The sequence below is a fragment of the Oryzomicrobium sp. genome (assembly GCF_021287045.1).
GTDB lineage: Bacteria > Pseudomonadota > Gammaproteobacteria > Burkholderiales > Rhodocyclaceae > Oryzomicrobium.
This window is the reverse complement of record NZ_JAJTBG010000007.1, coordinates 171,232-227,087: the sequence shown is the minus strand read 5'-3', so window position 1 is coordinate 227,087 and position 55,856 is coordinate 171,232. Positions and strand designations below refer to the sequence as shown.

52 protein-coding genes and 3 tRNA genes (1 of these 55 running past the window's edge) are annotated in these 55,856 nt (G+C 68.0%); 43 read left to right on the top strand and 12 right to left on the bottom strand.

Translation table 11 applies throughout. The features are described from left to right. Positions 1-330: the 5' end (the start) of a hypothetical protein gene (locus LWW89_RS10050; protein WP_293263844.1), read on the bottom strand. The gene continues 948 nt to the left of window position 1, outside the view; 330 of the gene's 1,278 nt are visible here — the first part of the coding sequence; it begins with the start codon at positions 328-330; its stop codon lies beyond the left edge, outside the window. 53 nt (positions 331-383) lie between these two features. Continuing rightward, entirely contained in the window at positions 384-2,501 is a 2,118-nt protein-coding gene (locus tag LWW89_RS10045; protein WP_293263843.1) for an ATP-dependent DNA helicase, read from the bottom strand. Positions 2,502-2,825: 324 nt separating this feature from the next. Here LWW89_RS10045 and LWW89_RS10040 point away from each other — a divergent pair, with 324 nt between their 5' ends. Beyond that, positions 2,826-5,717, top strand: a complete 2,892-nt coding sequence (locus LWW89_RS10040; RefSeq protein WP_293263842.1) for an EAL domain-containing protein — start codon at positions 2,826-2,828, stop codon at positions 5,715-5,717. A 190-nt stretch (positions 5,718-5,907) separates the two neighbouring features. On the opposite strand, the gene LWW89_RS10035 is transcribed toward LWW89_RS10040, so the two are convergent. After that, a complete protein-coding gene (locus LWW89_RS10035) occupies positions 5,908-6,162 on the bottom strand; it encodes a hypothetical protein (RefSeq protein ID WP_293263841.1) in 255 nt (84 codons plus the stop codon). Between the two features lie 471 nt (positions 6,163-6,633). Here LWW89_RS10035 and rlmD point away from each other — a divergent pair, with 471 nt between their 5' ends. Next, positions 6,634-8,034: a 23S rRNA (uracil(1939)-C(5))-methyltransferase RlmD gene (gene rlmD, locus LWW89_RS10030; RefSeq protein ID WP_293263840.1), complete on the top strand. Its 1,401-nt coding sequence runs from the start codon at positions 6,634-6,636 to the stop codon at positions 8,032-8,034. Positions 8,035-8,128: 94 nt separating this feature from the next. Here the strand turns inward: rlmD and LWW89_RS10025 are convergent, their stop codons facing one another. After that, positions 8,129-8,758, bottom strand: coding sequence for a Bax inhibitor-1 family protein (locus LWW89_RS10025; protein WP_293263839.1), 630 nt, complete (start codon positions 8,756-8,758; stop codon positions 8,129-8,131). Between the two features lie 233 nt (positions 8,759-8,991). Between LWW89_RS10025 and LWW89_RS10020 the strand changes: the two genes are divergently transcribed. Further along, positions 8,992-9,079 (top strand) — tRNA-Ser (locus LWW89_RS10020). A 131-nt stretch (positions 9,080-9,210) separates the two neighbouring features. On the opposite strand, the gene queD is transcribed toward LWW89_RS10020, so the two are convergent. Then, the gene (gene queD, locus LWW89_RS10015) at positions 9,211-9,657 is read right to left on the bottom strand and encodes a 6-carboxytetrahydropterin synthase QueD (protein ID WP_293263838.1); all 447 of its coding nucleotides are present in this window, start codon (positions 9,655-9,657) and stop codon (positions 9,211-9,213) included. 111 nt (positions 9,658-9,768) lie between these two features. Between queD and LWW89_RS10010 the strand changes: the two genes are divergently transcribed. Beyond that, a complete protein-coding gene (locus tag LWW89_RS10010; protein WP_293263837.1) occupies positions 9,769-10,614 on the top strand; it encodes a radical SAM protein in 846 nt (281 codons plus the stop codon). 48 nt (positions 10,615-10,662) lie between these two features. On the opposite strand, the gene LWW89_RS10005 is transcribed toward LWW89_RS10010, so the two are convergent. Next, positions 10,663-10,968, bottom strand: coding sequence for a helix-turn-helix domain-containing protein (locus LWW89_RS10005; RefSeq protein WP_293263836.1), 306 nt, complete (start codon positions 10,966-10,968; stop codon positions 10,663-10,665). 288 nt (positions 10,969-11,256) lie between these two features. On the opposite strand from LWW89_RS10005, the gene LWW89_RS10000 reads away from it, so the two are divergent. The 24 genes from LWW89_RS10000 (at position 11,257) to LWW89_RS09885 (ending at position 32,957) form a co-directional block, all read left to right on the top strand. Next, a complete protein-coding gene (locus LWW89_RS10000; RefSeq protein ID WP_293263835.1) occupies positions 11,257-12,489 on the top strand; it encodes an aspartate kinase in 1,233 nt (410 codons plus the stop codon). A 94-nt stretch (positions 12,490-12,583) separates the two neighbouring features. Next, positions 12,584-12,677, top strand: a tRNA-Ser gene (locus LWW89_RS09995). A 77-nt stretch (positions 12,678-12,754) separates the two neighbouring features. Next, positions 12,755-12,831, top strand: a tRNA-Arg gene (locus tag LWW89_RS09990). A 217-nt stretch (positions 12,832-13,048) separates the two neighbouring features. Then, positions 13,049-13,297, top strand: coding sequence for an acyl carrier protein (locus LWW89_RS09985; protein ID WP_293263834.1), 249 nt, complete (start codon positions 13,049-13,051; stop codon positions 13,295-13,297). Between the two features lie 3 nt (positions 13,298-13,300). Then, positions 13,301-14,551, top strand: a complete 1,251-nt coding sequence (locus LWW89_RS09980; RefSeq protein ID WP_293263833.1) for a beta-ketoacyl-[acyl-carrier-protein] synthase family protein — start codon at positions 13,301-13,303, stop codon at positions 14,549-14,551. A 121-nt stretch (positions 14,552-14,672) separates the two neighbouring features. Next, positions 14,673-14,954 carry a phosphopantetheine-binding protein gene (locus tag LWW89_RS09975; RefSeq protein ID WP_293263832.1) on the top strand — a complete coding sequence of 94 codons (282 nt, stop codon included), beginning with the start codon at positions 14,673-14,675 and terminating at the stop codon, positions 14,952-14,954. Continuing rightward, entirely contained in the window at positions 14,954-15,673 is a 720-nt protein-coding gene (locus LWW89_RS09970; protein WP_293263831.1) for a hypothetical protein, read from the top strand. Before LWW89_RS09975 ends, LWW89_RS09970 begins: the two co-directional genes overlap by 1 nt. A gap of 22 nt (positions 15,674-15,695) precedes the next feature. Then, positions 15,696-17,105, top strand: a complete 1,410-nt coding sequence (locus LWW89_RS09965) for an AMP-binding protein (RefSeq protein ID WP_293263830.1) — start codon at positions 15,696-15,698, stop codon at positions 17,103-17,105. Next, the gene (locus tag LWW89_RS09960; RefSeq protein ID WP_293263829.1) at positions 17,102-17,437 is read left to right on the top strand and encodes a hypothetical protein; all 336 of its coding nucleotides are present in this window, start codon (positions 17,102-17,104) and stop codon (positions 17,435-17,437) included. Before LWW89_RS09965 ends, LWW89_RS09960 begins: the two co-directional genes overlap by 4 nt. An 8-nt stretch (positions 17,438-17,445) precedes the next feature. After that, the gene (locus LWW89_RS09955; protein WP_293263828.1) at positions 17,446-18,381 is read left to right on the top strand and encodes an acyl-CoA synthetase; all 936 of its coding nucleotides are present in this window, start codon (positions 17,446-17,448) and stop codon (positions 18,379-18,381) included. A 51-nt stretch (positions 18,382-18,432) separates the two neighbouring features. Next, a complete protein-coding gene (locus tag LWW89_RS09950; protein WP_293263827.1) occupies positions 18,433-19,041 on the top strand; it encodes a LolA-related protein in 609 nt (202 codons plus the stop codon). Next, positions 19,038-21,446: an MMPL family transporter gene (locus tag LWW89_RS09945; protein ID WP_293263826.1), complete on the top strand. Its 2,409-nt coding sequence runs from the start codon at positions 19,038-19,040 to the stop codon at positions 21,444-21,446. The genes LWW89_RS09950 and LWW89_RS09945 overlap by 4 nt, the downstream gene beginning before the upstream one ends. Positions 21,447-21,449: 3 nt before the next feature. Continuing rightward, the gene (locus LWW89_RS09940) at positions 21,450-22,178 is read left to right on the top strand and encodes a hypothetical protein (protein ID WP_293263825.1); all 729 of its coding nucleotides are present in this window, start codon (positions 21,450-21,452) and stop codon (positions 22,176-22,178) included. A gap of 12 nt (positions 22,179-22,190) precedes the next feature. After that, positions 22,191-23,078 carry a polysaccharide deacetylase family protein gene (locus LWW89_RS09935; RefSeq protein ID WP_293263824.1) on the top strand — a complete coding sequence of 296 codons (888 nt, stop codon included), beginning with the start codon at positions 22,191-22,193 and terminating at the stop codon, positions 23,076-23,078. Between the two features lie 8 nt (positions 23,079-23,086). Then, positions 23,087-23,815 carry a class I SAM-dependent methyltransferase gene (locus LWW89_RS09930; RefSeq protein ID WP_293263823.1) on the top strand — a complete coding sequence of 243 codons (729 nt, stop codon included), beginning with the start codon at positions 23,087-23,089 and terminating at the stop codon, positions 23,813-23,815. A gap of 117 nt (positions 23,816-23,932) precedes the next feature. Continuing rightward, complete coding sequence (locus LWW89_RS09925; protein WP_293263822.1) at positions 23,933-25,132, top strand: beta-ketoacyl-[acyl-carrier-protein] synthase family protein; 1,200 nt, start codon at positions 23,933-23,935, stop codon at positions 25,130-25,132. Then, positions 25,129-25,968 (top strand): beta-ketoacyl synthase chain length factor, encoded by an 840-nt coding sequence (locus LWW89_RS09920; protein ID WP_293263821.1) that lies wholly within the window; start codon positions 25,129-25,131, stop codon positions 25,966-25,968. Before LWW89_RS09925 ends, LWW89_RS09920 begins: the two co-directional genes overlap by 4 nt. After that, positions 25,962-26,411: a 3-hydroxylacyl-ACP dehydratase gene (locus tag LWW89_RS09915; RefSeq protein WP_293263820.1), complete on the top strand. Its 450-nt coding sequence runs from the start codon at positions 25,962-25,964 to the stop codon at positions 26,409-26,411. The genes LWW89_RS09920 and LWW89_RS09915 overlap by 7 nt, the downstream gene beginning before the upstream one ends. Before the next feature lie 13 nt (positions 26,412-26,424). Beyond that, positions 26,425-27,144: a 3-oxoacyl-ACP reductase FabG gene (gene fabG / locus LWW89_RS09910; RefSeq protein ID WP_293263819.1), complete on the top strand. Its 720-nt coding sequence runs from the start codon at positions 26,425-26,427 to the stop codon at positions 27,142-27,144. A 13-nt stretch (positions 27,145-27,157) separates the two neighbouring features. Beyond that, a complete protein-coding gene (locus LWW89_RS09905) occupies positions 27,158-28,474 on the top strand; it encodes a cation:proton antiporter (protein WP_293263818.1) in 1,317 nt (438 codons plus the stop codon). Positions 28,475-28,678: 204 nt separating this feature from the next. Continuing rightward, the gene (gene trxA, locus LWW89_RS09900) at positions 28,679-29,005 is read left to right on the top strand and encodes a thioredoxin TrxA (protein WP_293263817.1); all 327 of its coding nucleotides are present in this window, start codon (positions 28,679-28,681) and stop codon (positions 29,003-29,005) included. A gap of 442 nt (positions 29,006-29,447) precedes the next feature. Then, positions 29,448-30,704 (top strand): transcription termination factor Rho, encoded by a 1,257-nt coding sequence (rho, locus tag LWW89_RS09895; protein WP_293263816.1) that lies wholly within the window; start codon positions 29,448-29,450, stop codon positions 30,702-30,704. A gap of 110 nt (positions 30,705-30,814) precedes the next feature. Continuing rightward, positions 30,815-31,030 carry a 50S ribosomal protein L31 gene (gene rpmE, locus LWW89_RS09890; RefSeq protein ID WP_293263815.1) on the top strand — a complete coding sequence of 72 codons (216 nt, stop codon included), beginning with the start codon at positions 30,815-30,817 and terminating at the stop codon, positions 31,028-31,030. 256 nt (positions 31,031-31,286) lie between these two features. Next, positions 31,287-32,957 carry a hypothetical protein gene (locus LWW89_RS09885; RefSeq protein ID WP_293263814.1) on the top strand — a complete coding sequence of 557 codons (1,671 nt, stop codon included), beginning with the start codon at positions 31,287-31,289 and terminating at the stop codon, positions 32,955-32,957. A 166-nt stretch (positions 32,958-33,123) separates the two neighbouring features. On the opposite strand, the gene orn is transcribed toward LWW89_RS09885, so the two are convergent. Continuing rightward, on the bottom strand, positions 33,124-33,666 hold the full coding sequence (orn, locus tag LWW89_RS09880; protein ID WP_293263813.1) for an oligoribonuclease: 543 nt from the start codon (positions 33,664-33,666) through the stop codon (positions 33,124-33,126). 90 nt (positions 33,667-33,756) lie between these two features. Here orn and LWW89_RS09875 point away from each other — a divergent pair, with 90 nt between their 5' ends. The 6 genes from LWW89_RS09875 (at position 33,757) to LWW89_RS09850 (ending at position 41,161) form a co-directional block, all read left to right on the top strand. Beyond that, positions 33,757-35,010: a M48 family metallopeptidase gene (locus LWW89_RS09875; protein WP_293263812.1), complete on the top strand. Its 1,254-nt coding sequence runs from the start codon at positions 33,757-33,759 to the stop codon at positions 35,008-35,010. Between the two features lie 44 nt (positions 35,011-35,054). Next, positions 35,055-35,399: a cytochrome c gene (locus tag LWW89_RS09870; RefSeq protein WP_293263811.1), complete on the top strand. Its 345-nt coding sequence runs from the start codon at positions 35,055-35,057 to the stop codon at positions 35,397-35,399. Between the two features lie 34 nt (positions 35,400-35,433). Continuing rightward, positions 35,434-35,817 (top strand): 4a-hydroxytetrahydrobiopterin dehydratase, encoded by a 384-nt coding sequence (locus LWW89_RS09865; RefSeq protein ID WP_293263810.1) that lies wholly within the window; start codon positions 35,434-35,436, stop codon positions 35,815-35,817. A 100-nt stretch (positions 35,818-35,917) separates the two neighbouring features. Then, on the top strand, positions 35,918-36,874 hold the full coding sequence (gene rsgA / locus LWW89_RS09860) for a ribosome small subunit-dependent GTPase A (RefSeq protein WP_293263809.1): 957 nt from the start codon (positions 35,918-35,920) through the stop codon (positions 36,872-36,874). Positions 36,875-36,962: 88 nt separating this feature from the next. Further along, positions 36,963-39,446 (top strand): mechanosensitive ion channel domain-containing protein, encoded by a 2,484-nt coding sequence (locus LWW89_RS09855; protein WP_293263808.1) that lies wholly within the window; start codon positions 36,963-36,965, stop codon positions 39,444-39,446. A gap of 389 nt (positions 39,447-39,835) precedes the next feature. Then, complete coding sequence (locus tag LWW89_RS09850; protein ID WP_293263807.1) at positions 39,836-41,161, top strand: PAS domain-containing methyl-accepting chemotaxis protein; 1,326 nt, start codon at positions 39,836-39,838, stop codon at positions 41,159-41,161. A gap of 166 nt (positions 41,162-41,327) precedes the next feature. Here LWW89_RS09850 and LWW89_RS09845 read toward each other — a convergent pair whose 3' ends face one another. Continuing rightward, entirely contained in the window at positions 41,328-42,530 is a 1,203-nt protein-coding gene (locus LWW89_RS09845; protein WP_293263806.1) for a hypothetical protein, read from the bottom strand. Further along, positions 42,505-43,080 (bottom strand): DUF4337 domain-containing protein, encoded by a 576-nt coding sequence (locus LWW89_RS09840; protein ID WP_293263805.1) that lies wholly within the window; start codon positions 43,078-43,080, stop codon positions 42,505-42,507. Before LWW89_RS09840 ends, LWW89_RS09845 begins: the two co-directional genes overlap by 26 nt. A 175-nt stretch (positions 43,081-43,255) precedes the next feature. Here LWW89_RS09840 and LWW89_RS09835 point away from each other — a divergent pair, with 175 nt between their 5' ends. Together LWW89_RS09835 and LWW89_RS09830 are read left to right on the top strand one after the other, a co-directional pair. Next, positions 43,256-43,786 (top strand): hypothetical protein, encoded by a 531-nt coding sequence (locus LWW89_RS09835; RefSeq protein ID WP_293263804.1) that lies wholly within the window; start codon positions 43,256-43,258, stop codon positions 43,784-43,786. A gap of 15 nt (positions 43,787-43,801) precedes the next feature. After that, complete coding sequence (locus tag LWW89_RS09830; protein ID WP_293263803.1) at positions 43,802-45,031, top strand: hypothetical protein; 1,230 nt, start codon at positions 43,802-43,804, stop codon at positions 45,029-45,031. A 170-nt stretch (positions 45,032-45,201) separates the two neighbouring features. Here the strand turns inward: LWW89_RS09830 and LWW89_RS09825 are convergent, their stop codons facing one another. Then, a complete protein-coding gene (locus tag LWW89_RS09825; RefSeq protein WP_293263802.1) occupies positions 45,202-46,371 on the bottom strand; it encodes a mandelate racemase/muconate lactonizing enzyme family protein in 1,170 nt (389 codons plus the stop codon). Positions 46,372-46,629: 258 nt separating this feature from the next. Here LWW89_RS09825 and LWW89_RS09820 point away from each other — a divergent pair, with 258 nt between their 5' ends. From LWW89_RS09820 to LWW89_RS09790, 7 genes are all read left to right on the top strand, one after another. Continuing rightward, positions 46,630-47,556, top strand: coding sequence for a LysR family transcriptional regulator (locus tag LWW89_RS09820; protein ID WP_293263801.1), 927 nt, complete (start codon positions 46,630-46,632; stop codon positions 47,554-47,556). 149 nt (positions 47,557-47,705) lie between these two features. Continuing rightward, entirely contained in the window at positions 47,706-48,731 is a 1,026-nt protein-coding gene (locus LWW89_RS09815; RefSeq protein WP_293263800.1) for a helix-turn-helix transcriptional regulator, read from the top strand. A 131-nt stretch (positions 48,732-48,862) separates the two neighbouring features. After that, positions 48,863-49,204 (top strand): hypothetical protein, encoded by a 342-nt coding sequence (locus LWW89_RS09810; RefSeq protein ID WP_293263799.1) that lies wholly within the window; start codon positions 48,863-48,865, stop codon positions 49,202-49,204. Continuing rightward, a complete protein-coding gene (locus tag LWW89_RS09805; RefSeq protein ID WP_293263798.1) occupies positions 49,201-50,067 on the top strand; it encodes a complex I NDUFA9 subunit family protein in 867 nt (288 codons plus the stop codon). Before LWW89_RS09810 ends, LWW89_RS09805 begins: the two co-directional genes overlap by 4 nt. Continuing rightward, complete coding sequence (locus LWW89_RS09800) at positions 50,064-50,543, top strand: DUF2269 domain-containing protein (RefSeq protein WP_293263797.1); 480 nt, start codon at positions 50,064-50,066, stop codon at positions 50,541-50,543. The genes LWW89_RS09805 and LWW89_RS09800 overlap by 4 nt, the downstream gene beginning before the upstream one ends. Before the next feature lie 8 nt (positions 50,544-50,551). Beyond that, positions 50,552-51,118, top strand: coding sequence for a DUF4166 domain-containing protein (locus tag LWW89_RS09795; protein ID WP_293263796.1), 567 nt, complete (start codon positions 50,552-50,554; stop codon positions 51,116-51,118). A 484-nt stretch (positions 51,119-51,602) separates the two neighbouring features. Then, a complete protein-coding gene (locus LWW89_RS09790; protein WP_293263795.1) occupies positions 51,603-52,364 on the top strand; it encodes a hypothetical protein in 762 nt (253 codons plus the stop codon). Positions 52,365-52,526: 162 nt separating this feature from the next. Here the strand turns inward: LWW89_RS09790 and rlmF are convergent, their stop codons facing one another. Further along, complete coding sequence (gene rlmF, locus LWW89_RS09785) at positions 52,527-53,813, bottom strand: 23S rRNA (adenine(1618)-N(6))-methyltransferase RlmF (protein ID WP_293263794.1); 1,287 nt, start codon at positions 53,811-53,813, stop codon at positions 52,527-52,529. A 672-nt stretch (positions 53,814-54,485) separates the two neighbouring features. After that, positions 54,486-55,553 carry an FUSC family protein gene (locus LWW89_RS09780; RefSeq protein ID WP_293263793.1) on the bottom strand — a complete coding sequence of 356 codons (1,068 nt, stop codon included), beginning with the start codon at positions 55,551-55,553 and terminating at the stop codon, positions 54,486-54,488. Positions 55,554-55,856 lie beyond the last annotated feature (303 nt).

Genomic DNA, 55,856 nt, shown 5'->3' with positions numbered 1-55,856 from the left:
CATGAAGGCCGAGGCGGCCAGGGGCCTCTCGGCGGCGACGTCGCGGCCGGCCCGTTCGGCGGCGCTGGCCGGGGCCTGGGCCAGGGCCACTTCGCGCCAGGCCGGCAGGGCGGCAACGGCCTCCATGGCGGCGGCGAAGGCGGCCATGGCATCCAGGTCTGCCTGGGCCACGTGGACCCGGGCGGCGGAAAACAGGGTGGGCCGGCCGGCCAGGGCTTCGCTGCCGAGGCGGGCGTCGAGCACGGCGGAATCGGGCCGTCCGGCGTCGGGCACGGCGTTGCGCTGCTCGGCGGCGGCGCGTTGGGCGTCAGGCACGGTCTGGGCGGTCATGGCGTGGGGTCGTCAATCGGATGTCGGTTGGGGAGGTGCGTCGGCAGCGCGCTTCAGTAGCGGCCCTCGGCGAAGAAATCGAGGACCACCTGCTCGTCCCGGGTGCGGCGCATCGGCGGCAGACTGCGCCAGACGCGCCGGCCGTAGGGTTTGTCCACCATGCGCGGGTCGCAGATCATCAGCACGCCTCGGTCGGTCTCGCTGCGGATGAGGCGGCCGGCGCCCTGCTTGACGTTGATCACCGCCCGGGGCAACTGGTAATCCACGAAGGCGTTGCGCCCGGCCTTGTTCATGTGCTCGATGCGCGCCGACAGCACCGGATCGTCCGGCGGGGCGAAGGGCAGCTTGTCGATGACCACCAGGGAGAGGGCCTCGCCGCGCACGTCCACCCCTTCCCAGAAGCTCTGGCTGCCCACCAGCACGGCGTTGCCAAGCTGGCGGAAGCGGTCGAGCAGCTCGTTCTTGCTGCCCTCGCCCTGGATCAGCAGGGGGATGTCCAGGCCCTCGTCCTCGATGCGCGCCTTGAGCAGCTCGTGGATGCGGCGCATTGCGCGCAACGAGGTGCACAGGAAGAAGGCACCGCCCCGGGCGGCCTTGAGCACCGGCCAGGCCTTGTTCATCACCGCGTCCGGGTAGGCGGAATTGTTGGGGTCGGGCATGCCGGACGGCGAGTAGAGGATGGCCTGCTCGTCGTAGCGGAAGGGGCTTTCCCAGCAGGCGGTCTCCACCTCCCACAGGCCCATCTCGGCGCAGTAGTGGGTGAAGTTCTGCTGCACCGCCAGGGTGGCGGAGGTGAAGATCCAGGCCCGGGGATGGCCGCCCATCTGGCGGCGGAAGATGCGGGCGATAGACAGGGGCGTGGCGTTGAGTTGCAGGGCGTGGGTGTAGGCCTCGGCCCAGCGGATGTGCTCCACCGGGGCGGCTTTGTCGGAAGCCGCACCCTGCTTGGCTCCCGGGGCAGGCTCCTCGGGGAAGGCTGTCTCGTCCGTCTCACCGGGCACCCCGCGGCGCCACTTGTTCACCAGGACGGCCAGTTCCAGGCTGCGCTCCCAGCAGTTCTTCAGCCCCTCGCTGCGCCCGGCCTGGGTTTCGAGGATGGCGGCCAGGTGGTCGATGGCCGCCTCGAAGCCGTCCAGGGCCGATTCGAAGTCGGCAAAGCGCTGCAACTGGGCCAGGGAATAGCGGGCCGGGTCGATGGGCACCGCCAGACGCAGGTCCTTGGCGGCCTTTTCCAGGACGGCGCAGGCCGGCGGCAGGTCGAGGCAGTCCCTGGCGTCGGTGAGGGCCTCGGCCCGGGTGTCCCGGGCCAGGTCGATGGCCTGGCTGGTGGATACCGATTCGCCGAAGAACAGGCTGGCGGTTTCCGGCAACTGGTGGGCCTCGTCGAAGATCACCGTGTTGCAGGCCGGCAGCAGTTCGGCAGCCCCCTCGTCCTTCAACATCACATCGGCGAAGAACAAGTGGTGGTTCACCACCACCACGTCGGCTTCCTGGGCCTGGCGGCGTGCCGCCAGGACGAAGCAGTCCTTGTGGTTGGGGCATTCCTGGCCCAGGCAGTTCTCCCGGGTCGAGGTGGCCATGCCCCACACCGGCGCGGCCTCGGGCACGTCCGGGCATTCGGCCTTGTCGCCGGTGCCGGTGATGGCGGCGAAGCGGGCGATACGCTGGATGTAGGTGGAATCGTCCCGGGTGAGGAAGCGGCCTTCCAGCAGGGAGCGCTGCAGGTGGTAATGGCAGACGTAATTGGCCCGCCCCTTGAGCAGAGCCACCTTGACCGGGGCGTTGAGCACGCCGCGCACCAGGGGGATGTCCTTGGTGAACAGCTGGTCCTGGAGAGTCTTGGTGCCGGTGGAGACGATCACCTTGCCGCCGGAAAGCAGGGCCGGCACCAGGTAGGCGAAGGTCTTGCCGGTACCGGTGCCGGCCTCGGCGACGAACACCCGGTTGTCGGCCACGGCGTCGGCGATGCGCAGCGCCATCTCGCGCTGCTGGGGGCGCAACCGGTAGTGACCCACCGAGGCGGCCAGGGGGCCATCGGGGCGAAAAATCTGCTCCACCCGGGCGCCCAGGGCCGAGGCGGGAACGTACGGAGCGGGAGGGATCGATGCGCCAGATTCCACGGATGCCAGGGCGCTGGCGGGAACGGCGGCGGGGGTGTGGGGAGAAGCCATCGGTCGAATCGAGCAGGGTGCCGCATCCTATCAGATTGGCGCCCCGGCCCGGCGGTTGCATGGCTCTCCGGAAAATTGAGAGGAAATTCAGTCAACGCTAAAATGCCCGCCGGCTTGCAGTTGCTGCGCCCGCTTCGGCCGCTTCCCTGCCTGACTGCGGCACCGGACGGTCTTCTCCTTCCCCCCGCTTTTCCCGCGCCCGCCTCCCGGCCCCGGCTCCGTCCGCTGCCGGAAGCAGCGCCGTTTTCCCCTGGGCAGCCCCGGCCCCGCCGGTGCGCCCGTTCCACCCGACGTCGGGAATCTCCCGGCGCCGGCTCACGACTCATGTCCGGCTCCTTCGTTTCACGCAATCTGAAGCACCTGCAACTGGCGGGCATGCTGGTCGTCGTCCTGACCCTGTGCATCGGCCTGGGCGGCTATTTCACCTGGCAGTACGCCCGCACCTTCCGCGACAACACCGCCCAGCTGCACGAGACCATCCAGGCCCGCTACCAGGACCAGCTCAAGACCCAGGCAGAAACGCTGGGCAACGACCTGGAGCAGACCCGCAGCCAGGCCGACGCCCGGCTGCGCGGGCAACTGCGCCGCCAGGTGGACGACGGCACGGCCATCGTCGCCGGGCTGTACGAAAAATCCGGCCGCATCCAGGGCCCCATCACCCGCCGGCTGGTGGCCGAGGCCCTGCGGCCGCTACGCTTCTTCGACGGTCGGGGCTATTTCTTCATCAGCGGCGAGGACGGCCGCAGCATCCTCGCCCCCGACCAGCCGGAGCGCGAAGGCACGTCCCTGGCCGATCTGCGCGACGATGCCGGCCAATCCCTGCTGGCCGCCCTGCGCCAGGCCGTGGACAACCCGGAGGGCGCGGGCTACATCACCTACCGTTGGCACGCTCCGGGCGGAGCCGCGCTGCGCGACAAACTCTCCTACGTGCGGCGCTTCGCGCCCTACGGCTGGCTGATCGGAGCCGGCGACTTTGTCGACGCGGCGGAACAGGACATGCAGCGCGAAGCCCTGGCCCGCCTGAATGGCAGCGCCGCCGCGCGCAGCGGCGAACTGCTGGTGCTGAACCGCAGCGGCCGGCTGCTGCTGGCCTCCGCCCAGCCGGCACTGGAGGGCCTGGCCCCCCGGGACCTGCCTGCTCCCGAACTGCGCGCGGCCCTGGAACGGCTGCATGAGATGGCCACCCGGGGCGGCGGTTTCGTCCGCCACGACTGGGTCAAGCCCGGCGCGACGGCCACGGAGGACGGCCCGCCGCCGCCCCTCGCCCCGCGCTTTGCCTACGTGACGCCGCCCGACGCCTGGGGCTGGTCCCTGGTGACCGGCACGGACCAGGGCGCCATCGACGTCGAGGAAATCCGGCAACGCCAAGCACTGGAAGGGGAACTGGCCAAGCAAGGCAGCGCCATCATCCTGGCGCTGCTGGTCACCGTCTCGGTGGCCATGCTCTTCGCCGTGTTCTACGCCCGCTGGCTGGAAACCCTGTTGCGGCGCTCGCGCCAGGACGGCCAGGACCAGGCCGAGACCCTGGAGGCCCAGACCCGGGACCTGCGTCTGGCGGCCCGGGTGTTCGAGAGCGGCAACCAGGCGGTGGTGGTCACCGACGCCGGCAACACCATCGTGGCGGTGAACGCCGCCTTCACCCAGATCACCGGCTACACCCCCAGCGAGGTGCTGGGCCACAATCCGCGCCTGCTCTCATCCGGCTACCACGACGGCGAGTTCTACCGGCAGATGTGGCAAGCGTTGCGGGAAAGCGGCACCTGGAGCGGCGAGATCTGGAACCGGCGCAAGGACGGCAGCCTGTATCCGGAGTGGCTGCACATCTCCACCCTGTTCGACGACGCCGGCCAGGTCACCCACCGGGTGGCCGCCTTCTCCGACGTGTCGGAACGCAAGGCGGCCGAGGCCCGGGTGCGCTACCTGTCCGAATACGACGCGGTCACCGGCCTGCCCAACCGCCTGCTGCTGGAAGAGCGCTGCAACGAGGCAATCCTGGACGCCCGGCGCAGCGAGCACGGCCTGGCCCTGTGCATCCTGGACGTGGACCGCTTCAAGACGATCAACGATTCCCTCGGCCACGGGGTCGGCAACCGGGTGCTGCACATCGTCGGCGAACGCCTGGTGGAAACGGCCGGCGAAGGCGCCACCGTCAGCCGCCTGGGCGGCGACGAATTCGCGGTGATCCTCCCCGGGGCCAGCGACGCTTCCGCCGCGGCGTCGGCCGCCCGGTCACTGATGGATGCCTTCACTCCGCCCCTGGTGGTGGATGGCCACGTCCTGGCCATCAACTGCAGCGTCGGCGTCACCCTGTTCCCCGGGGACGGCAACGATTTCGACACCCTGCTGCGCAACGCTGACGCAGCGGTCAACCATGCCAAGGAAACGGGGCGCAACCGGATGCAGTTCTACCGGGAGGAAATGAATGCCCAGGCCCGGGAACGCCTGGCCCTGGAGCAGGCCCTGCGCCGCGCCCTGGAACGGCAGGAGCTGACGCTGTACTACCAGGGCCAGTTCGACCTGGGCACCGGGCAGTTGCGCGGCGCCGAGGCCCTGCTGCGCTGGCGGCATCCGGAACTGGGCATGGTCGCGCCAGACCGTTTCATCCCCATTGCCGAGGATACGGGCCAGATCCTGACCATCGGCCGCTGGGTGCTGCTCGACGCCTGCCGCCGTGCCGCCGGCTGGCAGCGGCCGGGGTGCCCGCCGGTCACGGTGGCGGTGAACATCTCGGCCCGCCAGTTCCACCACGGCGACTTGGCGGCCGAGGTGCGGCACGCCCTGGAGCTGTCGGGCCTGCCCCCCGCCCTGCTCGAACTGGAAGTGACCGAGAGCGTGCTGATGGGCGGCATCCAACCGGTGATCGACACCCTGGACGAACTCAAGGCCATGGGCGTACGCCTGGCCCTGGACGATTTCGGCACCGGCTATTCGAGCCTGGCCTACCTGAAGCGCTTTCCCCTCGACGTGCTCAAGGTGGACCGCTCCTTCGTCCTGGCCCTGCCCGACGACCAGGACGACGCGGCCATCGTGGCGGCCATTCTCGGCATGGCCGGCCACCTGGGCCTGGCCACCGTGGCCGAGGGCGTGGAGAACGAGGCCCAGCGCGACCACCTGCGGGCCCAGGGCTGCCAGGTGGTCCAGGGCTACCTGTTCGCCCGCCCCCTGCCGGCCAAGGACTTCGAAGCCGCGTTCATCGCCGCCCCGGTCAAGGCCTGAACCGGAATCCGGCTCCCTCTCCTACCCGCCTCAGCGAGGCAAGGGTGGAGTCGTGATTCCCTGCAAGCGCCCCTGCCCCCCTACCTCCTTGTCACCACTCCAACCCCGCCCCATCCCCACGCCTGGCCCGATGTAGGGACGAAAAAAAACCGGCCCGATGGGCCGGTTTTTTTCACTGCTTAAGCCGAGATTACTTCTTGTCGGCGGGGGCAGCTTCAGCGGGCTTGGCAGCGTCAGCAGCCGGAGCAGCGCCTTCGGCGGGCTTGGCGGCGTCGGCGGCAGCGCCTTCGGCGGGCTTGGCGGCGTCAGCGGCGGGGGCAGCCGGAGCAGCGGCGGGAGCTTCAGCGGCGGGAGCGGGGGCCGGGGCCGGAGCGGGTTCTTCCTTCTTGCCGCAAGCGGAGACGGCCAGAGCAACGAGAGCAGCAACCAGGAGAGACTGTTTCATTTGTTAATTCCCTTTATGGAGGAGAAAAGGTACAGATCCGAAATATTCAGAGGCCGACCGGGGGGGATCGACCAGCCTCTAATTGTAGCACCATTTTTGAAAAAGGTAGGGGTGCTAACCATTCAAGTTCATTCCCCTCGCATTGCCGGCAAAAAGCCCGCCAACCCCGGCCAGCAGCCCGCCCCGGAGAAATTGTCAGCCTGGTATCAGCATTCAATAACTCCATAAAGGATTCCCCATATGAAAACCCGCGAAAAAGGGATGACTGAACCGACCGTCAGGCGTCGAAACGCCACTCCCCAGGAGGCCCGCAACCTGATTGCCACGACCGATTCACGGATCGTCCCGCAAGAGGCAAATGCCCCAGGGCGATGGCCCAGCAGGCCGCCGCCACTCCCCGACATTTCGCCGGGCATTGAAAATTGCCCGGCGGGCGCTAAAATCTCGCGTTTTTTCAGGGGGCTACCCTCGATGTCCCAACCTTCCCCCGACCTCGCCACCCCGGCCCTGGAGGCCGCGCCCGAAGCGCCTGCAACACCGCCCCCGGCGGCCCAGGCCAAGCCCGCCCGCGCCCCGCGCATCGCCCAGGTGGAATCCCTCGACCATGAAGGCAAGGGCGTCGCCCACGTGGACGGCAAGACCATCTTCATCGACGGCGCCCTGCCCGGCGAAGTGGTCGAATATTCCAGCTACCGCAAGAAGCCGACCTTCGAGATCGCCCAGGCGACCCGCATCATCAAGGCGGCCTCGTCCCGGGTCGTGCCGCGCTGCCCCCATTTCGGCGTATGCGGCGGCTGCGCCCTGCAGCACGCGGACCCGAGCGCCCAGGTGGCGGCCAAGCAGCGCGTGCTCGAAGACAACATGGCCCACATCGGCAACGTCAAGCCGGAAGAAATTTATTCGCCGCTCCAGGGCAGCCCCTGGGGCTACCGCCACCGGGCCCGCCTGAGCGCCCGCCTGGTGCCCAAGAAGGGCGGCATGCTGGTGGGCTTCCACGAGAAGAAGAGCAGCTACATCGCCGACATGCGCGAGTGCCACGTGCTGCCCAAGCGCGTTTCCGACCTGCTGCTGCCGCTGCGCGAACTGATCGGCGCCCTGTCGATCAGCGACCGCATGCCCCAGGTGGAAGTGGCCGTGGGCGAGCGCTGCCTGGCCCTGGTGCTGCGCGTGCTGGAACCGCTCAACGGCGCCGACGAAGAGCTGCTGCGCCGTTTCGCCGACAGCCACGGTGTCGTCTTTTACCTGCAGCCCAAGGGGCCGGACACGGTGGCCCGTTTCTATCCCCTGGATGCGCCGCCGCTCACCTATACCCTGCCTGAATTCGCCATCGAGATGAATTTCTCGCCCACCGAATTCACCCAGGTGAACTACCCGATCAACCGGGTGCTGGTGCGCAAGGCCCTGCGCCTGCTCAACCCTCAGCCGGGCGAGCGGATTGCCGACATGTTCTGCGGCCTGGGCAACTTCACCCTGCCGATCGCCCGCTCCGGCGCCCAGGTGTTTGGCGTAGAAGGCAGCGAAGCCCTGGTCAAGCGCGCCTTCGAGAACGCCCAGGCCAACGGCCTGGCCAGCCAGGTGGATTACGGCGTGGCCAACCTGTTCCTGTGCACGCCGGAGATCGTGGCCGGCTGGGGGCATTTCGACAAGATGCTGATCGACCCGCCCCGGGAAGGTGCCCTGGAACTGGTGAAATCCCTGGGCCCGGACGGCCCCAAGCGCATCGTCTACGTCTCGTGCAACCCGGCCACCCTGGCCCGGGACGCCGCGATTCTGGTCCATCAGAAGGGCTACACCCTGCGTGGCGCGGGCATCGCCAACATGTTCCCCCACACCGCCCACGTGGAGTCCATCGCATTGTTCGAGCGGGAGTAACCCTCCCCTCGCTCGACCGGCGAAGGCCGATAACGAAGAAGGCGCCCCGAGGGGCGCCTTCTTTCATTGGTGCATCCGGGGGCGGACAGGCGCGTCAGTCGCGCTCGCCGGCAAAGGCCATCAGCAGGTTCAGCAGATTGACGAAGATGTTGTAGATGTCCAGGTACACCGCCAGAGTGGCGGTGATGTAGTTGTCCTCGCCGCCGTCGATGATGCGCTTGATGTCGTAAAGCAGATAGGCGGAGAAGAGCATCACAGCCGCGGCGGAGATCGTCAGGGCCAGCGCCGGGATCTGGAAGAAGATGTTGGCCAGGGAGGCCACCAGCAGCACGATCACGCCGATGAACAGGAACTTGCCCAGGTAGGACAGATCCGTCTTGATCACCGTGGCCAGGAACGACATGGCAAAGAAGGCGCCCGCGGTGCCGGCCGCCGCCATGAAGATCAGGGAACCGCCGTTGGAAAAGCCCAGGGCGAAGGACAGGATGCGCGACAGCATCAGCCCCATGAAGAAGGTAAAGCCGAGCAGCAGGGCCACGCCCATGCTGCTGTGTTTGGTCTTCTCGATGCCCCACATGAAGCCGAAGGCGATGCCGAGGAAGAGCAGGAAGCTCACCATCGGGCTGCCGGCGAAGAAGGAAAAGCCCATCTTGATGCCGACCAGAGCGCCGATGGCGGTGGGGATCATGGACAGGGCGAGCAGCAGGTAGGTGTTCCGCAGCACACGGTTTTGCTGGACAGAACGTTCCTGAGAAGCACTGCCGGTGGTCATTTGAAACTGCGGTTGCATGGCGCTACCTCCAGAGAGAAATTGCGTTTATTTTGATCGATGCGGCGGCAACCGAGTTGCCATTGTTATGTAGCGGTTTGTCACGCTTCGTGACCCGCCGGGCTGGGGCCGGAATGCGCGCTTATGCTATCATCCGCCCCCTCGCGACGGCCTGGCCCGCGAGACGCGGATGGGTGGCAGAGTGGTTGAATGCACCGGTCTTGAAAACCGGCGGCCCGCAAGGGCTCGTGGGTTCGAATCCCACCCCATCCGCCACATCCCTACGGCCTGCCGGCCGCGTCAGAGCAGGGTCAGGGCGGAGTTTAGCGAAACCCGCCGCGCCCTTCGTAACACCAGGTAACACGCTGCGCCAGGCGGCCGGTTCCACCTACCCGCCACGCGCCGGATCATTCGGGACGGACCGCGTCAGCCCAGCAGTTTGGGGTTTCGTAGAGGCGCACCCGCTGTAGGCGCAGGTGGTTGCCGTAGGTGTCCCGGTAGACCTCGTCGAGAATCTTGAACGCTTGGCGGGCCAGATTTTCCGCCGTCGGCACGCACGGCAGCAACACCGTCTTGTGGCCGGGCATGCCCTGTAGGAAGCTCACCAGGGGCTCGTCCTGCTCGTAGGCCAGGAAGGCGTGGTCCCAGCGGTCCACGATGTGCTCCTTGGCCAGGGACTTCACCTCGGCGAAATCCATCACCATGCCGTTGGCGGCGTCGCCGTCCAACTCGATCACCTCTCCGGACAGGGTGATTTCCAGGGCGTAGCGGTGCCCGTGCAGGTGGCGGCACTGGCTCTTGTGATCGGGAATGCGATGACCGGCATCGAACTCCAGGCGGCGGGTGATCTGCATCGACGGCAACGGGAAACCCGGTGATGGCGTTACGGGGCAGCGAGTATATCATTGGCTTCCCAGGCCCCGCGGGCCCGCTGCCGCACTACCCTCTTTCCCTCGCCCGACGCCATGCTCACCCCCACCGACCACGACCGCGACACCGCCGGACTCACCTACGTCTACCCGGTGATCTCGCGGCGCGCCCGGGGCGTCTCCCTGGGGATCAACCTCAACGTCAACAACGCCTGCAACTGGGCCTGCGTCTATTGCCAGGTCCCCAACCTCACCCGCGGCGGGCCGCCGCCCGTGGACCTGGCCTTGCTGGAACGGGAACTGCGCAGCTTTCTCGAACGCCTACTGCACGGCGACTTCATGGCCCGGGAGGTGCCCGAAGACGCCCGCCGCCTCAGCGACGTGGCCTTTTCCGGCAACGGCGAGCCCACCAGCAGCCCGGAATTTCCCGAGGTGGTGGAACGGGTCATCGCCGTGCTCGACGACCTGGGCATTCGCGGTGAAGGGGGCGCCAATCTGCCTATCCGGCTGATCACCAACGGCAGCCTGATGCACCGCGAGAGCGCCCGACGCGGCGTCGCCCGCATCGGCTCCTACGGCGGCGAGGTCTGGTTCAAGGTGGATCGGGCCACTGCCGCCGGCATCGCCGCCGTGAACGGCGTCAATCTCAGCCCGGAACACCAGCGCATCAACCTGTTACGCTGCTGCGACCTGGCCCCCACCTGGCTCCAGACCTGCGTGTTCGGCCGGGACGGCCGACCGCCTGAAGAAAGCGAGCTGCAGGCCTACGTGGATTTCGCCGCCGGCGTCGCCGACCGCATCCAAGGCATCCACCTCTACGGCATTGCCCGCCAAGTGATGCAACCTGGCGGCGACCACCTGCAACGCCTGCCCGCCGCCAGCCTCGACGCCCTGGCGGGGCGCCTAAAAGAAAAAGGGCTCAAGGTGACTGTCAGTCCTTGAGCCCTCGTCCCGCGACGCGGGAACGGTGTCTTATTTTGGGGAACTAGCTTAGGCGGCCTTTTTGAGTTTTGCCTTGGCCGCTTTTTTCAGATTTTTATACAGGTCCGGTTCGAAACAGCGCAGGTACTCGATCACTTCGACGTCCTCGCGCTTGACGCGCTGGATGTCGACCTGCTCGACATGGACCAGGCGCAGCAACTCCTTGACGGGTTTGGGCATGTTGCGCCCGCTCTCGTACCGGGAACCGCCACTCTGGGTGACGCCGATCTTGGACCAAAACTGCTGTTGATTCAGACCCAGCTTGCGCCGGATCTCACGAGGATCGAGGTTCTCGATCGCCTTGACGTTGCTCATGATGAAAGCCTCTCTAAACACGGTGCTCAAGTCCGCAGCTTGTGGCTGCACTTCTACCCCCTGCTCCGCTTGTCCTATCCTGAACAGGCATATGACTTAAGTTATAGACGAAGTATAACCCGATTTCATAAATTTGCAAGTAGCATTAATACGTAGTATCCGCAACCTGCGTGGGTTTCATCGAAACCAAGTCCTTACACCTAACAGGGGTATGTGGGCCACCATCTGCCAACCCGGGGGCGCAATGAGTTACAATCCCTGGTTTTTCACATACCTATTGGATAGTCGATGGCGCTGATAGTTCAGAAATATGGCGGCACGTCTGTAGGCACGACGGAACGCATCAGGAACGTGGCCAAACGGGTGGCCAAGTTTAGGGCCATGGGGCACGACCTGGTGATCGTGGTTTCCGCCATGAGCGGCGAGACCAACCGCCTGATCGGCCTGACCAAGGAAATTACCGGCTCCCCCGCCCCGCGGGAAATGGACGTGGTGATCTCCACCGGCGAGCAAGTGACCATCGGCCTGCTATCCATGGCCCTCGAAGCCGAAGGTATCCCCGCCCGCAGCTACACCGGCGGCCAGGTGCGCATCCTCACCGACAGCACCCACACCAAGGCGCGCATCCTCGCCATCGACGAAGAGAACATGCGCCGCGACCTGAACCAGGGCCGCGTCGTGGTCGTCGCCGGCTTCCAGGGCATGGACGAGCACGGCAACATCACCACCCTGGGCCGCGGCGGCTCCGACACCACCGCCGTGGCACTGGCCGCCGCCCTGCGTGCCGACGAATGCCAGATCTACACCGACGTCGACGGCGTGTACACCACCGACCCGCGCATCGTCCCGGAAGCCCGCAAGCTCGACCGCATCACCTTCGAGGAGATGCTCGAGATGGCCTCCTTGGGCTCCAAGGTCCTGCAGATCCGCTCCGTCGAGTTCGCCGGCAAGTACAAAGTCAAACTGCGCGTGCTGTCCAGCTTTGAGGAAGTGGGGCAAAGCGAGGGCACGCTGATCACCGTTGAGGAAGACCGCAATATGGAACAACCGATCATCTCCGGCATCGCCTTCAACCGCGACGAGGCCAAGCTCACTGTTCTCGGCGTCCCCGACCGTCCGGGCATCGCCTACCAGATCCTGGGCCCCATCGCCGACGCCAACATCGATGTGGACATGATCATCCAGAACGTGGGCCGCGACGGCACCACCGACTTCTCGTTCACGGTCAACCGCAGCGAATTCGAGAAGGCCAAGGCCGTCCTCGAAGGCGTCAAGTCTCACATCAACGCCCGTGAAATCGTCGGCGACAACAAGATCTGCAAGGTCTCCGCCGTGGGCGTGGGCATGCGCTCCCACCCGGGCGTGGCCTCCCAGATGTTCCGCACCCTGGCCGAGGAAGGCATCAACATCCAGATGATTTCCACCTCCGAGATCAAGATTTCCGTCGTGGTCGACGAAAAGTACCTGGAACTGGCCGTGCGCATCCTTCACCGCACCTTCGGCCTGGACCAGAACGCGTAAGGCCGCAGCAGCAATCGCAGTTGATTTGACCGGGAGCTGGTAAGACGCTATTATCCGCCCCTCGCAAAAGGCAAGAGCTTCCCGCTCCTGTCTTGGAGACGTGGCCGAGAGGTCGAAGGCACTCCCCTGCTAAGGGAGCATACGGGCTAAAACTCGTATCGAGGGTTCGAATCCCTCCGTCTCCGCCAAACGATTTTTTGATGAAAACTTCAGAAAACGCTTGGCAAAGTCGAAAACGACACATATAATTCGTTTTCTCAAGTGCGCGCCCGTAGCTCAGTTGGATAGAGTACTTGGCTACGAACCAAGGGGTCGGGCGTTCGAATCGCTCCGGGCGCGCCAGCAATACCAAAAATCCAGATGTTTCGACATCTGGCTTTTTTCTTTTGTGGCAATTCTTCGCCATTCGCACGAAAACACCATGTTTTCACCAGTCGGCACCCCGACACCCCAGGCCCTTTCGGCCGAGCGCGGAAAAATATTCCATAAGAATCCCCCGTTTCGGCGACAGACGTCGGGCGATTCGCTAAAATCCCCTCAAAACTCACAGGGGATTCTCATGGACACGCTCAATCTCATCCGCGACTTCATCCACGACAAGGCCGGCACGCCGCTGGAGCAGATCACCGCCGACGCCGTGCTGCAGGAAATCGGGGTAGATTCCCTGATGCTGCTCGACCTCATGTTCGACTTCGAAGACCACCACGGCATCAAGCTCCCCACCGACACGCCGAACCCCAAGACCGTGGGCGAGTTGGTCGAGATCTTCGACAAGTACGCCACCGCCGAGCCCGCAGCGGGCGCCTGACCGATGGGCCAGCGCCGCGTCGCCGTCACCGGACTGGGCATCGTCTCCCCTTTCGGCACCGACCTGGATGACTACTTCGCCCGGCTTGCCCGGGGCGAATCCGCCATCCGCCTCTACAGCACCGACATCCCCCGCCCCTTCGCCCTGCCGGCCGTGCACTGCGCCGGCTTCGACGGCGGCGCCGAACTGGGCCGCGGCCTGGCCCACACCATGGACCGCTGCTCCCAGCTGGGGGCCACTGCCGCCTTCGCCGCCTGGCAGAACGCCGGCTTTCCCGAAAAGAGCGCTGCCGCCCTGCCCCACCGCAACGCCGGGGTGGCTTGGGGCACGGCCCTGGGCGGCACCCTGACCTTCGAGCAGGGCTACCGGGACCTCTACATGCTCGGCCGGGAGCGGGTATCGCCCCTGTCGGTGGTGCTCGGCATGAACAACGCCGCCGCCTCCCACATCTCGATCCAGCTCAAGTTGCCCGGCCCCTGCCACACCTACACCATCGCCTGCGCCTCGGCGGCGGTGGCCATCGGCGAAGCCTTCCACCGCATCCGCCGCGGCGAAGCCGACCTGATGGTCACCGGCGGCTCCGACTGCCCCCTGGGCTACGGCGTGGTGCGCGCCTGGGAAGCCCTGCGCGTGGTCGCCCCCGGCGACGAAACCACCGCCTACCGGGCCTGCCGCCCCTTCAGCGGCGACCGGGCCGGCCTGGTGCTGGGGGAAGGCGCCGCCGCCCTGGTCCTCGAAGACTGGGACCTGGCCCAGGCGCGGGGCGCCCGCATCTACGCCGAAATGGTCGGCTACGGCACCACCAGCGACCACAGCCACCTGGTCAAGCCGGAAGCCGAGGGGCAAGTCCGGGCCATCCGCGCCGCCCTGGCGGATGGAGGCCTGACACCGGAGCAGGTGGGCTACGTCAATGCCCACGGCACCGCCACCCGGGAAGGGGACCCCACCGAGATCGCCGCCCTGCGCGAGGTCTTCGGCCCCCTGGCGCCGGATCTGCCGGTGAGCGCCACCAAGTCGATGCACGGCCACCTGATGGGCGCCACCGGCGCGGTGGAAGCCCTGGTCACCACGCTGGCCCTGGCCCGCAACGTCGTCCCGCCCACCGCCTTCCTGGACGAGATCGACCCCGACTGCGCCGGGGTGCGCCACGTCACGGCCGCCCAAGGCGCGGCACCCACGGCCGAAGCGGCGCTGTCGAACTCGTTCGCCTTCGGCGGCACCAACGCGGTGCTGGCCTTCCGCCGCACTGCTTGAGCCGGGCCGCCCGGGGCCGGCGCGCCACGGTAAAATCTGCCTACCGCTCACCCGCCCGGCCCCAGGCCGGGCGGAAACCCCATAAAAACAGCACGTCCACACACCTCAGGTAATCACGGTCATGTCTGAAAACGCCACTCCCATCGATCCGGCCCTCCAGCAGGAAGTCGCCGAACTGATCGTCTCCGCCCTCAACCTCGACGTCGCCCCCACCGACATCGCCCCCGCCGACTCCCTCTACGGCGAAGGCCTGGGCCTGGACTCCATCGACATCCTCGAAGTCGCCCTGGTGGTGTCCAAGCGTTACGGCTTCCAGCTGCGCGCCGACAACGAAGACAACGTGCGCATCTTCCGCTCCCTGGAAAGCCTGACCCGGCACATCGCCGCCAACCGCACCAAGTGATGCCCCTGCTGGCGCGCCTGCTCCGGACCGGCCGCTGGGTGCTCCTGGCGGGCCTGGCCGCGAGCTACCCGCTCCTGGCGCACTACACCACGGCCCACCAGGCCGCGGCCGTTTCCGCCCAAGGCCAGCCAGTGCCCCTCACCCTGGTCGGCGCCCTGGTGGCCGTGGCCCCGGCCACCCTGATCGCCCTGGCCGTGGCCTGGCGATCCCCCAGGCGCACTCTCTGGCTGGCGGCCCTGGCCGCCGTCCTGGGATTGCTGGCCTGGCAGCGCGCGCTGCTCGAAGCCCACTTCAGCTGGGTCTACCTGGCCGACCACGTGGTCAGCAACGTACTGCTCGGCGTCTTCTTCGGCCGCACCCTGCTGCCGGGCCGCACGCCCCTGTGCACCACCTTCGCCATCATGGTTCACGGCCCCCTGTCGGCGCAGATGCTGCGCTACAGCCGCCAGGTGACCGTGGCGTGGACCACCTTCTTCGCCACCGTCGCCGCCATTTCCCTGCTCCTCTTCGGCTTCGCCCCCCGGGAAACCTGGTCCGTGTTCGCCAACCTGCTGGCCTTTCCCCTGGTAGCCGCCATGTTCGTGGCCGAATACGCCGTGCGCCTGATCAAGATGCCCTGGATGCGCCACGAAGGCAGCATCCTCGACGGCGTGCGCGCCTACCTGCGCTCCTCCCGCGAGGGGGCAGCACCGGCTGCGCCGCCCCAACCCCGCTCCTAGGGCCACCGCCCGCCTGGTCGTCATGGATTCCTCGCCTCTCGTCGCCCACGTCTCCCCCGCTGCCACCATCGCTTACCGGGAAACCGCCCCGGGCATCCTGCGCGCCGTTCCGGTCCGGGAATTCCTTGCCGACGTGGCCCGGGTGGCCGCCGCCATGCCCGCGGGCGGCTACGTCCTCAACACCTGCGCCGACCGCTACCGCTTCACCGTAACCCTGGCGGCGGCCATCGTCAGCGACCGGATCAGCCTGCTGCCATCCACCCACACGCCGGAAACGGTGCGGCGCATGCGCGATTTCGCCCCGGACGTGTTCTGCCTCACCGACCAGGCCGACAGCGCCATCGACCTACCGACCTGCCACTATCCGGAAGCCTCGGCCGAGGCAGGCGAAACAGGCAATCTTCCCGACGTGCCGGTGCCCCGCATCCCCGACGGGCGCTGCGTTGCCTACGTGTTCACCTCCGGCTCCACCGGCGCCCCGGTGCCCCACGCCAAGCACTGGGGCAACCTGGTGCGCAATGCCCGGGCCGAGGCCCGCCACTTGGCCAGCGCCTTTGGCGGCCAGCCCCCCGCCATCGTCGGCACCGTCCCGCCGCAGCACATGTACGGCTTCGAATCCACCGTGCTGCTGGTGCTGCAATCCGGCGGCGCCCTCCACGGCGGCCGGCCCTTCTATCCGGCCGACATCGCCGCCGCCCTCGCTGCCGTGCCCCGGCCCCGGATGCTGGTCACCACCCCCTTCCACCTGCGCTCCCTGCTGGCCGAAGCCGACAGCGTGCCCCCCGCCGACCTACTGCTGTCGGCCACCGCGCCCCTCTCCCAGCAACTGGCCCGGGAAGCCGAGGAACGCTTCGGCGCCCCCCTCATGGAAATCTACGGCAGCACCGAGACCGGCCAGATCGCCACCCGGCGCACCACCGCCGGCGCGGCCTGGAAGACCTTCCCCGGCGTGTCCATCCGCGCCGAGGCCGGCGACGACCCGGAGGAACCCTCCCGCTTCTTCGCCACCGGCCTGCACCTGGACCAGCCGGTGCCCCTGGGCGACATCCTGGATCTGCAGGACGGCGAGAACTTCATCCTGCTCGGACGCAGCGCCGACCTGATCAACATCGCCGGCAAGCGCACCTCCCTGGCCTACCTCAACCACCAGCTCACCGCCGTGCCCGGCGTGACAGACGGCGCCTTCCTGATGCCCGACGAGGAGGCCGCGGACGGGGTCACCCGCCTCACCGCCTTCGTCGTCGCCCCGGGGCTCACCGCTGCCGCCGTCCTCCAGGCCCTGCGCGAACGGGTGGACCCGGTCTTCCTGCCCCGCCCCCTGGTGTTCGTGGCCGCCCTGCCGCGCAACGCCACCGGCAAGCTGCCCCGGGATGCCCTGCGCGCCCTCCAGGCCCAGGCGGAAACCGCCCGGCGCCCCGGGAGCGACGCATGACGACCACGCTGTCGCTGCGCATCGCCCCGGACCATCCGGCCCTGGCCGGGCACTTTCCCGGCAATCCGATCGTCCCCGGGGTAGTCCTGCTCGACCTGGCCATCCGTGCCCTGGCCCGCCGGGGCGGTCTGGACGAGGCGGGCATTCAGCTCGGCTCGGCCAAGTTCCTCGCCCCGGTGCGCCTGCCCGCCGGCAGCGGCGACGCCGAGCTCGTCCTGTCCTGGAGCGGCAGCCTCGCCGCCGGCGGCACGGTGCGTCTGGAACTGAGCGCCGCCGACGGCACCCGGGTGGCCAGCGCCGCCCTCACCTGGCTCGTCGCTCCGGACGCATGAGCGCGCCGATGCCCCTTCCCCCCGCCCCGCCGCCCCGGGCCGAATGGGCCACCCGGCCGGAACGCAGCAGCATGTTCTGGCTGCGGGTCATGACCTGGATTTCCCTGCGCCTGGGTCGCCCCGCCGCCCGGCTGGTGCTGCACCTGATCGCCGCCTATTTCCTGGCCTTCTCCCCCGCCGCCCGGCGCGCCTCGCGGAACTACCTGGCCCGGGTGCTCGACCGGCCGCCGCGGCTGGGCGACCTGTACCGCCACTTCCACACCTTCGCCACCACCATCCACGACCGGGTCTACCTGATCAACGATCGCTTCGACCTGTTCGACCTGGAGATCGTCGGCGAACACATCATCCAGGACATCGGCGCCCACGGCCGCGGCGCCTTCCTCATGGGCGCCCACCTGGGCAGCTTCGAAGCGGTGCGTGCCCTGGGCCGACGCTACCCGCGCCTGGACTTCGCCACCCTCATGTACGAGGACAACGCCCGCAAGATCAACGCCATGCTCTCGGCGATCAATCCCCGGGTGCAGCACAACCTGATCCCCCTGGGCCGGCTCGATTCCATGCTCAAGGTGCGCGAGGGGCTGGATGCGGGCATGGTCGTCGGCATCCTGGCCGACCGCTCCTTGGACGCGGGGGCCTGCGTCGAACTGCCCTTTCTCGGCGGCACCGCCGCCTTCCCCCTCGGCCCCTTCCGCATGGCGGCCATGCTGCGCCGCCCGGTGGTCTTCATGGCCGGCCTGCACACCGGCGGCAACCGCTACCATATCCACTTCGAATTGATCGCCGATTTCAGCGACACTCCCGCCGGCGGCCGGGACGCGGCCGTGCGCGCCGCCCTGGCCCGCTACTCCGCCTGCCTGGAAGCCCAGTGCCGGCGCGCGCCCTACAACTGGTTCAACTTCTTCGATTTCTGGCAGCCCCGCGACACGCCGGCCATCCCTTAGCCCCTGGCCCTTAGCCCCCTCTCGCCCCACGACGATACGACGAGCCCTGCGATGCTCCTTCACTTCTCCCGGCTCCCCCTGCCCGCCCGCCTGGCCTCCCGGGCCCTGCTCACCCTGTGCCTGGCCCTGCCGGCCGGCACCGCCCTGGCCGCCTTCGACCTGGGCCAGCTGATGCAGACCCTGGCCCAGAACCGGGGCAACCGGGCCCTGTTCGTCGAAAAGAAATACCTGGCGGTGCTGGACAAGCCGGTGGAATCTTCCGGCGAACTGCTCTACGTCGCCCCGGACCGGCTGGAAAAGCGCACCCTCAAGCCTCGCCCCGAGTCCCTGGTGCTCGAAGGCGGGCTGCTGACCATCGAGCGGGGCAAGCAGAAACACCAACTGGCCCTACAGGACTATCCGGAAGTGGCCGCCTTCGTCGAAAGCATCCGCGGCACCCTGGCCGGGGACCGCAAGGCCCTGGAGCGGGTCTACGGCCTGCGCCTGGAAGGCACGCCGGAACGCTGGACCCTCTACCTGCTGCCCAACGACCCGAAGATGGCTGCCCTGGTATCGCGCATCAGCATCGCCGGCGTCCGGGGCGACGTGCGCAGCATCGAAATCCTCCAGGCCGACGGGGACCGCTCGGTGATGTCCATCGAACGGGCACCCGGATCATGAGCCGCGCCGGCTTCCGCCCCCGGCTGGCCGCCCTCGCCCTGTGGCTGGCCTTCGTCGCCGCCTGTCTGGCGGTGATCGCGCGCAGCCATTTCACCGCCGACCTGACCGCCTTCCTGCCCAAGACGCCCTCCGCCGAGCAGCAGGTGCTGGTGGATCAGCTCAAGGACGGCGTGGTCTCGCGCATGATCCTGCTGGGCGTCGAAGGCGCCGACGTGCCCACCCGGGCCGCCCTGTCCCGGGCCCTGGGCGCCGCCCTACGCCAGGACAAGCAATTCTCGGCGGTGGCCAACGGCGAATCGGTGAGCCTGGAACGGGACCGGGAACTGCTCTTCGCCCACCGCTACGCCCTTTCCCCGGCGGTCACCCCGGAACGTTTCACCGCCGCCGGCCTGCATGACGCCATCGCCGAGAGCATCGACCTGCTCGCCTCCCCCGCCGGGCTGCTGCTGAAGAGCCTGCTGCCCCGGGACCCCACCGGCGAGATCGTCGCCCTGCTCTCGGAACTCGATTCCGGCCAGCGCCCCGCCGACAAGGGCGGGGTATGGGCCTCCCGGGACGGCAGGCGGGCCCTGCTGGTGGTGCAGACCCGGGCCGCCGGCTCCGACACCGACGCCCAGGAGCAGGCCATCGCCGCCCTGGGCAGCGCCTTCGCCGCCGCCCAGGACAAGGTGGCAGCGGACCGCCCCGCCGCCCGGGAAGCCCGGCTGGTGATGACCGGCCCCGGCGTGTTCTCGGTTTCGTCCCGGGCCACCATCAAGGACGAAGTGGCCCGCCTGTCCCTGATCAGCACCGCCATCATCGCCACCCTGCTGCTGGTCATCTACCGCTCGGTGCCGGCCCTGGTGCTGGGCCTGCTGCCGGTGGCCTCCGCCGCCCTGGCCGGTGTGGCGGCGGTGAGCCTGGGCTTCGGCCTGGTGCACGGCATCACCCTGGGCTTTGGCACCACCCTGATCGGCGAGGCGGTGGACTACGCCATCTACTTGTTCGTCCAGTCGGAAAAACGCGAGCCCGGCGCCGGGGCCGACGCGGGCTGGGTGAAATCCTTCTGGCCCACCATCCGCCTGGGAGTGCTGACCTCGGCCAGCGGCTTCGCCGCCCTGCTCTTCTCCGGCTTCCCCGGCCTGGCCCAGCTCGGGCTCTACTCCATCGCCGGCCTGCTGGCAGCCGCCCTGATCACCCGCTACGTGCTGCCCCACCTGCTGCCGCGCAACTTCCGCGTCCGTGACGTCACCCCCCTGGGGCTGCGCCTGGGCGGCCTGGTAAGCCGGGCGCCGGCGCTGCGCTGGCCCCTGCTGGCCGTGGCCGTGGCCGCCCTGGTGGTGGTCGGCCAGCACCACGACCATATCTGGAACCGGGAGCTGGGCGTTCTTTCGCCGGTAGCCGAGGCCGACCAGCGGCTCGATGGCGAACTGCGCGCCGACCTGGGCGCCCCGGACGTGCGCTACCTGGTGGTGGTGTCCGCCCGGGACGAGGAGAGCGCCCTGCGCCTGGCCGAGGGCGTCGGCGACCGGCTCAACGGGCTGGTGGATGCCGGCGTGCTGGCCGGTTTCGAGAGCCCAGCCCGCTTCCTGCCCAGCCGCGCCACCCAGAACCACCGCCTGGCCAGCCTGCCCGAGAGCGACGAACTGCGCCGCCGCCTCGCTACCGCCCTTGCCGACCAGCCGCTGCGCGCCGAGCGGCTCGCCCCCTTCATCGCCGACGTGGCTGCCGCCCGCAGCCAGCCCCCCCTGACCCGGGCCGACCTGGAAGGCTCGTCCCTGGCCCTGGCGGTGGACTCCATGCTGGTCCGCCACGCCGAGGCGGATGGCCAGCCCCCCCAGGTCACCGTCCTGCTGCCCCTCAAGGCGCCCCGCGCCGGCGACCAGACCGGCAACGTGGACGTGCCCCGCATCCGCGCCGCCCTGGCCGAGGTGCCGCTGCCGACGGGCCAGGCCGCCCCCCTGCTGGTGGACATGAAGAACGAGATGCAGGGCCTCTACGCCAACTACCTGCACGAAGCCATCCTGCTTTCCCTGGCCGGGGTCGGGGTGATCGTCGTGCTGCTCGCCGCCACCCTGCGTTCGGCCCGCCGCGTCGTCCAGGTGCTGCTGCCCCTGGTGGCCGCTGTGGCCATCGTCGCCGCCGGCCTGCTGCTGGCCGGCCAGCAGCTCACCATCCTGCACCTGATCGGCCTGCTGCTGATCGTGGCGGTGGGCTCCAACTACGCCCTGTTCTTCAACCAGGGCACCCTGGCGCCGCGCACCCTGGCCTCCATCGTGCTGGCCAACGTCACCACCGTGGCCGGCTTCGGCGTCCTGGGGCTGTCCAGCGTGCCCATCCTCAAAGCCGTCGGCGCCACGGTGGGCCCCGGCGTGGTGCTGGCCCTGGTCTTTTCGGCCATCCTCGCCCAGCGCAAGGCCGACTGAACCGTGGACGCCCTCTACGTCAGCCCCGGCCATGCGCCATCCCCGGCGCCCCTGCCCCCCGGTGCAGACACCCTGGCCATCCTGCTGCCCGGCGCCTACGGCACCCCGGAGGATTTCCTGCGGGAAGGCTTCGCCGCGGCGGTGGCAGAACGGCGCCTCCCCCTGGACCTGGCCCTGGCCGACGCCCCGGTCAGCCTGTACAGCGACGGCGCCGTGTTCGGGCAATTGCGCGACGACCTGATGCACCCCGCCCGCCAGCGCGGCTACCGGCATATCTGGCTGGTGGGCATTTCCCTGGGTGGCCTGGCCAGCCTGGCCTACGCCGCCCGCCACGAAAACGCAGCCGAAGCCGCCCCGGACGGGGTGCTGGCCCTGGCGCCCTACTTGGGCAACCGGGCCGTCACCGGCGCCATCGCCGCTGTAGGCGGCGTGGCCGGCTGGACGCCGCCGGCCCTGGGCGAGGACGATGTGGAATTCCAGGTCTGGGCCTGGCTGAAGGGCTATGGCAACCCGGGCGGCCACCGCGCCGCCCTGCCGCTCCACCTCGGCTACGGACGGGACGACCGCTTTTCCGCCGGCCACCGCCTGATGGCCGACGCCCTGCCCGCCGGACGGGTGCTCGCCGTGGCCGGCGGCCACGACTGGCCCACCTGGCGGACCCTGTGGCAGGGTCTGCTCGACCGGGATGCCCTGGGCCTGGCCACCCGCCCCGCCCTCGGCGCCGCCGCCTGACAGGCTCCCGGCATGTCCACCACGCCCTTGCCGTCTGCCCCCGTGCCGCGCCCCTGGCGCCCCACGCCCCTGGTCCTGTTGAGCCTGGCGCTGCACGCCGCCCTGGGCCTGGCCCTGCTGCTCACCCCCCTCCTCGGCCTGGGCTGGACCTTCTGGGGCTGGGGGCTGGCCCTGTTCGTCCTCGACCACGCCATTCTCTGCGCCACCGGCCTGTGGCCGCGCAGTACCTTGCTGGGGCCCAACCACCGGCGCCTGCCGGCCGCCGCCGCCGCCCGGGGCGAAGTGGCGCTGACCATCGACGACGGCCCCGACCCGGCCGTCACCCCCCGCATCCTGGACCTGCTCGACCACCACAGCGCCCGGGCCACCTTCTTCTGCATCGGCGACCGGGCTGCGGCCCATCCCGACCTGGTACGCGCCATCGCCATCCGGGGCCATCGGGTGGAAAACCACAGCCAGGGCCATCCCCTGCGCTTTTCCACCCTGGGGCCCCGGGGCCTCGCCCGGGAAGTCGGCGCCGCCCAGGCCACCCTGGCCGCCCTGGCGGGCAGCGCGCCCCGCTTCTTCCGCGCACCGGCCGGCCTGCGCAATCCCTTCCTCGAACCGGTGCTGGCCCGCTGCGGCCTGGAACTGGCGACCTGGACCCGGCGCGGCTTCGACACCCGCTGCGGCGACGCCGCCACCGTGCTCGCCCGCCTGACCCACAATCTGGCCGCCGGCGACATCCTGCTGCTCCACGACGGCAATGCCGCCCCCGGACCGGACGGGGAACCGGTGGTGCTGGCGGTATTGCCCCGCCTGCTCGACGCCCTTGCCGCCCAGGGCCTGACCCCGGTGACCCTGGATGCAGCCATTCCGGCACAACGGCCCGCCGCCCCTCTTTCTTCTTCCTTCGCCTGAACGCCGCCATGCGCGACGCATTTACCACCCGCCTGATCGACCAAGCCACCCACGCCTTCCGCGCCGCCGGCGCCTTCGCCTGGCACTTTGCCCGGGGCAAGCTCGGCGGAGACCCGGCCTTTGCCGCCCTACTGCGCGACGGCCTGCTGCCCCGCCCTGCCAGCGGTCTGCGCTTGCTCGACCTGGGCAGCGGCCAGAGCCTGCTCTGCCATTGGCTGCACAGCGCCCGGCAGTGCCACGACAGCGGCGACTGGCCCACCGGCTGGGCGCCGCCCCCCGTTCTCACCGCCTACACCGGGGTCGAACTGATGCCCACCGACGTCACCCGGGCCCTCGCTGCCCTGCACGACCATCCGGTGCCGGCCACGGTGCTCCAGGGGGACATTTGCGTCACCGCGTTTCCGGACAGCGACGCGGTGGTCATCCTGGACGTGCTGCATTACGTCGATTACGCCGCCCAGGACGTGGTACTGCGCCGGGTGCGGGATTGCCTCGCCCCCGGCGGCGCCTTGCTGCTGCGGGTGGGGGATGCCGAGGCGGGCTGGCGCTTCGCGGTGACGAACGCGGTGGATCTTCTCGTCACCTTCGTGCGCGGCCATCGTCTGTCGCGGCTCTACTGCCGCCCCTTGCGGGCCTGGGTCGCCGCCCTGGAAAACCTGGGCTTCGCCGTCGATGTCCGCCCCATGAGCCAGGGCACCCCGTTCGCCAACGTGCTGCTGTCCGCCCGCCGCCCCTGAACCGGGACGGCAGCCGGCCGGTTATCCATCTTTGTTAAAATCCGCCGGTTTGCGCCGACACTACCTGCCGCCGCACCCTACCCTCAGCCCCCATAGCCCCCTTAGGCCACGACGTCCGTGACTCCCCTGCTCCTTTCCCGCTACACCGCCACCAGTTGCCTGGGCGCCGGCCTGGACGCCACCCTGGACGCCCTGCGCGCCGGGCGCGGCGGCCTGGTGCCCTGCGCCTTCGAGACCATCGACCTGCCCACCGCCATCGGCGAGGTGGCCGGGGTGGACGACGAGCGCCTGCCCGGCCATCTAGCCGCGTGGGACTGCCGCAACAACCGCCTGGCCCAGTTAGGATTCCGGCAGGACGGCTTCGCCGAGGCAGTGCATGCGGCCATCGCCCGCCACGGCCGGGAGCGGATCGGGGTGTTCCTCGGCACCAGCACCGCCGGCATCCTGCAGACCGAGCAGGCCTACCGCCGCCGCGACCCTGCCAGCGGCGCCCTGCCCGCCGACTTCATCTACCGCACCACCCACAACACCTACTCGGTGGCCGGCTTCGTGCGCGCCTGGTTCGACCTGGCCGGCCCGGCGGTGGCCGTGTCCTCGGCCTGTTCGTCGAGCGCCAAGGTGTTCGCCTCGGCCCGACGCATGATCGAGGCCGGGCTGATCGATGCGGCCATCGTCGGTGGCGTCGATTCCCTCTGCCTCACCACCCTGTACGGCTTCAACTCCCTGGAACTGCTCTCGCCCCGGCCGGCCCGTCCCTTCGACGCCGACCGGGACGGCATCTCCATCGGCGAAGCCGCCGCCTTCGCCCTGCTCGAACGGGTGCCGGCCGCCCCCGCCGGCAACGACGTGTTGTTGGCGGGCATCGGCGAATCGAGCGACGCTTACCACATGTCGTCGCCCCATCCGGAGGGCCTGGGCGCCCGCCTGGCCATGGAACAGGCCCTGGCCACCGCTGGGCTGGCGGCCGGCGACATCGACTACATCAACCTGCACGGCACCGCCACGCCGAGCAACGACGCCGCCGAGGGCAAGGCCGTGGCCGCCCTGTTCGGCGACCGGGTGCCGGCCAGCTCGACCAAGGGTCACACCGGCCATACCCTGGGGGCCGCCGGCGCCCTGGAAGCGGTGATCGCCGCCCTGGCCCTGACCCACGGCCTGATGCCCGGGGGCGTGAACACCGCCACGCCGGACCCGGCCATCCCCATCGACTACCTGCTGGCCAACCGCAACGCGCCGGTGGCCCGGGTGCTATCCAATTCCTTCGGCTTCGGCGGCACCAACTGCAGCCTGGTCTTCGCCCGGGGAGACGCCCGATGAGCACCCGAGAAACCGCCATGCCCGTCACCCTCACCGCCTACCTGGACGGCATCGGCCTGCTCGGCCCGGGCCTGGCCGACTGGCCCGGCGCCCAGGCCGTTTTGGCCGGTGCCGCAGCCTACGCCCCGGCCCCCGCCGTCCTGCCCGCCCCGGAGGGCCTGCCCCCGGCGGAGCGGCGCCGCACCGGCAAGAGCGTCAAGCTGGCCCTGGCCATCGGCCTCGAAGCCCTGGCCGCCGCCGGCCAGGACCCGGCCCGGATGGCCACCGTGTTCGCCGCCTCCAGCGGCGACGGCGACAACTGCCACGCCCTGTGCGAGGTGCTGGCCTCCGACGACCGCACCGTGTCGCCGACCCGCTTCCACAACTCGGTGCACAACGCCCCGGCCGGCTACTGGGGCATCGCCACCGGCGCCATGGCCACCTCCGACGTGCTCTGCGCCTTAGACGGCAGCTTCGCCGCCGGCCTGCTCGAATCCCTGGCCCACGTGGCGGCGGACGGCACGCCGAACACCCTGATCGCCTACGACGCCCCCTACCCCGAGCCCCTGCAAGGCGCCCGGCCGATCGCCGGCTGCTTCGGCGTGGCCCTGGTGCTCGCCCCGGCGCCCGGCCCCCGCACCCTGGCCCGCATCGGCGTCGCCCTGACCGGCGAGGCCGCCCAGGCCATGGCCCAGCCCGAGCTGGAAGCGCTCCGCACCGGCATTCCCGCCGCCCGCAGCCTGCCCCTCCTGGAACTCCTGGCCCGGGGCCAGGCCGGCCGGGCGGTGATCGAGTACCTGGCCCCCGTCCAGCTGGCGGTGACCGTGGAACCCTACGTCGGCGGCACGCCATGCTGACCCGGGACGAGATCGCCGCGCGCATCCCCCACCAGGGCGCCATGTGCCTGCTCGCCCGGGTCGATGCCTGGGACGGGGAGTCGATCCGCGCTACCGCCACCAGCCACCGGGACCCGGCCAACCCGCTGCGCGCCGACGGGCGCCTGGGGGCAGCCAACGCCATCGAATACGCCGCCCAGGCAATGGCCGTACACGGCGCTCTGCTGGCCGGGGCGGGCGACCGAGCCGAGCGCCCCCGGGCCGGCTACCTGACCAGCGTACGCAGCGTGACCCTCGACGTGGCCCGCCTGGACGATCTGACCGGCGACCTGGAGATTCGCGCCGAGCGCATCTCCGGCGACGGCAACAACGTGCTCTACGCCTTCACCGTTGCCGCCGGCGCCACCGCGGTGGCCAGCGGCCGGGCCGCCGTGGTGCTCGACAGCGGCGCCCTGACTTCTTGATCGGAAAACAGCCATGAAACGAGCCCTCGTCACCGGCGGCAGCGGCGGCATCGGCGCCGCCATCTGCCGCCGCCTCGCCCGGGACGGCTACCACGTGGTCATCCACGCCAACCGCAATCGGGATCGTGCCGACGCTCTGGCCAGTGAGATCGCGGCGGCCGGCGGCAGCGCCGGCGTGCTGGTGTTCGACGTCACCGACGGCGCCGCCACCCGGGCGGCCCTGGAGGCCCTGTGCGACGAGGCCCCCATCCAGGTGCTGGTGAACAACGCCGGCATCCACGCCGACGCGCCCTTTCCCGGCCTGTCCGAAGCCCAGTGGCACGACGTCATCGACGTCTCGCTGAACGGTTTCTTCCACGTCACCCAGGCGGTGCTGATGCCGATGATCCGCACCCGCTGGGGACGCATCGTCAACATCTCGTCGGTGGCCGCCCTGAGCGGCAACCGGGGCCAGGTGAACTATTCGGCCGCCAAGGGGGCGCTGCACTCGGCCACCAAATCCCTGGCCCTGGAAGTGGCCAGCCGGGGCATCACGGTCAACGCCGTGGCACCGGGCATCATCGCCACCGAGATGAGCGAGGCCGCCTTCGACGCCGAGGCGGTGGCCCGCATGGTGCCGATGAAGCGCGAGGGCCGGCCCGAGGAAGTGGCCGACCTGGTGGGTTTCCTCTGCTCCGACCAGGCCGCCTACATCAGCGGCCAGATCGTTTCCATCAACGGCGGGATGCTCTGAAAGGAGCGCTGACATGAGCGCAGCAGCCGGCGCGGTGCACCAGGTAGCGGTCCACAAGACGGAACTGCTGCTCTTCTTCACCCTGATCCAGTTGGCGGTGATCGTCCTGGCCGGCCGGCTGGGCGGCGCCCTGGCGCTGCGCTTCGGCCAGTCGGCGGCCGTGGGCGAGATCATCGTCGGCATCCTGCTCGGCCCGTCCCTGTTCGGTTGGCTGGCCCCGGATCTGTTCGCCTATGTGTTCCGCTCGTCGGCGCCGGAGCCAATGCAGATCCTGTCCCAGATCGGCCTGCTGCTCTTGATGTTCCAGATCGGCCTGGAGTTCGACTTCGGCCATCTCACCGAAAAGCGCAACCGCACCGCCGTCACCCGGGTGGCCGCCGCCGGACTGCTGCTGCCCTTCGCCCTGGGCGCCGGCTTCGGCTACGTGGCCGCGCCGATCCTCAACCCCGGGGCCAACGCCCTGGCCTCGGCGCTATTCATCGGCACCGCCTTTTCGATCACCGCCCTACCCATCCTGGGCCGGATCATGATCGAGTTCGACCTGACCCGCACGCCCCTGGGCGTCATCGCCATTGCCGCCGCCGCCATCAACGACGTGGTCGGCTGGCTGCTGCTGGCCCTGGTCACCACCCTCACGGTGGCCGATTTCAGCGGCCCGGACTTCGCCCTCAAGGTGCTGCTGGTGGCGCTGTTCTTCGCCGCCAGCTGGTTCGCCGTGCGCCCGGCGCTGAAGGCGGTGATCCGCTGGACCCAGCGCCAGGAGAGCCAGGGCTTCCGCCTCAACAACAACCTGCTCGGCATCGTCATCGCGGCGATCTTCATCGCCGGCATGACCACCTTCCAGCTCGGCATCTTCGCCATTTTCGGCGGTTTCATGATGGGCGTGATCCTGCATGACGAGCACGGCCTGGTGGCGGCCTGGAAAGAGCGCATCGGCCACTTCGTCACCGTTTTCTTCCTGCCCATCTTCTTCACCTATACCGGGCTGCGCACCAACGTCGGCGGCCTCGACAGCCTGGCCGCCTGGGGCTGGTGCGCCCTGATCATCGCCTTGGCCACCGTCGGCAAGTTCGGCGGCTCCTACCTGGCGGCCCGCTCCTGCGGCCTCAACCACCACGAGGCCAGCGTGCTCGGCATCATGATGAACACCCGGGCCCTGATGGAGCTGATCGTCATCAACGTCGGCTACGACCTGGGGGTGATCTCCCAGCACACCTTCACCATGCTGGTGTTGGTGGCCATCGTCAGCACCGTGGTCACCACCCCGGGGCTGCGCCTGTGGCTGCCCCGGATCGGCCTGGCGGTGCCCGGAAAGCCGGCCCGGGCCTGACTCGGCGGCATACGTGCCCGGGACTCGGGAACAACACCGAAGAACGCCTATCGGCGCCATAGCCGGTTTTCCCCTTCCCCTCCCTTTTCTTTTTCGCTAGCATCCGTTTTCGTTGATTCAGCATTCTGGCGGCCCCCCGGAGCCCAGCTCCGCTCCACTTTTCCATCCGGTCGCCTCTCTTCCCCCTCCCGAGGCAAACGTTTCATGAGCGAACACATCCACTACGTCTCCGACGATTCCTTCGACGCCGAAGTGCTCCAGTCCCAGCAGCCTGTGCTGGTGGACTACTGGGCCGAATGGTGCGGCCCCTGCAAGATGATCGCCCCGATCCTCGACGAAGTCGCCAAGGAATATGCCGGCAAGCTGAAAGTGGCCAAGGTCAACATCGACGAGAATCAGGCCACCCCCGCCAAGTACGGCATCCGCGGCATCCCCACCCTGATGATCTTCAAGAACGGCAACGTCGAAGCCACCAAGGTCGGCGCCCTGTCCAAGTCGCAACTCACTGCGTTCATTGACAGCACCCTGTAAAGCCGCTACGCTGCAACGCAATGACAGTCCGGCAGTGATTCTTGCCCGCCGGACTGTCCAGAAGACCGAAAAGCAATTCGCCCCAAAGTAGTCCGCGCCAACCGCGCCGTCGCACCGCCACCAGCGCGGCACCGCGACCCGGGCCCCAGCAGCCGCTCTCGTGGCGCTGCCGAAGCACCGCCGGCCACCCCGGCCTGCCTCAATCCTCCTGAAATTTTCGGCTTTTCCCCACCTCCGATCTTTTCCGGCGCTCCGCGCCCCACCGGTTCCGTTACGATTCCGCCCGATTCTGGCTGCCTCTAACCTTTCTGGCCCCTCCGGCAATCCTGCGTCCGTCACCCACGCCTGATCCCAGGCCGCGACCGCCCAACGGTCCGCCCCGCCTGCCAGCGCTCCGCCCGATCGACCGTCCGCCGGCCCTTCCCGCTCCCTTTCCAACCTTATGCACCTCTCCGAACTCAAAGCGCTCCATGTGAGCCAGCTCCTCGAAATGGCCGCCGGCTACGGCATCGAAGGCGCCAACCGGCTGCGCAAACAGGAACTGATCTTTGCCCTGCTGCGCCACCAGGCCAAGAAGGGCGAGAGCATCTTCGGCGACGGCTGTCTGGAAGTCCTGCCCGACGGCTTCGGCTTCCTGCGCTCCCCGGACATCTCCTACCTGGCCGGCACCGACGACATCTACGTCTCCCCGTCCCAGATCCGCCGCTTCAACCTGCACTCGGGCGACTCCATCGAGGGCGAGATCCGCACCCCCAAGGACGGCGAGCGCTACTTCGCCCTGGTCAAGGTGGACAAGATCAACGGCGAGGACCCGGCGGTCTGCAAGAGCAAAATCCTCTTCGAGAACCTGACCCCGCTCCATCCCAACAAGATGCTGCGGCTGGAGCGGGAAAACCGCTCCGACGAGAACATCACCAGCCGGGTGATCGACATGATCGCCCCCATCGGCAAGGGCCAGCGCGGCCTGCTGGTGGCGCCGCCCAAGTCGGGCAAGACGGTGATGCTGCAAAACATCGCCCACGCCATCACCGCCAACCATCCGGACGTGCAACTGATCGTGCTGCTCATCGACGAGCGTCCCGAGGAAGTGACCGAGATGCAGCGTACCGTACGCGGCGAGGTGGTGGCCTCCACCTTCGACGAGCCGGCCACCCGCCACGTCCAGGTCGCCGAGATGGTGATCGAGAAGGCCAAGCGCCTGGTCGAGCATAAGAAAGACGTGGTCATCCTGCTCGATTCCATCACCCGCCTGGCCCGGGCCTACAACACCGTGGTGCCGACCTCCGGCAAGGTGCTCACCGGCGGCGTGGACGCCAACGCCCTGCAAAAGCCCAAGCGCTTCTTCGGCGCCGCCCGCAACATCGAGGAAGGCGGCTCCCTGACCATCATCGCCACCGCCCTGATCGACACCGGCTCGCGCATGGACGAGGTGATCTACGAAGAATTCAAGGGCACCGGCAACATGGAAGTGCACCTGGACCGGCGCATGGCCGAAAAGCGTATCTACCCGGCCATCAACCTCAACCGCTCCGGCACCCGCCGCGAAGAGCTGCTGCTCAAGCAGGACGTGCTGCAAAAGGTGTGGATCCTGCGCAAGGTCCTCTACAACATGGACGACCTGGAAGCCATGGACTTCCTGCTCGGCAAGATCAAGCAGACCAAGAACAACGACGAGTTCTTCGACGCCATGCGGCGCTGACCATCGATCCGCAAGCCCTGAATTTGCTTGTTTTTTCCCGGTCGTTCCGCCATAATCTTCGTTTTTCATTGGCCGGCCAAAACCGCCGACCACGCATGAAAGGATTCAAAATGAAAGCCGGTATCCACCCCGAATACAACGACGTGCAAGTGACCTGCTCCTGCGGCAACACTTTCACCACCAAGTCCACCATGAGCAAGCCCCTGCACGTGGAAGTCTGCTCCTCCTGCCACCCGTTCTACACCGGCAAGCAGAAGATCGTGGACACCGCTGGCCGCGTCGAGAAGTTCAACCAGAAGTTCGGTGGCCTGCGCCGCTCCGCCTAAGGGCGAGATCGCCGGCGTTCGCCCGGCCCGATCGCAAAAAGGCAGCCCGCGGGCTGCCTTTTTTGTTGCCCTGGCGTCGTTGCCACAGCTTCGGCCCATGCCTGCACGGATCAGGCCGACCCCGCACCATCGCCCACTGGACTGTCCGGCGCCCCGGTCCGCCAGCGCCGGCGCCTCCGTTTCCCGCCGTCATTTTTTCCGCCGGGCGGCTGCGAACCCGTAAAATCCCTTCCCTTCCGGACTCACCGTTCCCAGGATGCCGCAACGCCCCTACCTGCCCCTGCCCTGGCCCGCCCTGCTGCTCCTGGCAGCCCTGTTCCTCGTCACCGGCCTGGTGGGCCCCGCCCCCTGGAAGGGCGAGGACGCCATCCACCTGGGCGTCGCCTGGGAATTCACCCAGGGCGCGCCCTGGTACGCCCCCCGGCTGGCCGACACGGCCTTCAACGAAGCCCCTCTCTACCACTGGGTCGCCGCCCTGGCGGGCAGCCTGCTCGCGCCGTTCACCGCTTTCCACAACGGCGTGCGCCTGACCAACCTGCTTTGGCTCGGCCTCACCCTGGCCTGCCTCGCCATGCTGGCCCGGCGCACCCGGGACAAGGAGGCGGAGCGGGTGACCCCTTATCTGCTGCTGGGCGGCATCGGCCTGGTGGTGCATGGTCACGAGGCCCAGCCGCAACTGGCGGTGATGGCCACCCAGGCCCTGGGCCTATGGGCCGCCGCCCTGCTCATCGACAAACCTTGGCGCGGCCTCGCCCCGGGTGGCCTAGCCTTGGGCGGCGCCTACCTGGCCGGCGGCCTGCAAGGCACCCTGCCGGTGGCCCTGCTGCTGGCTGCCGCTCCCCTTTTTCCCCCGCCGCGCCCCCACGTACCGGCCTGGCTCGCCGAAACCCAGCCGGCCCCCAAGACTTCCCGCCTGCCCGCCCTGGCCGCCCTGCTCGCAGCCCTGGCCCTGGGCGCGGGCCTGGCCGCCCTGTGGCTCGCCCCCCTGGCCGAATACGCGCCGAACCGTTTTTCTGCCTGGCAGGCCGCCGATCTGGCCAGCCTCAACGACGGCGGCGGCCCGCGCCATCTGCTCGACCTGTTGGCCCTGCTCGCCTGGTTCGCCTGGGTGCCCTTGCCCCTGGCGGGCTGGACCCTGTGGCGCCGCCGCCATGCCCTGGCCAGTCCGGTCGTTGCCTTGCCCCTGGTGCTGCTCGTCGGCAACCTGCTGGTCCATGCCTGGGCCGCCACCCAGGCCCCTGACGCCCTGATTTTCTACGTCCCCCTCACCGCCCTGGCCGCCCTGGAGGCTACCCGGCTGCGCAAGGGGGCTGCGGCGGCCTATTCCTGGTTCGCGGTGATCACCTTCACCCTGGCCGCCGCCTACATCTGGCTCGGCTGGACCGCCATGGTGGTCCAGTGGCCCGAACCCCTGGTGCGCACCCTGCACCGCCTCACCCCCGGATTCACCGCCGAAGTCTCATGGTCCGGCTTGGCGCTGGCCCTGGCGGTAACGGCGATGTGGGGCTGGTTGCTGTACCGGGCCTCCCAGATACGCACCACCGCCGAGCGTTCCCTGTTCCGTGGCCCGACCCATTGGCTGGCCGGCCTGACCCTGGTGTGGGTGCTGCTGGTGGCCCTGTGGCTGCCCTGGCTCGAATACGGTCGGGGCTACGATGGCACCTTTGCCGCCATGCGCCAGGCCATGCCTGCGGACGCTGCCCCGGCCTGCGTCTCGGTGCGCCTGCCGCCCACGCTCAAGGCCCTGGTGCGCTACGAGACAGGCTGGACGGTGAAGAGCGAGCGGCGCGGCCGGGAAAGCTGCGACTGGCTGCTGATCCAGACCGCCCCCGGCGAAGAGCGCAGCCAGCCCGGCTGGGAGCGGGTCTGGGAAGGCCACCGCCCGGGCGAGCGCAGCGAACGCCTGCGCCTGTTCCGGCGCGACTGACCACGGCCGACCACGACCGACCGCTCCTTGCCCAACCGCGGGCGGCAATGAAAACGCCCGGCCGGGAAACCCCGCCGGGCGTTTTGCTTTTGCTTGATCCGGGCGTGACTTGAATGCCGCACCGGATAGCTGCCATGGGTGATGCTGTCGCACCAGCCCCAACGTCTTACTTGAAGAAATTGGTCCGGTAGTAGCGCAGCTCGTCGATGGACTCCAGGATGTCGGAGAGGGCCGTGTGGGCGCCCTTCTTCTTCAGCCCGGCGAACACTTCGGGGCGCCAGCGCCGGCACAGTTCCTTGACGGTGGACACGTCCAGGTTGCGGTAGTGGAACCAGGCTTCCAGGGTCGGCATGTAGCGGGCCATGAAGCGCCGGTCTTGGCCGATGGAGTTGCCGCACATCGGCGTCACCCGCTTGTCCACGTACTGCTGCATGAAGGCCAGCGCCTGGGCCTCGACGGCAGCCTCGTCGGTGGTCGAAGCCTTGACCCGGGCGATCAGGCCCGATTCGCCGTGGGTCTTCTGGTTCCAGTCGTCCATGCCGGCCAGCACGGCCTCGGGCTGGTGCACCGCCCACACCGGCGACTGGGCCACCACTTCCAGGTCGGAAGTGGTCACCACCATGGCCAGTTCGAGAATGCGGTCCCGGTCCGGCTCCAGGCCGGTCATCTCCATGTCCAGCCAGACGAGGTGGTTGGGGTCCTGTGCCATAATCCTTCGAACTCCAAAAAGCGCCATTGTGTCACAGCAACAGGCGCTCCCGCCCTTCCTCCCCGTCTTCTCCGTCTTCCATTCCCCCCCGTGACCGCCTCCGCCTTCACCGCCCTCTTTCTCGCCCTGCTCGGCCTGTCCCTGGCCGTGCGCGTCTGGCTGGCCCTGCGCCAGATCCGTTCCGTGGCCGCCCACCGGGGCGCCGTGCCAGAGCGCTTCGCCGACCGGGTGACCCTGGCCGCCCACCAGAAGGCCGCCGACTACACCGCCGTGCGCACCCGCTTCGGCCTGCTCGGCCTGGCGGTGGAAACCGCCGTGCTGCTGGCCCTCACCCTGGGCGGCGGCATCGCCGCGCTGCACGGCTTCTGGCAGGGAGCGATCGGTTCCGAAACCAGCCCGATCCTGTACGGCCTGGCCCTGATCCTGTCGGTGATGGCCGTCTCCGGCGTGGTGGAAATCCCCCTGGGCCTGTACCGCCAGTTCGTCATCGAGGAACGCTTCGGCTTCAACCGCATGACTCTGGGCCTGTACGTGGCCGACGCCCTCAAGGCCGCCCTGCTCGGCCTGCTCATCGGCACCCCGGTACTGGCCGCCGTGCTGTGGCTGATGGGCCGCATGGGCGAATTGTGGTGGCTGTGGGTGTGGGCCTTCTGGTGCGGCTTCAACCTGTTGCTGCTGTTCGTCTACCCGACCTGGATCGCCCCCCTGTTCAACAAGTTCGCCCCGCTCCAGGACGGCGAGTTGAAAGGCCGCATCGAGGCCCTGCTGGCGCGCTGCGGCTTTGCTGCCTCGGGCCTGTTCGTCATGGACGGCTCCAAGCGCAGCGCCCACGGCAACGCCTACTTCACCGGCTTTGGCCGCAACAAGCGCATCGTCTTCTTCGACACCCTGATCGAGCGCCTCTCCCCGGCCGAGATCGAGGCCGTGCTGGCCCACGAGTTGGGCCACTTCAAGCGCCGTCATATCGCCAAACGCATCGGCCTGACCTTCGCCCTGTCCCTAGGCTTCCTGTGGCTGCTCGGCCAGTTGATCGAGGCCCCCTGGTTCTTCGCCGGCCTCGGGGTGCCCGCCGCCAACACGGCCCTGGCCCTGACCCTGTTCTTCCTGGCGGTGCCGGTGTTCACCTTCCCGTTCACCCCGCTCTCCAGCCTGCTGTCGCGCCGCCACGAGTACGAGGCCGACGACTACGCCGCCGAGCACGCCTCTGCCGCCGATCTGGTGCGGGCCCTGGTCAAGCTCTACGAGGACAACGCCGCGACCCTGACCCCGGACCCGTTGCACTCGCTCTTCTACGATTCCCACCCCCCCGCTGCCCTGCGCGTGGCGCACCTGCAAGGCGGCTAGGCCACTCATCCGAACCCCGCGCCAGATAAGGAGTTCCAGGCACCATGACTGCAAAGCGAACAACCACGCGGCTTTCCACGGTAGCCCTGCTGGGAGCCTTATCTGGCGCGGCCTTCCAGGCAGCGGCCCTGGCCGATCCCATCGACCATGCCGATCCCAAGCACGGCAAGCAACTCCACGACGCCGCCTGCACGAGCTGCCACAAGCGCATGTACGGCGGCGACGCCGGCGCCATCTACACCCAGCCCGGGCGGATGATCTCGGACCGCACCGAACTGCTGCAACGGGTCGCCCTGTGCGTCTCGCGCAACCACCTGGGCTGGTTCCCGGACGACGAGGCCGACGTGGCCCGTTACCTGAACGACACCTACTACCACTTCCCGCGCTGACCCCGCCTCCGCGGCCATACCCCTGGAGCCCGCCATGAGCAGTCTCAGTCTTTCGCCCGCCGGCCGTCCCGTCCTGCCCAGCCTGGCCGAACTGGTGGACACGCCCTGCGCCCCCCTGCGCGGCCCGGCCCACCGTCTCGACCCGGCCAGCGTCGCCAGCCTGCTGCAACTCCTGCCCGGCTGGCGCCTGGAGGACGGCGCCATCGTCGCCAGCCTGCGCTTTCCCGACTTCGCCGCCGCCCTCTCCGCCGCCAACCACATCGGCGCCCTGGCCGAAGCCCAGAACCATCACCCGGACCTGACCGTGGGCTGGGGCCGGCTGACCGTGCGCTTTTCCACCCACGACGTGGGCGGCCTGTCGATCAACGACTTCCGCGCCGCCGCCAAGGTGGCCCGCCTGCTCGCCGCCGCCGGGTAAACTGGCGGGCGACGCGCCCGGCCTGCGCCGCCGGCGCGCGCATTCCACATTCCACATTCCACTTTTCCATCTCCATTCTTCTTCCCGCCCCGCTCACTTCATGGCCGGTCCTGCCCGCAACGCTCCCAACTCCCGCAACCGCTCCCCCGCTTCCGGCAAGAACGCCGCGGCCCTGCTGCCCGGCACCGTGGTGGCCGCCTTCGGCCGCCAGTACCAGGTCCGCCTCGACGACGACGGCCAGCCCCTGCTCTGCTTCCCCCGGGGCAAGAAGAGCGAGATCGCCTGCGGCGACCGGGTGCTGGTGGAGCGCAGCGCCCCGGACCAGGGGGTGATCGAAGCCGTGGCGCCCCGGGATTCCCTGCTCTACCGCAGCAACGAATTCCGCCAGAAGCTGATCGCCGCCAACGTCACCCAGATCGCCATCGTGGTGGCCACCGAGCCCTCGTTCTACGACGACCTGGTGACCCGCTGCCTGGTGGCCGCCGAGGACCAGGAAATCCGCGCCCTGATCGTGCTCAACAAGTGCGACCTGGCCGACCGCCTGGTCGACGCCCGGGCCCGGCTGGCGCCCCTGGCCGCCCTCGGCTACCCGGTGATCGAGCTGTCCGCCCTGGAAGGAGCCGGGCTGGACGAGCTGCGCGCCCGCCTGGCCGGCCAGGTGACGGTGCTGGTGGGCCAGTCCGGCATGGGCAAGAGCACCCTCACCAACGCCCTGGTACCCGAGGCCCAGGCCGCCACCCGGGAGATTTCCGAGGCCCTGGACTCGGGCAAGCACACCACCACCCACGCCCGCCTCTACCCCCTGCCGGACGACCCGGAAGGCGGCGCCCTGATCGATTCCCCGGGCCTCCAGGACTTCGGCCTGCACCACCTGGGCAAGGGCGCCCTGGAATACGCCTTCCCCGAATTCCGCCCCCTGCTCGGCCAATGCCGCTTCCGCGACTGCCGCCACGACCAGGAGCCCGGCTGCGTCCTCCAGGCCGCCCTGGCCGCCGGCCAGCTTGACCCGCGCCGCTTCGCCACCTTCCGCCAACTGCTGGCCGGGGCCGAGGCGTAACGGGCAGGCGCCGCCCCACCTTTCCGCACTCCGTCGCTCCGGCCTACCGCTTTGGCCCACCGCTTTGGCCCACCATTCCGAGGTGCCCATGCCGACCCCGCCCCGCCGCCTGGCCCCCCGCCCAGCCCCCGTTAACGGCCGCCCGCGCCTTGCCCTTGCCCTCGGATTGATCCTGGCCGGCGCCGCCTTCCTCGCCCCGCCCCGGGATGCCGCCGCCCAGGGTGCCCTGGTGGTCCCCCTGCTCAAGGGCAAGGCCCCGGCCGCCGCCAAGGCGGAAACCAAAACGGAGGCGCCGCCGGACGACGACGAACTGGCGGCGGTGGAAAAGTCCCTCGCCCAGGCCCACCAGGCCCTGACCCAGTCCCCGGCGGGGACCCTCCAGCAGGCCAACGCCGAGGAACGCCTGGAACGCCAGTATCTGATCGCCCAACTGGCCCGCAGCCTGGAGCGGCAGCGCGACACCTTGCAGAAGCTGCGCCGGGTGCAGCAGCAGACCGCCGACCAGGAAACCCAGTCCAAGAACTGGAAGGGCTTCGACACGCCGCCCCCCTATTCGGCCCTGCTCGCCGACCAGCTGCGCGACAGCCGCGACAACGCCCAGGCCCAGGCCCGGGCCGCCGAGGTGCGCCAGACCTTGCTGCGCGACGAACAGACCGCCGCCGCCGAAAAGTACAAGGCCGCCCAGGTGCAGCTGCGCCAGCTCGACGAAAAGCAGGCCGCCACGGTCAAGGGTGCGCCCCCGGACCCGGCCCGCCAGCTCCAGCACGCCCTGGCCGAACTGCGCAGCAAGCTGGCCGCCCAGAGCGCCGCCGAGGCGGACGCGGCGATGCGCCTGGCCAGCGCCGAAGTCAGCCAGTACCGGTCCCAGGCCGCCTTCACCGCCAAGCAGCTGGACGCCATGCGCGGCAAGGTGGTCTTTTCCCAGGCCGATCTGGACACGGTGCTGGCCGAACTGGACAAGGAGCACGCCGTCCAGGAGGCGGAACTGGCCCGCCAGCGCCAGCGCAACGCCAACGCCCAGCGCGCCCTGGACGACGCCGAAAAGGCCCTGCTGCGTGCCCGGGAACGCCCGGCGCCCCCCGGCGGTGCCGCCGCCCAGGCCCATAACGCCACGCTGGCGACCCTGGCCCAGACCGCCTCCCTGCGCCGCATCCAGCTCGACAACGCCCACCTGGCCTACGACACCCTGCAAAGCATGATCAGCATCCGCAGCCAGGAGCGCCAGGCCTGGCAGTACCGCTGGATGCTGATGAACGGCCGGGACGCGGCCAAGCTGCGGGAGACCTCCCAGAGCTTCACCCAAGTGCTGGAGCGCATCGATTCCTGGATCCGCTACCTGAACGGCGAGATCGACCTGGCCATCGGCCAGGCCAACGACTACCAGCGCCGCCTGCGCGCCACCGCCGTGCCCGGGGAAGAGGCCAGCCTGCGCGAATTCCAACGCGCCTACCAGGCCCGGGCCGACATCTACCGGGAAGCCCTCCAGGTGGTCAGCAACCTGCAACGCACCCTGCGCCAGTGGCAGCAGGAGTTCGACGCCAGCCGGGGCGAGCTGTCCCTGGCCGACCGCACCCGGGGCTGGGCCACCACCCTGGGCAACTACGCCCGTCTGCTGTGGAACTTCGAGCTGTTCACCGCCGAGGACACCCTGGAGGTGGACGGCCGCCAGATCAAGGCCACCCGCAGCGTCACCGTCGGCAAGAGCATCGGCGCGGTGCTGCTGCTGGTGCTCGGCTACGTGGTCAGCGCCTGGCTGGTGCGGCGCCTGCGCCGGCTGGCGGTGGAACGCTTCGGCGTGCAGCCCGCCCTGGCCAAGATTCTCAGCCGCTGGGGCCACTTCATCCTGCTCGCCGTGCTGTTCGTCATTTCGCTCGACCTGGTGAAGATTCCCCTCACCGTGTTCGCCTTCCTCGGCGGCGCGTTGGCCATCGGCTTCGGCTTCGGCGCCCAGAACCTGCTCAAGAACCTGATGAGCGGCATCATGCTGCTGATCGAGCGTCCCCTGCGGGTCGGCGACCTGGTGGAAGTGGGCAACGTGGTCGGCACCGTCACCAACATCAGCATCCGCTCATCCATCGTGCGCAACGGCGACGGCATCGAGATCCTCATCCCCAATTCCAGCTTCCTGGAAAGCAACGTCATCAACTGGACCTACAGCAACGCCCGGGTGCGCCGTTCCATCAAGGTGGGCGTCGATTACGGCGCCTCGGCCCGGCAGGTGTCCGAGGTGCTGCTCGGCGTGGCCGCCCGCCACGGCCAGGTGCTCAAGGAACCGGCGCCCCGGGTGCTGCTCGAAGACTTCGGCGCCGACGCCCTGATGTTCAACCTGGAATACTGGATCGACTACGCTCAAGGCGCCGACGGCCGCCAGATCGGCAGCGACCTGCGCTTCATGATCGAGCGGGCCTTCGCAGACGCCGGCATCGGCATCCCCTTCCCCCAGCGGGTGGTGCATATCCAGGCGGCCCCAACCGTCCAGGAGAATGGCGCCGACACGGCCACCGCGCCGATGGCCGGCACCGCACCTTCCTCCCCGGCCACGCCGGAGAAGCCCACGCCCCCACGCGCCTGACCTCGCCCGGCGCTCCCCGATGTTTCACGGCAGCGCCGGGCGCGGCCAATGCAGAAAAGCGCCGTCGCCCCAAGCCGGCCAAGGCGGATTCCCGTTGCCCTGCCGGCAGGGTTGCGCCTGCCGGCGTCATGTTCGCTGCCGCCCCGCCAGGCGGGACGCGGTTGCGCACGGTTACCTGACCGCTACAAATCCCTACCGGCAACCCACCTATTCGTCCTAGACAAAATTATTTTTTCGGTAGAATTTCGGTAAAAATTTAGCTTTGTCGAAGACAAATACGCAACAACCGCAATGCAGCAGTAAAATAGGCCTCGCCCGCGCATCGAGCAGCCCCTTCGGATGCCCGGCGCGCAATTTTCGGCCCCGCATCCAGACGAAAGACAGCCCCCATGTTCGGTTTCACTTCCGCCCTCAAGCAGCAGCTCGCCTCCAGCGAAGCCGCACGGCTCCCCCTGCAGAGCCTGGTCGATGCGCTGCACCGCACCGTGGCGATGATCGAATTTTCCCCCGACGGCACCATCCTGGAGGCCAATGACAACTTCTGCCTGGTAATGGGCTACCGGCGGGACGAAATCGTCGGCCAGCACCACCGCATCTTCTGCACGGCGGAGCTGGCCGGGTCGGCCGAATACGGCCGTTTCTGGGAGCAGCTGCGTCGCGGCGAGGCCTTCAGCGGCAAATTCGAGCGCCAGCGCAAGGACGGCAGCGCGGTCTGGCTCGAAGCCACCTACTTCCCCGTGCGGAATGCCGGCGGCGCGATCAGCCGCATCGTCAAGATCGCCAACGACATCACCGCGCGCATCGTCGAGGCGACCCACACCCGCAATCTGGTGAGCGCCCTGGACCGCTCCATGGCGGTGATCGAGTTCGACGTGGACGGCATCATCCAGGGGGCCAACGACAATTTCCTCGCCACCCTGGGCTATCGCCTGGAGGAAATCCGGGGCCGGCACCACCGCATGTTCTGTACGCCGGAATTTGTCGATAGCCCGGCCTACCAGGACATGTGGCACCAGCTTGCCCGGGGCGAGTTCTTTGCCGGGGAATGCGAGCGGGTGCACAAAAACGGCCAGAGCATCTGGCTCGAAGCCACCTACAACCCGATCCAGGACGATTCGGGCAAGATCTACCGGGTGATCAAGGTCGCCACCGACATTACCGAGCGGGTGCTACGCCATCAGGCCGGGCAGCGGGGCGTGCGCACGGCCTACGAGGTGTCCCGGGAAACCGAACAGCTCTCGGCCGACGGCGAGCGCATCATTCTCCAGGCCATCGACAAGATGCGCGGCCTGGCCAATCAGGTGGGGGAATCGTCGCGCCAGGTGGAAAGCCTGGGGGCGCAAACCAGCCAGATCACCTCGATCGTCAACACCATCAAGGAAATCGCCGACCAGACCAACCTGCTCGCCCTCAACGCCGCCATCGAGGCGGCCCGGGCCGGCGAGGCCGGCCGCGGCTTCGCCGTGGTGGCCGACGAGGTGCGCAAGCTGGCTGAACGGACCGCCCGATCCACGACCGAAATTTCGACCATGATCAGCACCATCCAGCAGGAAAGCCACGCTGTGATCGACGGCATGGCCGCCAGCCTGAGCGAGGTGGAGGCCGGCGTGGCGCACGCCAACGAGGCGGGCACCGCCATCAACCAGATCCGCCAGGGCGCCCGCAACGTGGTCGAAGTGGTGGAAAAGCTCTCCGAGACCGTGCGCCGCACCTGATCCGGCGCAATCCTCCGGCCCCATGCCCGTTATTCGGGAGGGGGCCGAAAAGCGCAATCCGGCCCCCGACGGGGCCGGCGCCACGCCGATCCCTTGCCCCGGCCCGGCGCGCCCGAACGGTGCCAGGGCAAGACGGCGGCCCGCTTGCCGGGCCGCGTCCAAGGAGTCAGGGCCGTGGCGGCGGCGCCTCGGCCGGGCAGGTGGCCGGATCGCTGGCATAGGCGGCCAGGCCCTGACGGCCCAGCCGCTCCAGGTAGCAGCCGTAGCGCTCCCCCCAGGCGTAGGCTCGGTCGTCGGCCAACAGGCCGGGCAGGTTGGTCAGGTCCAGTTCGGCCACCTTCAGCGTGGTGCCGCCGGTGGCGCGCAGCAGACCTTCCACCAGCAGCATGTCCGACAGCAGGTAGGCGGCGTAGCGGGGCTGGCTGCCGACCCGATTGGCGGTTTCGGCCAAGGTCAGGCCGGCGAGCCGGTCGATGGCGGTGCTCAGGCTGGCGAGCGACAGCGTGCCGAGTGTGGAACCTGCTGCCGCCTCATCCTTTTTCCCTGCGGCCCCTTGCAGCCGCTCCAGCGCAGGCAGCACGCCCCGGGTGACGGGACGGCTGATGGCCGTCAGGGTCACCGAACCGCCCAGGGCCTGGGCGGCGGGGCGCAGTTTCTCGCCCAGCCAGTTGCGCACGGCGGCAAGCTGTTCCGGGGCCAGGGGTTGCAGGACGCAGGGAGCATCGGAGGTGCGGCGGATCACCTGGCAGAGCTGGCGGTGCCAGACCTTCTGGCCCAGGTTGTCGCCGAAGGAGGTGTGGGCTCCGGCGATTTGCAGGCTGCCGCCGCCGATGTCGAGCACGTGGCTGGTGGTCAGCGCCTCGCCCAGCGCCTGCCGGGCGGCGAAGTAGCCGTAGGCCCCCTCGACGGTCTGGGGAATGACCAGGAGCGGCACGCCGCTCTTGGCGCGGATCGTCGCCAGGGTGGCCGCCAGGGCGGCCGGGTCCCGGGACAGGGCCAGGCGCCAGGCGGAAAAGCCGCCGGCGACGCGCCGGCAGCCGGGGTCGAAGCCGGCCTGAGCGGGCAGGCCGGAGGTGGCGGAAAGGGCCGCCACGGTGGCCGGCACGGTGTCGTCCAGGCTGCGGCCGGCCATCAGCGGGGCCAGGTAGTCGATGTCCGCCCGGGGCACGGCGGCGCTGCCCGTGGCGCCGGCGCGAATGCCCGAGGAGCCCACGTCGAAGGCCACCCGGCAGCCGTCTGCCGGCGGGGCGTCGGCCCAGGCCGGGGCCGCCAGCAGCCCCAGGCAGAACGCCGCCCCCAGGACCAGGCGGCGCGGCACGGCAGGCATCATCGGGCCGGCCCGGTCAGAGGTGCAGGTAGGCCAGGACACCGGCCACGACGCCCAGGCCGGCAGCGCTGAACACGCTCCCCAGCATCCAGCGCTTGCGGGTCAGCAGGGTGATGGCCGCCAGGGCGATGGCGATCTGCAACAGGGTGGTGGCCAGGGCCCAGCGCTCGTGAACGTGCATTTCCAGCTCGCTCTGGTGGTCGGCCTCCTTGGCGGCGGCTTCGAGCTTCTCGGCGTCGGCCTTGATCTCTTCCTTTTCCTTCTTGTAGCGCTCCACCGCCTGCTTGAACTTCTCCTGGGCCTCGCCGCTGGTCAGGGTCACCGACAGCTCGGCCAGGTTCTGCTTGTTGCTCTTGGCCTGGTAGTAGTTCCACTGGTTCGAGGCCGCCGTCTTCTGGATCGCCGCCTCGTTCTTGTACAGCAGCGCTGCGTTCTGGGAATGGCCGCCCATGTAGCCGAAGATGGCGCCGATGGTGGACAGAATCGCGGTCAGCACCGCCAGGCGGGCCGTGAAGCCGTCGCCGCCATGCTGGGCGGCGTGCTCGACTTCGTGGTCGTGGGGACCGTGGACGTGGAAACCGTGACCGGACATGCAAAAGCTCCTTGATGCAAAACAGGGTTGGGGTTGGAAAGGCTCGGATTTTAACGTCCGGAGGCCCCGCCCCGAGGGGGAATTCCGCGGAAATATTCCGAAACAATTGCTAACGCCGGGGAAGCGCGGAAATCACCTAGCATTCATTGCACCACCCATCACGAGGAGCACCGCCATGAACCGTCTCGTCCGCCCCCTGGCCACCACCTTGCTGACCGCCGCCCTGCTGTGCGGCGCCGATCTGGCCAGCGCCGCCGATACCCCTGCCACCCAAACGCCCCAGGCCGCTCCCCAGGGCACCGCTGCCCCGGCCGGCCAGCCCGGTGCCGATACCGCCAAGCCCCGCCATGGCGGCCACCACCATCATTTCGATTGCAGCAAGGCCAAGGACCCGGCCCAGTGCGAGGAAAAGCGCCAGGCCATGCGCGCCCGGATGGACGAGGCCAAGAAGAGCTGTGAGGGCAAGCAGGGCGCCGAACACCGCAGCTGCATGCGCGACGCCATGTGCGCCAAGTCGGCCGACCCGGCCAAGTGCACCGAACGGGCCCAGGCCCGCGCCCAGCGCCACCAGGCGGCCATGGCGGCGTGCAAGGACAAGCAGGGCGACGACAAGCGCGCCTGCCTGCGCGAACAGCGCCGCGCCAACGCCCCGGCTGCCCCCGCCGCCACGGCTCCCGCTGCCGCCCCGGCCCCGGCCACCAAGTAAGCCTCCGGCTGCGCCATGACCGTGACCCCGCGCCTTTCCCTACCGCAGCGCCTCGGCCTCACCGCCCTGACCCTGGCCATGGCGCTGCTGTCGGGCTGCGCCGGGCGCGGGCCGGCCAAACCGGACGAAACCCGGGTCAAGCAGTTCGCCGGCCGGGGCTACCAGCCCGACCAGCGTTACGAGGCCCGCACCACCGACCTCACCCTCAACGCCGGCCGGCCCCTCGATGCCACCCTGGCCCTGCCCCAGGGCCAGGGCACCTTTCCCCTGGTGGTGTACCTGCCCGCCATGGGCGAAGGCCGCCGGGCCGGCGCCGCCTGGAGCGATGCCTGGGCGCGCAGCGGCTACGCCGTGCTCACCCTCCAGCCCCTGGGCGAGGACGCCGGCGCCTGGTCTTCCCCCAGCGCCCGGGCCGGGGATTTTCTCAGCCTGGCCCACGCCCGCTACTCGGCCCAGGCCATGGGTGCCCGCCTTGACACCTTGGGCCTGGCCCTGGCCGACCTGGCGCGCCGCCAGGGCCGCCCAGGCCCGGATGACGCCCCCCTGGCGCGGATCGACCTGACCCGGGTGGCCGTCGCCGGCTACGACCTGGGGGCCTACACCGCCATGGCCGTCGCCGGCGAGGAGGTGCGCGGCGTCGCCACGCCCCCTGCCCTGCCCGCCCAGGTGGCGGCGGTGGTGGCCTTGAGCCCCTATGCCGATTTCTCCGGCGTGGCCCTCAGCCAGCGCTACACCCGTATCAAGGGCCCGGTGCTGTCGGTCACCGGCAACAACGACGGCGACGCCACCGGCCTGGTCAACACCGCCTCGCTGCGCCGCGCGCCCTATGAATACATGCCCGCCGGGGGCAAGTACCTGCTCACCCTGGCGGATCTGCCCCACAGCGGCTTCGCCGGCGGCACGGGACGCCAGGACGCCGGCGCCCAGGGCGAACGCCGGCCCAGCGAACCGGCGGCGGCCCCGGAGGTCGGCGACGACGGCCGCTCCCAAGGCGGCGGCTCCAGCAGCGGGCGTAGCCGCCGAAAGGGCGGCGGACAGGGCGATTCCGGCAGCCGTGCCGGCGGCCGCTCCGGTAGCCAAGGCGGCATGTCCGCCACCAACCAGGCGGTGGACGTGGCCGCCATCCAGGGCCTCACCACCGCCTTCCTCGACGCCTACGTGAAGGACGATTCCATCGCCCGGGAATGGCTGGAAAAGGACGCAGCCCGCTGGGTCAAGGACATCGCCGAACTGCGCCGCAAGTAAGCCCCGAAAAACCGAAGGCCCATGGCCGGAACCCTGAGCCCCGCATCCAGCGGGCGTTTCCGGCCATGGGCCTTTTTGCGCCTTTACTGGCGCGGCGTTCCACGGGGGCACCGTGAAAGTCCGCGCCAGTAGTGGCTTTCAGGCAGGCTGCCTGAGCGGGGTTGAAGCGGTCAGGCTTCGCCCAGCAGCTTCATCTCGGCGTACAGGTCGGCCTTGCCTTCGAAGCCGATGCCCGGCAGTTCCGGCAGGGTGACGTAGCCGCCCTCGACCTTGACCCCATCGGGGAAGCCGCCGAAGGGCTGGAACAGGTCCGGGTAGGATTCGTTGCCGCCCAGGCCCAGGCCCGCGGCAATCGCCAGGGACATCTGGTGGCCGCCGTGGGGAATGCAGCGGGACGGGCTCCAGCCGTAGTCCTGGAGCATTTGCAGGGTGCGCAGGTACTCCACCAGGCCGTAGGACAGGGCGCAGTCGAATTGCAGCCAGTCCCGGTCCGGACGCATGCCGCCGTAGCGGATCAGGTTGCGGGCGTCCTGCATCGAGAACAGGTTCTCGCCAGTGGCCATGGGGCCGGCGTAGTGGTTGGCCAGCTCGGCCTGGAGGGCGTAGTCCAGGGGATCGCCGGCCTCCTCGTACCAGAACAGGTCGTACTGGGAGAGGGCCTTGGCGTACTCGACGGCGGTCTTGAGGTCGAAGCGGCCGTTGGCGTCCACCGCCAGCTTGTGGCCGCTGGGCAGGATGGAGAGGATGGCCTCGATGCGCTTCAGGTCGTTGGCCAGGGTGTCGCCGCCGATCTTCTTCTTGACCACGGTGTAGCCCCGGTCCACGTAGCCCTGCATCTCGCGCTTGAGGGCTTCCAGGTCCTGGCCGGGCCAGTAGTAGCCGCCGGCAGCATAGACGAACACCTTGCGGTTGGGGGTGCCGCTGCCGTAGCGCTCGGCCAGCAGCTGGAACAGGGGCTTACCCTCGATCTTGGCCACCGCGTCCCAGATCGCCATGTCGATGGTACCCACCGCCACCGAACGCTCGCCGTGGCCGCCGGGCTTCTCGTTGGTCATCATGCAGGCCCACACCTTATGCGGGTCCAGATTGTTGCCGGTGTCGTCCTGCAAGGACTCGGGGGCCGCCTCCAGCAGGCGGGGGCGGAAGCGCTCGCGGATCAGGGCGCCCTGGCCGTAGCGGCCGTTGGAGTTGAAGCCGTAGCCCACCACCGGCTTGCCGTCGCGGATCACGTCGGTGACCACCGCCACCAGGGACAGGGTCATCTTGGAAAAATCGATGTAGGCGTTGCGGATGGAGGACTTGATCGGGAGGGTGGCTTCCCGGATATCGACGATGCGCATGGCGGTTCCTTCGCGGTTCTCTGGTGGGGTTGGGGTGGGTGGCGGGGGGCCGTGCCTGCGAGCCGTGTCGATTGCGGCATCGTTGGCACGCGGCCGGCCCTTCTCCGCCATGCCCGGTGGCCGTGCCGCGCAGTGCTGTGCGGCGGCGCTGCGGCGCGTTACGGTTTTCCCCGGGCATGCAACAGGACGAAGGATACAAAGTTCCTGCGGCTCTATAATCAACCGCGAAATCACACCATTCGTGAATTGAATTCCAAAATGAGCCCCACGGACACCGCCCCTGCCAGTTCCTCCCCTTCCGACCTGGCCTTCTTCATCCTGGTGGCCACGCAGGGCAACCTTTCCGCCGCCGCCCGGGAACTCAACGTCACCCCCTCGGCGGTGAGCAAGCGCCTCGCCCAGCTGGAAAACCGCCTCGGCGTGCGCCTGGTCAACCGCACCACCCGGCGCATCAGCCTGACCCATGAAGGCGAGTCCTACCTGGCCGGCGCCACCCGGCTGCTCGGCGAAATCCGCGAAATGGAAGAACAGCTCGCCGGCGCCCAGGCCGTGCCCCGGGGCCTGCTGCGCATCAACGCCACCCTGGGCTTCGGCCGCACCCACATCGCCCCTCTGGTGGCCGACTACGCGCGCCGCTACCCGGAAGTGGACGTCCAGCTCCAGCTCACCCACCGCCCCCTGGACCTGGTGGAAGAAGCCTTCGACTTAGGGATTCGTTTCGGCGAGCTGCCCGACACCCGCCTCACCGCCCGGCGCATCATGGCCAACCGCCGCCGCCTGCTCGCCGCCCCCGCCTACCTGGCCCGCCACGGCCGCCCGGAAACCCCGGCCGACCTGGCCAGGCACCAATGCATCATCCACCGCCAGAACGACGACGCCTACGGCGTGTGGCGCTTCACCAAGGGCAAGGAGATGGAGACGGTGAAGGTGCGCGGCGCCCTATCGAGCAACGACGGCGACGTGGTGCAAAACTGGGCCCTGCAAGGCCTGGGCCTGGTGGTCCGCTCCGAATGGGACGCCGCCCCCCTGATCGCCGCCGGCCGCCTGGAAGTGCTGCTGCCCGACTACGCCCTCCCCCCCGCCGACCTGCACGCGGTGTACCCGGAACGGCTGCACCTGTCGGCCAAGGTACGGGCATTCATTGATCTGCTGGTGGGGCATTTTGAGGGGCGGATGGGCGGCTAATTTGCTCTCACGGCGTCATACGGGCTATCCGGCACCTGGGTAGAGCCGGCGCCCAGGAAAGCCCCATTCGCAATTCCGTCCTGCTCCAGAAGAAAAATGCTGACAGAATTGCGGCCACTCCAAATCGATCGCATCGACGCATAGGTACCGTGACCGCCCTCGCCATTCTTCTCACCGGTTTTTCGCTTTTCAGCGCCATGACCATTGCGCTGACGCATTTCCGCAGTGAACAGTACCAAGACCAGGCAGTATCGCGATTCATGGGGTTGGTGTTGCTGACCGCCCTCGCCGGCCTGCAGCTCGCCCATTTTTCCTGGCTCTATCTGGATCGGGAGTGGGTGACCACCCTGCCTTACCGCATGACGCTGTTTGCCGTGGCGCCCGCCTTCTTCCTGTTCAGCTTGCCGCTGTTGCGCCCGCAAGCCATGTCGCCACGCCGCCACGCTCTGCTCGGGCATGCCGCGCCGGTACTGCTCGCCCCCCTTCTGCCGGCAGATTGGGCGTTGCCACTAGCATTTTGCATCGGAGCCGGCTATTTGCTGTGGCTGGGCCACCGCCTTTTTGCCTTGCGCCATGAACGGGCCAACTTCCCTCTGGAAATATCGCTCCTGGGCGGCGTCTTCGCCATCGCTATCGGGGTGTCGCTGCTTGGCCTCGTTCAAGCAGCGCTGCCGGACAAGCTGTTCTTCAGCCTGTACGCCACCGCCATCGGCCTGGCCTTCTTCCTGGTCCAGACGACCCTGGGGCTGCGCCCCCAACTGTCCGCCGAGGTCAGAGAAACCGTGCAAGTCGCCTACGCCACGTCCACGCTCAACAGCGTCGATTGCGACGCGGCCGTGGCCACGCTTGAGCGGCTGATGGCCGTCGAGCGGCTCTACATGAACCCGGAGTTAAGCCTGTCCAGCCTGGCCGAACAGCTTGGACTCAGCCCCCATCAGCTGTCGGAATTGTTGAACACCCGGCTGGGCAAAGGCTTTTCCCGCTACCTGCGCGAGCAGCGCATTGCGGCAGCCAAGGCCATGTTGTGTGCGGAACCCTCGGCCTCGGTCCTGTCCGTCGGCCTCAATGTTGGCTTCACCTCCCAGTCGAATTTCTATGAAGCGTTCCGCGAGATCGAGGGGATGCCCCCTGGCCAGTTCCGCAAACTCCAGGGCAAAGACCGCCCGGCCAGGTAAGCAAATTCGGGCGTTACGGACTCCGCAATGATCTTTCCGGAACCTCAAAATGTTCCTTTCCGATAGGAACGGAAGAATCCCCGACGGCAAATTCCCAAACTGAGGGCTCCATAACCCATCGGGAGCCCGTCATGAACGCCTACGTCCAATTGGTTGCGACCTCGTTCATCAGCGTCGCTGTCAGCGGCGCCGTCCTTCGTGTGTTGTCCGGCCCGCTCATGAACGTTCTGTGCCGGGTATGTCCAGACGAGCAGGCAGCCACTTTCTGGCTCAGTTACACGAAAGTGATGCTGGTAATCGCGCCGCTGCTCTTCGTCCTCTTGGTCGACATGTTCACGCGCGTCGGCACCCCACTGGACAGCCTGCGCTTCACACTGATGGCAACGTTGGGCGGATTGCTGATCGGCCTGCACGTGATCGGCAAACGCCTGGGCCAATTCGTGAAGGCGACGCAGCCGGGGAGTGGATCATGAACATCCTACTCACCGGTGCCAGCGGCTTCATTGGCCGAAACATTGCAGTTGCCCTCGCCACAGCCGGCCACCACGTCATTGCCGCATCGCGCCGCACCGGGGTCGATTTCAGCCGCCTGCTGACCCCGGAAGACTGGCAACCGCATCTTGTTGGGGTCGAGGCCGTCATCAACAGCGTGGGCATCATTGGCGAACGTGGCCGCCAGCGCTTTGCGACCCTGCATACCCGGGCGCCTTCGGCGTTGTTTCAGGCCTGTGCCCAAGCGGGAATCCGCCGGCTCATACAACTTTCGGCACTCGGTGCCGACGAGACGGCCTTTTCCGCCTACCACCTGAGCAAACGTGCCGCCGACGCCTGTCTGCGCAGCCTTGATCTCGACTGGTTTGTGCTGCGCCCGTCCCTGATTTATGGGCGGGGTGGCAAAAGCGCGGACCTGTTCATGCGCATGGCCAGGCTACCTGCAATACCGGTGATCGGCACTGGGCAGCAGAAGCTCCAGCCCGTGCACATTAGCGACGTGGTGGCGACGGTGATGAAGGCGCTGACATCGACCGAATCACGAAAAACCCTCGATATTCTCGGCCCCGAAACCATCGCCTTTGCCGACTGGTTGCAGACGATGCGCCGGGCCCAGAATCTGCCACGTGCCCGGCTCCTGCCCATCCCCTTTCCCCTGGCGATGGTGCTTGCCCACGTCGGCCGGCACATCAACCCCATGCTCACCCCCGACAACCTGCGCATGTTGCAGAGCGGCTACTGGGCTGATTTTCGCCCTCTCGCTGCATTTTTGGGACGCACGCCGTTGAGTGCCGCCCCCCACCTTTTCTTCTCGGATGCCATTACGGCAAGGAGCGCATCATGACTTACCTGTCGCTCAAGACGCTGCATATTCTTAGCATGGTGCTCCTCTTCGGCACCGGACTCGGCAGCGCCTTCTACAAGTGGATGGCCGACCGGAGCGGCAATGTACCCCACATCGCGATCACCAATCGCCATGTCGTGCTGGCCGACTGGATCTTCACCACGCCGACGGTGCTCTTCCAGCCCATCAGTGGCTTGTGGATGGTCCATTTGTTGGGGATTCCGCTGACCACGCCCTGGATAGCGACCAGCCTGTCCCTCTATTTTCTCGCCGGGGCCTGCTGGCTGCCGGTGGTCTGGCTACAGATTCGCATGCAGAAGATCGCCAACGACGCCGTAACGCAGGCAACCGAGCTGCCGGCGATCTATTGGCAACTGGCGCGCCAATGGTTCTGGCTGGGCGTTCCGGCCTTCATTTCGATGGTGGTGGTAGTCGGACTGATGGCCTTCAAACACATTCCGGGAGCCGGATCATGAAAAGCATAATGGAACAGGCCCTGGGCCCCGACTGGGCCCAATTACCCCCTGCCCTGCAACTGCATTACCGGTTCGGCACGACCATCGACACCGGCTACATGGACATCGTTTATCCACGGTTCATGCAGCCATTGCTGAACCTGCTCCGGCGGTTCGGCGCCCTAGTCCATCGCACCGGCGAGTGCGTACCGACGGTGGTCGAAAAGACGGTCGCCGGTGAGCGCCAGTATTGGCGGCGGCGCATCACCTACCCGGACGGCAAGGTGATCTGCTTCAACAGCTTCTGGGTTTGCGCGGGGCCGAGACAACTGATCGAATTTGTCAATCCGGTACTCGGCTTGCAGATGACGCCTTACGTCCAAGACCGACGCCTGTACTACAAGGGGGTTCGCTTCGTCGCCAAACTAGGGCCGTGGCTATTACCGATCCCGGAGTGGCTGGTACTAGGCCACACCACCATTGTCGAAGAAGCAATCGCAGAAAACCGCTTCGTGATGGATTTTCGCCTTACCCACCCGTTGTTTGGCGAGGTATTCCGCTATGCGGGCGAGTTTGAAGCGGCAGCAAGCGACTGACTGCCAGCCAACGTCTCTAGAACCCGGGCCTTCAACCTAGTTCGCAAGCATCATCCACACATAGTCAGAACAATGGCCCTAATGAGCAACGACGACGTAGTACAAAACAGGCCTCAGCAAGGCTTAGGTGGCCGTAATGGGGTGCCGCACCTGGCTGTCAACGCCTCTAGGAAGAGTCCTATTCACCCATACTTTCTCTTCGCCAATCGGAACGGTTCGTATCCAGAGATGACTATTCCTGTCAGCGGATGTGCTATCACCTATTGATTTCCTGGTCGCGCATATAGGGGAAAGCGCCCGCACATCGCATATGAGCGTTATTTTATCGCACGGTACAAATCATCAATAACTTCACAAATAAAAACAACAAAGGCATAATAACAATAAATTCACAATCTACCGTACAAATCTTAAAATAACTTCTTACCAACCCCATTCCCAAAACCACTTCGGATCTTCACCACAACCATCTGAAAGGAAAAAAATGCTCATAAAATCAGAAGCAAAAAGAAATCAAGAACAAACCAAAAACAAATCTCGTAATAGCGCCCACAAAGAACTATCTATTCAGTTCTTTGACGCTCGCATCGAAAGCATTAAACAAAAAAACCTACAAACGATTGCAAATAACAGCCTACATACTCAACGATTAAATAATTTTAAAGAAAAATCGAACACCAAAGAAAAAACGATTCAAGGGATGTTCACGCAAAGCGGCGCCTCCATTACAGACCTTGCAGCTCTAAATACTGAGATCACTAGTCCAGCATACTCAAACCAAACAAATACGAGACCAATCGCCCTACCAATTTTGGCCACACACTTCAACCGAGGCCAGACAGCGGCAGAGGTGGATACCGCCGTCAGAAACTCGGTCCACTCCCTACATGATTACATTGAAATATCAGATATTTGGGATGCCATCGATGCGGAATTGATTACAATAACCTCACCTCCCCCAGGCCACTCCCATATAGCAAACGGCCCCTTCAGCGCCTACGTAGATTCACAAATCTTGCTAACCCATCAACAACAAAATCTATTAATAAATGCAGTAAACGGCCTGGGAGACGCTGTTCACCAAAGTAAAAAAACACACGGCATTTCTAAAGACGCAGATGCATATATACACGACTACGGAGCAAATGCCATATTCTCATACCAACTCACTGGAAATCACAGAGGCACACCGAAGGTGAAGATTTTACAACAGGGAAAGGTCAATGATGGCCAGCACAATTTCTAACACCAAGACCATCAAAAAAATCAACAACCCATCCATACCTATATATTCGCAAAAAAATAGCAAGCTGCACTACCCGATTTATCTTTAATTTTCTCTCCAAAAAAAGCAGCGAACTGACGACTTCTACCCGACTCTGCTAGGGACTGATGTAGCAGGCAAACCCTAGCATTTCTGAAGATAAGCCCCCTCAAACCCCCACCCCACCAGCCGACTCTGCTTCTGCCCTTGGGCCATGGGGATCACCACGGTGCGGCGGGCGCCGGCCCTTGCCAGGGCGCGCTGGATGGCGGGGAGGTTGTCGGCTTTTGACACCAGGGTGGTGAACCAGCGGCATTGGCTGGCGAAGGCGGCGCTCTCGGCGATCATGCGGGTGATGAAGCCGAGTTCGCCGCCGGGGCACCACAGTTCGGCGGCGCGGCCACCGAAGTTGAGGGCGGGGGCGTGGCGGGTGGCGGCCGTGTTCTGGTGCTCCCGGGCCAGGCTGGCCGGGGCGCCGCGGCGGGCGTCGTTTCCGCGCCCGCGCCCGCGCTTATCGCCATATCCCCCGCCGTCCCTGCCCTGCCCCGGCCCCTTGCCGGGGGCGGCCTCCCGGCCCAGGTTGCGCCATTTGCGCTCGGTGCCGGCCTGGGCATCGTCGGGGGAGGCGTGGAAGGGCGGGTTGCACAGGGTCAGGTCGAAGCGTTCGCCGGGGCGGATGATGTTGCGGAAGATGGACTCCGGCGCGGGTTGGCGGCGCAGCTCAATAGCGGCCTTGAAGTCCGGGTTGGCGTCCAGGATGGCCTGGGCGTTGGCCAGGGCGCCCCGGTCCACGTCAGCACCGACGAAGCGCCAGCCGTATTCGGCGTGGCCAATCAGGGGATAGACGCAGTTGGCGCCGACGCCGATGTCGAGCACCCGTACCGCCGGGCCGGTGGGGATGGCGCCGCGTCCGGCCTGGTCCAGTTCAAGGGCGCCCTGCCCCGCGCCTAGGCTCGGGTTCGTACCACCTTCTTGCGTGCCCCGCCCTTCGCCCCACACACCATTCCCCTCGCTGCGCCCAGGGCCAGCCCGGCCGCCGCCATTTCCGCCGCTGCTCCCGCCCCCCTCCCCCGCCAGCAGGTCGGCCAGACAGTGGATGTAGTCGGCCCGGCCGGGGATGGGCGGGCACAGGTAGCCGGTGGGGATGTCCCAGTCGCGCACGCCGTACTGTACGAGCAGCAGCGCCCGGTTGAGGGCTTTCACCGCCGCCGGGTCGGCGAAGTCGATGGAGAGGTCGCCGTAGGGGTTGGGGCCGACAAAGGGCGCTAGTTCAGGGCTGGCGGCGATCAGGGCGGCGAAGTCGTAGCGGCCGGTGTGGCGGTTGCGCGGGTGCAGGGCGGCTGCCTTGGCGGGCGCGGCGGCATTGGTGGGCTTGGCCGATTTGGCGGCGTGGGCGGATCGGGGCGCGGCGGCGCGAGGGGTGGCGCGCATGGGGGATGGCTCGGGGTCGGAAGACAAAAGGGTGGAACAGGATAAACGAGCGGGCAAGGGGCGGGGTGCCAAGCGCCAGGTGCCAGGGCATGCGCCGGCATGGCCGGATGCCAGGCCACCGGCCAACGGTGGCAGCAAGTCTCCCGAGGCGGGGATCGGGGGAACCAGGGCGGAGCGCCCCCGGGTGTAGAAAACGGTGGCGGACATGCCGGCACCGTGCTTCCCGGGCATCGCCCGCGCCCCTTGCTCGGCCCACGAGGTTTTCCCCGCTTTTCGTGGGTAAGGCTGTGGATAAGCCGAAAAACCGCCTTCCGGGTCAATGACATGCCACGCTGCCTCAAAAACAAGCAGGGGCGCGGTTCTTCACGGCATTGCCTCTGAAATCGAGTATTGGCGCGGCGTTCCAGCATGGCATCGCCAAACCCCGCGCCAATATTGGGGTTTGGGGCGATGGCATTTTCATCCGACGGCACCGGGGGGCGCAGCCCGCACCGCAAGCCGGCCGTTCGGCGCCTTGCCGGCATGGTGCCGGCCGGGGCGATATCGCCGGGGCGCGGTGCCCGGGGCCGTGGCAATCAGCCCAATCAGCCTACGCAGCCCACAATCCACCCACCGCCCGGCTGGCCTACGCTCCGCCCCCCTCGCCCCTCTCATCCACTCCGCCCGCCGTCCTCACGGCAGCAGCCGGCGCGGCGTCAAACGGCGCAACTGGCGGCCCAGCACATCGCGGAAGCGCGGACTGTGCAGGCAGGCGCCGCCGACCAGGCCGACGACGCAGCCCAGCACGGTGTCGAGGAAGCGGGCCTGGATCATCGCCCCCGGCGGACCCTGGCCGAAGGTGGCGGCCTCGGCCAGCAGGATGGTCATGGGGGTGATGAAGATGGCGGCGAAGACGTAGTGGCGCACCACCGCGGTTTCGACCACGAAGGTGAGCAGCATCATCACCAGGGCGATGCTCCAGTTGCCCAAAGGCAGCGCCAGGATGCCCCAAGCCACCAGCAGGCCGATGGCGGTGCCGAGCAGGCGGTGCAACTGCTTGGTCCACACGGCGCGCAGGGACATGCCCTGGATCACCACCAGGCAGCTCACCGGCACCCAGTAGGCCCGCTCCAGGTGCAGGGCCTGGGCGAGGACCAGGGAAAGGCCGACGAACAGGCCGATCACCACCGAATCGAAGACGACGAAATCGAAGCTGGCCGGCGGCAGCGGCGCCACCGGCTGGGGCGCCTGGCGGCGCAGCACGTAGAGGCTGTAGAACAGGGCCACCAGGCAGGCCAGCAGCGCCCCCATGAAGATCAGCCCGACCCGCAGCGGCACCTGCTCCACGGTGGTGGGCGAATAGGCGCCGATGGCGGCGACCATGATGAAGAACAGGCTGCCCGGCATGCTCACCCGGTAGAAGCGGCAGACCATGGACACCAGGATGGTGATGAAGGTCAGGGCCACCATCATCAGGGCCGGCACGAAGTGGCTGATCAGCCCCAGGGTGTAGCTGGCGGCCAACCCGAAGGCGCAGGCCATCAGGGACACCATGCGGTGGTAGAGGGGCGTGTTGGGGGTGTAGAGGAACACCAGCCCGCCCAGGGACGAGATCAGGCCATAGTCCATGTGGCCGAACCAGGCCCCCACCAAGAGCGGCAGGCCCGAGGCCAGGGCGGCGGCAAAGGGCATCTGCCAGGGCCGGTCGCTGGGGTTGATGGTCACCAGCTGGCGCCATTCCTCCCGCAGCAGGGCGAGCAAGCCCCGTCCGGGGCGTCCGGCGCCCGCGGAGGATGCGTCGGATTCCCCTTGCGGCTCGCGTTGCGCTTGAGCTTGAAATTGCGCTTGCGGTTGCGGCGAATGTGGTGATTGCGGCCCCGTGCCCTGGCCCATGGCGACTCCCGGTGTGGCGATGACGGCCCGGCGCGCTGTAACGGCCGCGCCGGGGAAGGGAAAGTATACGCCCCGGGCCGGAGGCGCCGGCGGTCCCGGGGGATGGTGGAAAGCCCGTATGGCGGCGGAAACGGTGCCCGTTAATGGCGTAAGTGGAACCACCGGGCGTCG

Bases quoted from the DNA above. Each gene is read 5' to 3' on its own strand.
- LWW89_RS09965 (WP_293263830.1), top strand. From the start codon at position 15,696: ATGGATTCCTCGCCTCTCGTCGCCCACGTCTCCCCCGCTGCCACCATC.
- rho (WP_293263816.1), top strand. From the start codon at position 29,448: ATGCACCTCTCCGAACTCAAAGCGCTCCATGTGAGCCAGCTCCTCGAA.
- LWW89_RS09885 (WP_293263814.1), top strand. From the start codon at position 31,287: ATGCCGCAACGCCCCTACCTGCCCCTGCCCTGGCCCGCCCTGCTGCTC.
- LWW89_RS10005 (WP_293263836.1), bottom strand. From the start codon at position 10,968: ATGAGCAACGTCAAGGCGATCGAGAACCTCGATCCTCGTGAGATCCGG.
- LWW89_RS09835 (WP_293263804.1), top strand. From the start codon at position 43,256: ATGAACCGTCTCGTCCGCCCCCTGGCCACCACCTTGCTGACCGCCGCC.
- LWW89_RS09830 (WP_293263803.1), top strand. From the start codon at position 43,802: ATGACCGTGACCCCGCGCCTTTCCCTACCGCAGCGCCTCGGCCTCACC.
- LWW89_RS09915 (WP_293263820.1), top strand. From the start codon at position 25,962: ATGCTGACCCGGGACGAGATCGCCGCGCGCATCCCCCACCAGGGCGCC.
- fabG (WP_293263819.1), top strand. From the start codon at position 26,425: ATGAAACGAGCCCTCGTCACCGGCGGCAGCGGCGGCATCGGCGCCGCC.
- LWW89_RS09975 (WP_293263832.1), top strand. From the start codon at position 14,673: ATGTCTGAAAACGCCACTCCCATCGATCCGGCCCTCCAGCAGGAAGTC.
- LWW89_RS09795 (WP_293263796.1), top strand. From the start codon at position 50,552: ATGGAACAGGCCCTGGGCCCCGACTGGGCCCAATTACCCCCTGCCCTG.
- trxA (WP_293263817.1), top strand. From the start codon at position 28,679: ATGAGCGAACACATCCACTACGTCTCCGACGATTCCTTCGACGCCGAA.
- LWW89_RS10040 (WP_293263842.1), top strand. From the start codon at position 2,826: ATGTCCGGCTCCTTCGTTTCACGCAATCTGAAGCACCTGCAACTGGCG.
- LWW89_RS09920 (WP_293263821.1), top strand. From the start codon at position 25,129: ATGAGCACCCGAGAAACCGCCATGCCCGTCACCCTCACCGCCTACCTG.
- LWW89_RS10010 (WP_293263837.1), top strand. From the start codon at position 9,769: ATGCTCACCCCCACCGACCACGACCGCGACACCGCCGGACTCACCTAC.
- LWW89_RS09855 (WP_293263808.1), top strand. From the start codon at position 36,963: ATGCCGACCCCGCCCCGCCGCCTGGCCCCCCGCCCAGCCCCCGTTAAC.
- LWW89_RS09985 (WP_293263834.1), top strand. From the start codon at position 13,049: ATGGACACGCTCAATCTCATCCGCGACTTCATCCACGACAAGGCCGGC.
- LWW89_RS09960 (WP_293263829.1), top strand. From the start codon at position 17,102: ATGACGACCACGCTGTCGCTGCGCATCGCCCCGGACCATCCGGCCCTG.
- LWW89_RS10000 (WP_293263835.1), top strand. From the start codon at position 11,257: ATGGCGCTGATAGTTCAGAAATATGGCGGCACGTCTGTAGGCACGACG.
- LWW89_RS09840 (WP_293263805.1), bottom strand. From the start codon at position 43,080: ATGTCCGGTCACGGTTTCCACGTCCACGGTCCCCACGACCACGAAGTC.
- rpmE (WP_293263815.1), top strand. From the start codon at position 30,815: ATGAAAGCCGGTATCCACCCCGAATACAACGACGTGCAAGTGACCTGC.
- LWW89_RS09800 (WP_293263797.1), top strand. From the start codon at position 50,064: ATGACTTACCTGTCGCTCAAGACGCTGCATATTCTTAGCATGGTGCTC.
- LWW89_RS10035 (WP_293263841.1), bottom strand. From the start codon at position 6,162: ATGAAACAGTCTCTCCTGGTTGCTGCTCTCGTTGCTCTGGCCGTCTCC.
- rlmD (WP_293263840.1), top strand. From the start codon at position 6,634: ATGTCCCAACCTTCCCCCGACCTCGCCACCCCGGCCCTGGAGGCCGCG.
- LWW89_RS09805 (WP_293263798.1), top strand. From the start codon at position 49,201: ATGAACATCCTACTCACCGGTGCCAGCGGCTTCATTGGCCGAAACATT.
- LWW89_RS09950 (WP_293263827.1), top strand. From the start codon at position 18,433: ATGCTCCTTCACTTCTCCCGGCTCCCCCTGCCCGCCCGCCTGGCCTCC.
- LWW89_RS09945 (WP_293263826.1), top strand. From the start codon at position 19,038: ATGAGCCGCGCCGGCTTCCGCCCCCGGCTGGCCGCCCTCGCCCTGTGG.
- rsgA (WP_293263809.1), top strand. From the start codon at position 35,918: ATGGCCGGTCCTGCCCGCAACGCTCCCAACTCCCGCAACCGCTCCCCC.
- LWW89_RS10045 (WP_293263843.1), bottom strand. From the start codon at position 2,501: ATGGCTTCTCCCCACACCCCCGCCGCCGTTCCCGCCAGCGCCCTGGCA.
- LWW89_RS09870 (WP_293263811.1), top strand. From the start codon at position 35,055: ATGACTGCAAAGCGAACAACCACGCGGCTTTCCACGGTAGCCCTGCTG.
- LWW89_RS09930 (WP_293263823.1), top strand. From the start codon at position 23,087: ATGCGCGACGCATTTACCACCCGCCTGATCGACCAAGCCACCCACGCC.
- rlmF (WP_293263794.1), bottom strand. From the start codon at position 53,813: ATGCGCGCCACCCCTCGCGCCGCCGCGCCCCGATCCGCCCACGCCGCC.
- LWW89_RS09810 (WP_293263799.1), top strand. From the start codon at position 48,863: ATGAACGCCTACGTCCAATTGGTTGCGACCTCGTTCATCAGCGTCGCT.
- LWW89_RS09970 (WP_293263831.1), top strand. From the start codon at position 14,954: ATGCCCCTGCTGGCGCGCCTGCTCCGGACCGGCCGCTGGGTGCTCCTG.
- LWW89_RS09905 (WP_293263818.1), top strand. From the start codon at position 27,158: ATGAGCGCAGCAGCCGGCGCGGTGCACCAGGTAGCGGTCCACAAGACG.
- orn (WP_293263813.1), bottom strand. From the start codon at position 33,666: ATGGCACAGGACCCCAACCACCTCGTCTGGCTGGACATGGAGATGACC.
- LWW89_RS09850 (WP_293263807.1), top strand. From the start codon at position 39,836: ATGTTCGGTTTCACTTCCGCCCTCAAGCAGCAGCTCGCCTCCAGCGAA.
- LWW89_RS09955 (WP_293263828.1), top strand. From the start codon at position 17,446: ATGCCCCTTCCCCCCGCCCCGCCGCCCCGGGCCGAATGGGCCACCCGG.
- LWW89_RS09790 (WP_293263795.1), top strand. From the start codon at position 51,603: ATGCTCATAAAATCAGAAGCAAAAAGAAATCAAGAACAAACCAAAAAC.
- LWW89_RS09865 (WP_293263810.1), top strand. From the start codon at position 35,434: ATGAGCAGTCTCAGTCTTTCGCCCGCCGGCCGTCCCGTCCTGCCCAGC.
- LWW89_RS09825 (WP_293263802.1), bottom strand. From the start codon at position 46,371: ATGCGCATCGTCGATATCCGGGAAGCCACCCTCCCGATCAAGTCCTCC.
- LWW89_RS09935 (WP_293263824.1), top strand. From the start codon at position 22,191: ATGTCCACCACGCCCTTGCCGTCTGCCCCCGTGCCGCGCCCCTGGCGC.
- LWW89_RS09820 (WP_293263801.1), top strand. From the start codon at position 46,630: ATGAGCCCCACGGACACCGCCCCTGCCAGTTCCTCCCCTTCCGACCTG.
- LWW89_RS09980 (WP_293263833.1), top strand. From the start codon at position 13,301: ATGGGCCAGCGCCGCGTCGCCGTCACCGGACTGGGCATCGTCTCCCCT.
- queD (WP_293263838.1), bottom strand. From the start codon at position 9,657: ATGCAGATCACCCGCCGCCTGGAGTTCGATGCCGGTCATCGCATTCCC.